A 54,465-nucleotide genomic window follows, 5' to 3' on the forward strand; every position below is an offset into this window, starting at 1 on the left:
GCACGAAATTCGTCATCGACAACACCCGGTCGACCACAGAGGTCGCCTGCCGGAATTGCTGTTCGATATGGGCCGAGGCGAGCTTGGCGTTCACCGCCTCCTCTACCACGGCGGCAACCCGGGCCTGGCCGGTGACCGCCTGATAGCCGATCAGGAAGGCGCTGCCGAAGCCGACGACGATCGTCGCCACCATCGGCACGAGGATCTGCATGCGTATGGAGAGTTTCATGGCACGCACCTCAGTTCGGCAGCGTCGGCAGGGGGATATCCTGCTTTTCGGCGGTCAGGGTTCCCAAGAAGGCGATCAGATCGTTGCGTTCCTCGTCGGTCAGCAGGAAGGCCGTCATCGCCGGATCGAGCGAAGGACGGCTGACGCCGCCGCTTTCGTAATGGACGATCACCTCGTCCATGCTTTTGAGGCTGCCGTCATGCATGTAGGGGCCGCGATAGAGCGTGTTGCGCAGGCCCGGCGTCTTGAAGGCATGCTGGTTGTTCGGGCTGCTCGGATCGATCTTGAAGCGGCCGATATCCTCGTCCGGCAGGCCGATGTCGTGGAACTTGTTGTCGGTGAAGTTCCAGCCCGAATGGCAGGCGGAACAGCCGGCGCTGCCGGTGAAGAGATCGAAGCCGCGCTTGGCGCTGTCGGAAACGGCCTTCTCGTCGCCGTCGACCCAGCGATCGAAGGGCGACCAGTTGGAAACCACCGTCCGTTCATAGGTGGCGATCGCCGTCAGGATGGTTTCCCTTGAAATGCCCTTGTCGGGGAAAACCTCGCCGAACCACTTCTTGTAGTCGGGTATGCCCTGCATTTCGGCGACGGCGGTTTCGAGTTTGCCGTTCATTTCGGCCGAAGCGGTGATCGGGCCCGCCGCCTGCTCCTCCAGGTTCGGGGCGCGGCCATCCCAGAAGAAGGGCGAGACCCAGGCGACGTTCAGAACTGTCGGTGCCTGGCGCCCGAGTGCGGTATTGGCCGCGCCGATCGGCGTCTTCACCGGTGTTTCGAAGCCGAAGGAGGGATTGTGGCAGCTGGCGCAGGTCATGTTCTTGTTGCCGGAAAGCCTGGGGTCGAAGAACAACATCTTGCCGAGCGTCGCCAATTGCGGCGAATAGGCCGTCACCTTCTCGAAAGGAACCGTCAACGGTCGCTTGTAGGCGGAAAGATCGCCGGCCGCGCCCGGCTGGACTGCGACCATTGTGAATAGGGAAGCTGCAACCAGGAAACGCATCGTTTTAGCACGCCCAGCAAGATTTAAAAGCTGAGGCTAAAATTAGCGTAATTGCGTTAAAGCTCTCTAAAGCAAGATATACATGAGTATTGCTGGAAAGTTTTAACTACCTGACGTTGCACGTGAAATAGTTTCGGCGGAGAAATACAATCAGATCGGCACTTCCATTGAGCGTTCACCGCAATATTCTTCACGTCTTCTGCGTGATGGGCGCTTTCATGGCGAAAAGGGTGGCGCCTGCGAGCGCCGCGAAGGCCGCGCCGGCGACGAAAGTAACCGCGGGGCCCGCCTCTTCCCACAGGGCGCCGGCGATCACACTGGCGAGCAGCAATGCAACTCCCGAGACGAGGTTGAAGGCGCCGAACGCCGTGCCGCGCAGATCGGCGGGTGCTGCATCCGCGACGAGCGCCGCAAAGACGCCTTGCGTGGTGCCCATGTGGAGGCCCCATAACAGAACGCCGAGACCGAGACCGAGAAAGCCGGGCAGGAAGGCGAGGGCGAGATCGGCCGCGATCAGCAGGCCGACGCCGATCAGCAGCAGCGTCACCCGGTCGAACCGGTCCGCGAGGATGCCGATCGGATAGGCCGACAGGGCATAGACCAGGTTCATGCCGATGAGAACGAGCGGCACCAGCATGACCGGCAGGCCGAGCCGCCCGGCATCGAGCAGCAGAAATGCCTCACTGAAGCGCGCCAGCGTGAAAATTGCCGCCACCGCGGTGATGAGCCAGTAGGCGGCGGGAAGGCGGAGCAGATCCTGCCTGCGCAGCGGAACGCGCGCGGCATTGCCCGTCGCAACCTTCGCCGGCTCCTTGACGAGAAACAGGACGATGCCGACCGACACGAAAGCCGGGATGACCGCGATCCAGAAGACGGTGGCAAAGCGGTCGGCGGTCCACCACATCAGGACCAGGGCAAGAGCCGGCCCGAGAAAAGCGCCGACCGTATCGAGCGACTGGCGCAGGCCGAAGCTCGCGCCGCGGATTTCCGGCGAGGTTATATCGGCGATCAGCGCATCGCGCGGCGCGCCACGGATGCCTTTACCCACACGGTCGATGAAGCGCGCGGCCACCAGCCAGTCGATCGACGGCGCCAGCGGGAAAACCGGCTTGGTCAGTGCCGCCATGCCGTAGCCCGCAAGCACCAGTAGCTTGCGTTTGCCGAACCAGTCGCTGATCGCCCCCGAGAAGACCTTGGTGATGGCGGCGGTCGCCTCGGCGATGCCTTCGATGATGCCGACCGAAAGGGCCGAGGCGCCGAGCACCGTGACCATATAGACCGGCAACAGGGCATGGATCATCTCCGAGGAGACATCCATGAACAGCGAGACGAAGCCCAGCGCCCACACGCCAGCGGGGATCGCATGGGGCGGCTTGCTGCCCTTCACGGCGGTTTCAGCCATCAGCCTCTCCTCCCGGTCATGTCGAAGTCAGCCTGATTGGGCGGCGTTTCTCTTACCGAGGAGGGCAGCGCGGATCTGTTCGCTCTTGCTCAACAGGGGAGGGGGAACCGGCGCCACTTCTTCGGGCGCCTCGGCCTTGGCGGCGCTCTGCTTGAGGCTCAGGAACCGTTTCTGCGCCACCAGCCGGTCTTCCCCCGACAACGGCTCAACCGGTTCGCCGTCAAGATTATGGCGCATGGAATCGGGCTGGGCGCTGGCGAAATAATAACGCCGGCAATGGACATAGGCGGCGGTGGCGCGCCGCAGCGTCGTCACGCCGGCATCGGGCTTCAGGAGCGGACGCAGCTCGTTGAACAGGCCGACGGCGAAGGGGAGGACCGGATCGCCTGGTTTAGCCGGAAGCACGCCGACCGGCCGGATCAACAGCGTGTTGATCGCGCTTGCCTTCTCCACATCGAGCTCGGTTGCCGCAATCGGCCCGCGGCTGATTTTCCAGGGTTTGTCCATGCGTACTCCATAGCGACCGACTGTGATGGTATCTTGACGGAGAGGTTAGATTACAGGCGCAGGTCGCACAACACGGGCGCCCGTGCAAGCCCGGCGACGAAACGCCGCTTCTGGCCGATAAAGCCGGCCTAGAGGCGTGGCCTTGTCGGGCTGCCGCTCCATCTAATCGTTTTTATGGAGGAATATGCATTGACCTCTCGCATGGATTACACTTCTTATCCGCGCCCAAGATGGGGTGAGGGGCCGAAGGGGAGAATATATGCGGGTTTTCTCGAGCATTGATGAGCTGCGCCACACACTGGATGCGCTGAAGCGGCAGGGCCGCACCGTCGGCCTCGTGCCGACGATGGGCTATCTCCATGCCGGTCATATCAAGCTCGTTTCGCGCGCCCGCGCCGAAAACGACATCGTCGTCGTCTCGATCTTCGTCAATCCGCTGCAGTTCGGCCCGGCCGAAGACCTCAGCAAATATCCGCGCGACCTCGAGCGCGATGCGGCCATGCTCAGGCAGGCAGGCGTCAATTTCCTCTTCGCACCGGCCGTCGAGGACATGTATCCCCGCCCGATGCTAACCGTCGTCGACGTTCCCGATCTCGGCCGAGAGCTGGAAGGCGCGGTCAGGCCCGGGCATTTCGCGGGCGTTGCCACCGTCGTCTCCAAGCTTTTCAACATCGTGCAGCCGCAGACGGCCTATTTCGGCCAGAAGGACTACCAGCAGGTCGTCATCATCAGGCGCATGGTGGAGGATCTCGCCATGCCGGTGCGGGTGATCCCGGTACCAACAGTGCGCGACAGCGACGGCCTCGCATTGTCCTCGCGCAATGTCTATCTCAGTCCTGAGGAGCGACGCGCCGCGGTGATCGTTCCCCAGACCCTCGACGAGGCCGAGCGCCTGGTCGGCGAAGGGCTCACTGACGCTCGGGAACTCGAGGCGAAGCTTACAGCCTTCATCGCTCGCGAGCCGCTGGCAAAGCCCGAGGTCGTCGCCGTCAGGGATGCGGAGACGCTTGCCCCGGTCGCCTCGATCGAAGAGCCGGTCGTCGTGGCGCTCTTCGTGCAGATCGGCTCGACCCGGCTTCTCGACAACAGAGTGGTCAGCCCGGTTGCGGGCGACACCAAAACCATCCGAGACAATAAAATTGTTCGAGACAGCAGGATTGCCGGCCAGCCGGGAAAGGAAGTGAAGAGATGAGCGCCACCGGATCCCAGAAGCGCCTGACGCCAACGCGCATCTCGGCCATGAAGGGCGGCAAGCCGATCGTCTGCCTCACCGCCTATACGACGCCGATGGCGCGGCTGCTCGACCAGCATTGCGACCTGCTGCTCGTCGGGGATTCCCTCGGCATGGTGCTCTACGGCATGGAGAGCACGATCGGCGTGACGCTCGACATGATGATCGCCCACGGCAAGGCGGTGATGCGCGGCGTTGCCAATGCCTGCGTCATCGTCGACATGCCCTTCGGTAGCTATCAGGAATCGAAGGAGATCGCCTTCCGCAACGCCGTGCGCATCATGCAGGAAACCGGCTGCGACGGCGTCAAGCTGGAAGGCGGCGAGGAGATGGCCGAAACCATCGCTTTCCTGACCAAGCGCGGCATTCCCGTGCTCGGCCATATCGGCCTGATGCCGCAGCTCGTCCACACCGCCGGCGGCTATCGCTCCGTCGGTCATTCCGAACACGAGACCTCGAAGATCCGGCGCGACGCCCATGCGATCGGCGGCTCCTGCGCCTTCGCCGTCGTCGTCGAGGGCACGGTGGAGCCGCTCGCCCGCGAGGTGACGGCAGCAATCCACATCCCGACCATCGGCATCGGCGCCTCTTCAGCCTGCGACGGCCAGATCCTGGTCACCGACGATATCCTCGGCCTCTTCAACGATTTCAGGCCGCGTTTCGTCAAGCGCTACGACGAACTCGGCAAGCGGGTGGCGGACGCCGCTGCCGCCTATGCCGACGAGGTGCGCTCGCGAAAGTTTCCGGCAGACGAGCATACGTTCAAGCGGCGGCCGTGAGGCGAGGGCCGTAGCCCCTCCCCACAAGGGGGAGGGGCTAAGCTGTGGCCCCCGGCGGCGATCAAAAGGAGAGGTCTTACTGGCTGTGCCGTTCGGCGAATTTGGGCGCGATGAGGCTAGGTGAAACGGTGGGGCACGTTAGCCCCCTTGTGGGGCCAGTGTGGAATAGCTCTCGCAGTTTTTTGCGCCAGACGGCAAACTCATTGCGGAAGCGGGAGTGCCCTGAAAACACCCTGCGCCAGTTCTACCAGATCACTTTAGACAATTCGGAGAGAACTGCGTTGCCATAGTCCTCATCCTTGATGCTGAACTCCGCTTCGCCGGACACCAGATTGAAATTAAAATAGACTTCAGACTGGTCTTGGCCCAGAAAAAGTTTGGTGGTGTACCAGTCTCCCGGAGCACCGCCGTAGCCACCGCCGGGATTGCGGATGGTCGGTGGTCCAAGAAATGCCGTATCGAACGGAAGCGTTTCCTGTTTTTCGTCCGAAAGGCGGGGTGCACTTGCAATCAAGGCTTTTCCCAACTCTTCAAAAAATCGCACAGGGTGCGATCCCGGAACATGGCGGAACACGCCGTGGGACTCGCTTTGCAGTTCGATGACAAATTTTGTTTCGTTGTCGCCTTCGCCATATGAGGCCATCAAGGCGAGGACATTGGCGTCCGAACCACTGGGTAGCTGAGCGATCCCAAAAGCAAGGGGCTCGGGAATGCCGTCACCGCCGGGGGGCTGATTCTGTGCGCAAGCTCCGCCCGGCAGTACAGCGCTCGCCAATATGATCAAAGCGGAGCGTCGTGTAATCATTCCCTTCTCCGAAAGAGAAAGCCTGTCACGCTTCTCAAAGGCGACAAGTTGTGGCTGGGTTTTCTAATATCGCAGAAATCGAACATTTCGAGATAGATGAATTCGTAGGTTGTTCACGGAAACATTTCCGGCACCCACCGCACAGCCTTCTCATCCATCACCCGCCGGCATATCGCTCGCGCATCGTCTCGGCCGAGCGGCGCACCGCCTCGGCGACCTCCCGCAGCTGTCTCGCCATCGGCGTCGAATTGCGCCAGACCATGCCGATCGTTCGCGATGGCTGCGGCGACGGGAAGCGGGAGATCGAGACAGGCGCCGAGCGCGTTTCGACGGGAACGGCCATCTCCGGGATCAGGGTGATGCCGATGCCGGCGCCGACCATCTGGACGAGCGTGGAGAGCGAGCTGCCTTCCATGATTTCGCGCGGCCGGGCCGGCCCGATCTTGCAGAAGGAGAGCGCCTGCTCGCGGAAACAGTGGCCCTCCTCGAGCAGCAGCAGCCGCATCTCGCGCAGCGCCTCGCGCTCGGGCACTGGCTTGTTCCCGTCCTCCTGCCGCCGGACCAGCACGAATTCTTCCCGGAAAAGCTCGAGTTCGGTGAGGGAAGGCTCCGACACCGGCAGCGCGACGATCGCCATGTCCAGCTGGCCCTGCGCCAGTTCCTGAACCAGCTTTGCCGTCTGCGTCTCGCGCACCTCGATCTGAATTCCGGCGAAGGTTTGGTTCAGATCGTTTATAATCGCCGGCAGCAGGTAGGGCGCGATCGTCGGGATGATGCCGATGCGCAGCCGCGCCAGCAAGGAACCGCGCGAGGCGCGGGCGAGTTCGCCCAGTTCGTCGACGGCCCGCAGGATGTCGCGGACCCTGAGTGCAAAGGTCTGGCCGAACGGGGTGAGTTTCACTTCGCGGGCGCTCCTCTCGAAGAGCTCGCTGCCCAATTCCTGCTCCAGTTCTTTGATCTGCATGGAGAGCGCAGGCTGGGAGATGGCGCAGGCCTCGGCAGCGCGCCGAAAGCGGCCATCCCTTGCCAGGGCTTCAAAATAACGCAGCTGTTTCAGGGTAAGATTTTTCATAAGTTCAACTTATCGCAGCAATCAGTAAATCCAACTTAAAATTATTACACGCTTCCGATATGAAGACTGCAAGGGAGAGAGCGGGGCACCGGCCCGGTTCATCTTTTTCGACCGCAGACAGATCAAGCAATGAAGGAGACGATCATGGACAACCCCACTGACAGCGCAGGCAAATGTCCTGTAGCCCATCACAAGGCTCCGACCGCACGGGCAAACCGTGACTGGTGGCCGAACCAGCTGAATGTGCAGATTCTTCATCACAATGCCGGCCGCGCCGATCCGCTCGGCAAGGACTTCGATTATGCCGAGGAGTTCAAGAAGCTCGATCTCGACGCGCTGAAGCAGGATCTTCACGCGCTGATGACCGATTCGCAGGATTGGTGGCCGGCCGATTTCGGTCACTACGGCGGCCTCTTCATCCGCATGGCCTGGCACAGCGCCGGCACCTACCGCATCACCGACGGCCGCGGCGGCGCCGGCCAGGGCCAGCAGCGTTTCGCGCCGCTGAACAGCTGGCCTGACAATGCCAACCTCGACAAGGCCCGCCGCCTGCTCTGGCCGATCAAGCAGAAATACGGCAACCGCATCTCCTGGGCCGACCTTCTGATCCTCACCGGCAACGTCGCGCTGGAATCCATGGGCTTCAAGACCTTCGGCTTCGCCGGCGGCCGCGCCGACGTCTGGGAGCCGGAAGAACTCTACTGGGGTCCCGAAGGCACCTGGCTCGGCGATGAGCGCTACAGCGGCGAGCGCGAGCTGGCCGAGCCGCTCGGCGCCGTGCAGATGGGCCTCATCTACGTCAATCCGGAAGGCCCGAACGGCAATTCCGATCCGCTGTCTTCCGCCCGCGACATCCGCGAAACCTTTGCCCGCATGGCGATGAACGACGAAGAGACCGTGGCGCTGATCGCCGGCGGCCACACCTTCGGCAAGACGCACGGCGCCGGCGACCCGTCCCTGATCGGCGCCGAGCCGGAAGGCGGCGCGATCGAGGACCAGGGCTTGGGCTGGAAGAGCTCGTTCGGCACCGGCGTCGGCAAGGATGCCATCACCGCCGGCCTCGAAGTCACCTGGTCGCAGACGCCGACCAAGTGGAGCAACTACTTCTTCGAAAACCTCTTCGCCTTCGAATGGGAACTGACGACGAGCCCGGCCGGCGCCAAGCAGTGGCAGGCCAAGAACGCCGAAGCCTCCATTCCGGATGCCTATGACGCTTCGAAGAAGCACCTGCCGACCATGCTGACGAGCGACCTCGCGCTGCGCTTCGATCCGATCTACGAGAAGATCTCGCGCCGCTTCCTCGAAAATCCGGCTGAGTTCGCCGACGCTTTCGCCCGCGCCTGGTTCAAGCTGACCCACCGCGACATGGGACCGAAGGTGCGCTACCTCGGCCCGGAAGTTCCGGCCGAAGACCTGATCTGGCAGGACGTGATCCCGGCCGTCGACCATCCGCTCGTCGACGACAAGGACATTGCCGACCTCAAGGCAAAGGTTCTCGCCACCGGCCTTTCCGTGCAGGAACTGGTCTCGACCGCCTGGGCCTCCGCCTCGACCTTCCGCGGTTCCGACAAGCGCGGCGGCGCCAATGGCGCGCGCATCCGCCTTGCCCCGCAGAAGGACTGGGAAGCCAACCAGCCGGCCCAGCTCGCCAAGGTGCTCGGCGTTCTCGAAGGCATCCAGAAGGACTTCAACGCCGCCCAGACCGGGGGCAAGAAGATCTCGCTCGCCGACCTGATCGTTCTCGCCGGCGCAGCCGGTGTCGAGAAAGCGGCCGCGGCCGGCGGCAATGCCGTCAGCGTGCCCTTTACCCCTGGCCGCGCGGATGCGTCCCAAGCCCAGACCGACGCGCATTCCTTCGCGCCGCTCGAGCCGCGCATCGACGGCTTCCGCAACTATGTGAACGGCAAGCGCCATCAGTTCATGAAGCCGGAAGAAGCGCTCGTCGACCGCGCCCAGCTGCTGACGCTGACCGGACCCGAGCTGACCGTCCTCGTCGGCGGTCTGCGCGTACTGAAGGCAGGCAACCCCGAGCACGGCGTCTTCACGTCGCGCCCCGAGACGCTGACGAACGATTTCTTCGTCAACCTGCTCGACATGGACACGCAGTGGGCTCCCGCCGCCGGCAAGGACGGCGTCTATGAGGGCCGCGACCGCAAGACGGGTGCGCCTAAGTGGACCGGCACCCGCGTCGACCTGATCTTCGGCTCGCACTCGCAACTGCGCGCCTTCGCCGAAGTCTACGGCCAGTCCGACGCCAAGCAGAAGTTCGTCAGGGACTTCGTCGCCGCCTGGACCAAGGTCATGAACGCCGACCGCTTCGACCTCGTCTGATCGGCAGGATTTTGGCCCGGGCGCGGTTTCGGCCGCGCCCGGGCTTTTTCTTTCAAGTGCCTTCGAATGGGAACAGCGCCGGCGTCACTATTTCTGCCGGAGCCGCAGTGTCAGGAAACCGGCAAAGAATGCGGCGACCATGCTGAACAGTATCGGGCCAAGATAGCTGCCGGTTTTATCGAAGACGACCCCCGCCATTGTTGGCCCCAGCAAAGCAGCCACACCCACAGCCGTATAGAGATAGCCCAGTATCGTTCCGATATGACGGGTGCCGAAGAGATCGGCGGCAACGGCCGGATACAGGCCGACGCAGCCGCCATAACTCATGCCGAACAACAGGGTGAAAAGCACCAGCATGGCCATGCCGTCGGCAACCGACCACAGGAGGAATGAGCCGGCAACGGCAAAGGTAAGGATCGCCAAAAGGCGCAAGGAACCGATGCGGTCGCCGAGACCGGCCAGCACAAAACGTCCAAAGATATTTCCGATGCCGATGAGCGCGATAAGGATTGTACCGCTTTCGAGCGACAGACCCATGTCGTGCGCTGCCGGGACGATATGGACATAGGGAATGAATGTGCAGAACGACGCCAGGATCAACATGACGTAGAACAGGCGGAAACGGCCATCGCGCCATGCTGTGAAAGGGCTGAGCCGATCGCCGGATCGCAGCTCTGAAGCAATGCTGTTATCTTGACGTTTGCGCACCCAGCATCGCTGCCGGCAAACCGATTGCAGCAATGACAACCGCCAGACCGATGAAACATCCACGCCAACCAAGCCCGGAGACGAGCCGGCCGATCGTCAACGGCAGTAAGAGCGTGCCGAGGCCGATGCCGGCCGTGGCAATGCCGGACGCGCGGCTCCGCTTGAGGATAAACCAGGACTGCACCGCTGCGATCGCCGGAACATAGGAGAGGCCGATCCCAAGCCCTACTCCGATGCCGTACCAAACGTAGAGCGAGGCCAGGGACTGCGCATGACTGGCTCCGATATAGCCCATGATCATTGCTACCAGACCTGTCGCGATGACGCCGCGGGACGACCAGCGATCGGCAAGCGGGCCGGCGATCGCGCCCAGCGAATAGAACACGAAGGCCGAGATTGAGAAGACAAGCGCGATTTCGCCGCGCGATGCCGCGAATTCCTCGGAAAGACCGGGAAACACAGCGGAGAAGGCGTAGGCTGATCCGAAGGTTACGGCTGTCAGAGCATGCGCTCCGCCGACGACCCGCCATCCGCTTGGTGAATCTGCGTCTTCGGACAGTGAAACGGGTAAGGATGTGGATGACAAAATCAATCGGCCTTTCAAAGATTCATGGCTCGCAGCATTCAGTGTGGCAGATGCGGCGAGTTCGGAAAAATGAATAGGTTTGAATTCCGATATTCGATACGCTGATAACGATACGTTCCTTCCACTTGATCTCGATCTGCCGAGAACCTTTGTTGCCCTTGTCGAAAGCGGCAGTTTGTCGAATGCCGGACCACCGGTTGGCCGCAGCCAATCGGCCGTGAGCATGCAGATACAACGTCTGGAACGATCGGTCGGCCAAGAACTTCTCGTGCTTGGCCGCAGGCAGGATTTTGAACTGCTCTTGTTCAGGCCCCCTTGCGGGGTAGCTCAGGCTGAGCCTCTCTTGGACTATCGCCCGACCGTCCAGTCCTCGACGCGCAGGCCCTCGACGCGCCGAAATTCGCCGACATTATTGGTGACAAGAATCAGATCCCGGCTCCTCGCCTGCGCGGCGATCAGCACGTCATAGGGACCGATCGGCGTTCCCCTTGCCGCCAACGCGGCGCGGATCTCTCCTGCGGCCAGCGCGTCCTCCTGCTCGAAGCCGACCGACGGGAAATCCGCCGTGAACAGGCGCAGGGTTTCGAGATTGTAGGAAACCTTCGCGCTCTTATAGGCGCCGTAATAGAGCTCGTGCATCACCACGGTCGACAGCCCGATCGCCCCTTCGTCGCTGTCCGTCACGCGCGCCAGCAGCGTGTCGGACTTGCGGCCGATCAGGGCGATCACCGCATTGGTGTCAATCAGATGCGTGATCACTTGAACAGGTCCTGAAGATCAGGCCTCTCCTGATCCTCCGGCTGTTCACGCCCGTCGGCCATGAAATCGTCGCTGAGGCCGCGTTCGAGCGCGCTTCGCAACGACGCCCATCGTTCGCTGCGATCGGCCCGTGGCCGAAGAATGACGGCGTCGCCTTCCCGCGTAACCTCCACCTGATCCACATCGAAGCGGAACTCCTTCGGAAGCCGGACGGCCTGCGAATTGCCGGATTGAAATACGCGCGCATATTGCGGCATGGGAAACGCCTTCGCCATTTGTATATATTTCACTGTATATACGCGGCAAGGTGCGTTTTTACAAGACCTGCGTGTCATCGCGGGCGACGAGCGTCGGCTTCCGGCGAATGCTGGCCGAGCAGTTCGGCAGCGATTGGCAGCAGCGAGGCTGCTTTCGCTCGGCGGAACCGGAATCGCGGATTCGCACCGTGATTTCAGGCTACGGATTGACCCATCGACAAGAGCAGAGGGCGCCCGTTTCGTCGTAGGCAAACAACGCTCTTCGATTGTCCAGCTGACTCAGTTGGAACCAGTCCAGCGTCCGCGCCCGGAAGCTGAGGACGCCGAAGCGCGCCTTTCCGTCCGCTTCGTCGACAGGTTCCGCCAACTCACCGATGACTTCGAAGGCGCACTCGTCCCCCGGCGGGCCGCCCGCATAGGTCGTCCGCGTCCGGCTGGGCAGCCTGTCCCAGGCGATGTCGGCGGCTTCGCTTCCGGGACCATGGCGTTCAACCCTTCCCTGAAGCCGCAACTGCAGCCGGGCCTGCGGGCAGAAGCCCAGCACCGTGACTTCAGGATTTGCCGAAAGCTCCAGCCATTTCGAGCTTCGCGTATCGGTGTGGAATTCGAGGCTACGCGCCGATCCATCGGCCGCCCGCAGCACGACCATGCGCGCCTGCGGTCTCGCCTCGGCGTCCACCGAGCAGAGGTTCACATAGCGGAAACCCGACTGCGGGTTTCCCGCAGCCGTTTCGAGTTCCGCCCATGCCGAAGCATCGATCTCAGTCAAATCCACCAGCAGCCTCGCTCAGACCGAACGGGCAATGCCGCCGTCGACGCGGATGTTCTGGCCGGTGATGTAGCCCGCGGCTTCGGACAACAGGAAGGCGATAGTGGCGGCGATTTCCTCGCTCGTGCCGTAGCGGCCCATCGGAACGCTGTCGCGCCGCTCGTCGGTCGCGGGCAGGCTGTCGATCCAGCCGGGCAGAACGTTGTTTAAGCGGATGTTCTTGGCCGCATAAGTATCGGCGAAGATCTTGGTGAAGCTCGCAAGTCCCGCCCGGAAGACGGCCGAGGTCGGGAACATCGGCGACGGTTCGAAGGCCCATGCCGTGGAAATATTGACGATGGCGCCACCGCCCTGGGCTTCCATAATCGGCGCGACCAGCCGGATCGGCCGCACCGCGCTCAGGAAATAGACCTCCATGCCCTTGTGCCAATCTTCGTCGGAGATTTCGAGGATCGGTGCGCGCGGGCCGTGGCCGGCGGAATTGACCAAAGCATCGATGCGTCCCCATCGCTCCATCGCCAGATCGACGAGCCGCTTGACGTCGTCGTTCGACTGGTTCGATCCGGTGACGCCGACGCCGCCAAGCTCCTTTGCCAGCGCCTCTCCCTTGCCGGAGGAGGAGAGAACGGCGACGCGATAGCCGTCTGCGGCGAGTTTGCGGGCGGCGGCTGCCCCCATGCCGGACCCGCCGGCGGTGATGAGAGCGACTTTTCCTTCAGACATTGAGGCCTCCGATAGCTGATTTTCCAAAGCATTATGCCAGATGCCATCGGGACTTTCGCGCGAGAAAGAAAACTGCAAGACTGTAGAAAATCTACTGGATAAGCCGATGACCCCATCCCGCCGCACGCTGCCGCCGCTGAACGCCCTGCGCGCCTTCGAGGCTGCGGGCCGCAGGCTGAATTTCCGCGCCGCGGCGGAAGAGCTCGGCGTTACGCAAGGGGCGGTCGCCCAGCAGGTACGCGCGCTGGAAGACCAGCTCGGCCTCAGGCTGTTCCTGCGCCTTTCCCGCGGCCTTGCGCTCACCGCCTATGGCACGGGTTATCTGACGGAAGTGAGCCGCGCCTTCGACACGCTCGCAGAGGCGACCGGGCGGCTTTTGGACCGGCCGGAAACAGTGACGATCAGCGTCACTCCAACCGTCGCCGCCAAGCTGCTGATCCCGCGGCTCGCGGAGCTCTACGCCGCCCTTCCCGATATCGATCTGAGGACAATGGCCACCGAGGCGCTGTCGGATTTCGACCGCGACCAGGTTGATATCGCGGTGCGCCTCACCCGCCCGCCTTTTCCGGCGAACCTGCAGGCGCAGTTGCTGTTCCGCCAGGAACTGGTGGCCGTCGCAAGCCCGCAACTGGTCAAGGGCCTCACCCTTCCTTTATCAGGCGAAGAGCTGCGCAAGCTGCCGCTCCTGCATGTCTCGCACGATCACTGGCGGGCGCTTCTGCAATCCCGCGAGAAGCTTCCCGGCGCGGCGTTCAACCATACGACGCTAGCGCTGGATGCCGCACTCGCCGGTCAGGGCGTCGTGCTGGCGTGCCGGGCTTTCGTCATGGCCGATCTCGAGGCCGGACGGCTGGTACAGGTGACGGATGCGACAGCCGTCATCGAATCCGACTACTTCCTCGTCCGCAAACGCTCCGAAAGGCCGTGGATGCGGTCTGGGACTGGTGCGCAAAGCGGCTGTCGCTGCTCTAAGCGTGTCGCGCCTGAGCTCGGTAAAGGAACAGCGCTAACCCTCGCCTCAACCACCTCGACCCGCTACGCATGACGGCCGCCCTCGAAGCGGGCGGCCGGACGAATTCACTAACGATGAATGCGATCAGCTAGAACCGAACACCGCCTATCGTAAAGCCACCATCGACAGTGATCTCCTGTCCGGTGACGAAATCTGCGTCGTCGGACAGCAGCCAGGCGACCGTGCCTGCAACGTCTTCCGATCTGCCGTTGCGGCGAAGAGGCGCATGGCTGGCCAGGCGGGCGGCGAAGGCCGGATCGATGACATCATCTGCCATCGGCGTCAGGATGATTCCGGGATTGATCGCGTTGACACGGATGTTGCGGGGACCTTGCTCCACCGCCAGCGTGCGCATCATGGCGAGCAGAGCGCCCTTTGTGCTGGCATAGGCTCCCGCGCCCGGCATCACTCCGCCCGCCGTCCAGGAGGCATTGATGAGAATGCTGCCGCCGGCGAGATGGGGCAGGCATTGTTGCAGCGTGAAGAAAGTGCCGCGAAGGTTGGTGGCGATCAGCGTGTCCAGTTCATCCGCCGAGGTCATCGCCAGAGGCTTGAATTCGCCCAGCACCCCGGCATTGGCGAAGACGGCGTCGAGTGTCCCGAAGCGCGTTACCGTGGCCTGAACAGCGGCCGCGACTGCATCTTCATCTGCGATGTCGCAAGCGATTGCGATCGCGGTGCCTCCGGCAGCTTCGATCTCGGACTGCAATTCGTTGATCGGCTCGGGACGGCGTCCGACGAGGGCGACCTGGCCGCCTTCTTTTACCAGCCGAAGGGCGGCAGCCCGCCCCATGCCAGTTCCCGCTCCGGTGATGAAGATAGTTTTGGCCGTAAATCTGTTTTGCGTCATTTGCGCCTCCTTGATTGCATCAGCGAGGCCGTTGTAATTGCATCGTATAGCAGCGATAATTGCTGAAAAACTTCATTCATTTGAAAGCAGGAGCATCGAATGGACCTTTTTCGCTCCATGCAGGTCTTTGTCAGTGTCGTTCAAGAGGGCTCGATGAGTGCGGCTTCCGGCAAGCTCGGCATGTCGCCGGCCATGGTCGGCCAGCATGTGGCAGCGCTGGAAGAACGGCTAGGAACACGGCTTCTGAACAGGACGACCCGCCGCCAGAGCATGACGGATTTCGGCAGGAGCTATGTGGAGCAGTGCCGGGACATTCTTGAGCGGGTTGCCGATGCCGAGACGGATGCCGAGGCATCGCAGACGAAGCCTCGAGGGCGGCTTAGAGTGACGGCGCCGTCAACCTTCGGCGCGGAAATCCTGATGCCCGCCCTGAAGCGCTATCGTGAAATCGCGCCTGAAGTGACCATTGACATCAGCCTGACGGATCGCAACGTCGATGTTGTCGACGAGGGCTTCGATATCGCCTTCCGCATTGGGGACCTGCCGGACAGTCGCCTGATCGCGCGCCAGCTCGCGCCTTACAGGATGGTCGTCTGCGCATCTCCGGACTATATCGCCCGCCACGGCAATCCCGAACATCCCAGCGAGCTTTCGGGCCACCAAGCGGTCGGCTTTACCCCGGCGATACGCTCGCCATGGCGATTATCGAAAGGAGACGAGGCGGTGGAGGTCACCCCTCGGATATCGGTCAGTGTTGACAGTGGTCAGGCTGTTCGCATGGCGGCGCGCGCCGGCCTGGGCGTGATCATGCAGCCGGCCATGCTGGTGGATAGCGACATTGCTTCCGGCATGCTCGCCCGGCTGTTTCCCGACTGGCATCTGCGCGAGCGGCCTATGTCGCTCATATACCATCGCGACCGGCGAATGACGCCGCGCCTGCGCAGCGTCATCTCGTTTGCGATCGCGGAGTTCGGCTTGCACCCCGACGACGGGATCGCTCGTGCAGGCAAATGACCTGCCCCTAACGGCAGAACTCGTCATTCCCAAAGCCGGCCCATCGAATTCAGAACATGGTGTTCTTGTTGGCAGCTTCCTTCGGAACGGACTGGATCACGTCCCAATGCTCGACGATCTTGCCGTCCTTGACGCGGAAGATATCGACGATCGACTCGCCGCGATCGTTAGCACCATTCGTCGCATGCACATGCAGCCAGACGAGATCGCCATCGGCAGCACTGCGGACGATCTCCGCCTTCGATTGAGCATTGTCCTTGAAGAAGCCGGAGAAGAAGGAAATCAGAGGCTTCTTCCCGTCGGGAACCTGGGGGTTGTGCTGCCGGTAATCGTCGGCGATGACCGAGGCGGCCTCGATATCGTGCTTGTTGAAGAACCGGTCGTAGAACTCCACCACCAGCTTGCGGTTGGCTTCCTCGACCTTCAAATCCCGAGCAGTGGATTCAGCAAAGGCGCCTGAAGGCGCGGCAATGGCTGCCAGAATGGCGAGTGCGACAAGCGATTTCCCGAAAGTCATGCGTCAAACTCCTTGGTATGGATCAGCGATCTAGTCTAGAAAACAGACTATGAGATCTGGTCTACGGAAGCCTGACATGCCGGGCAAGAAGGCAGATTTTAGTGGCAAGGTCAGCCTGCGCTGACCAAGGAGAGGGCATGCCCGGGGAAATGGACGAACCAAAACAGCGGCCCGGGACAGGGTGCCCGGTCAGAGGTGTGCTCGATCGCATCGGCGATCAATGGAGCCTGCTCACGCTGGAGGCGCTTGATGACGACAAGAAGCGCTTCAACGAGTTGCTGCGCGAGATCGGCGACATCTCGAAACAGATGCTCTCCAAGACATTGCGGCATCTGGAACAGGACGGCTTCATCAGCCGCACCGTCTATCCCGAGGTTCCGCCGCGCGTGGAATATGAACTGACCGAGATGGGGCGCTCCTTCCTGGTTCCCATGAAGGCTTTGATTGGATGGGCCGATCAGAACCACTCCGCCATCATCAGGTCGCGGCAGCGGCACGAAACCGGAGTCTGAGAGGGGCGCATCCTTCGGGGCTGCGGCCTGCCCGCCTCGGGAGTTTGGATAGGGCATACCGTGGCACACCCCCCTCTGTCCTGCCGGACATCTCCCCCACAAGTGGGGAGATCGGCAAGAAGCCATGCCTCGCCCTGAATTTACGCCCCATGTGACGGCCGGTTGTTTGGGGAAGCCCGTGAGCCCAGCCGATCTCCACCCTTGTGGGGGAGATGTCCGGCAGGACAGAGGGGGGTGCCACACGGGATACCGCTACAAGGAAAAAATCTCGCCCCTCAAGCGAGCCTCATCCTGAGGTGCCCCGCCAGGGGCCTCGAAGGACGAGGCGGGTGCGCTGACGTCAGATGGATGCAAAAAGCGATGTTGGAGCGCGTCCTTCGAGGCTCCGGCCTTCGGCCTGCGCGCCTCAGGATGAGGAGCGTTGGAGAATGCCGCACTTTCCCATCACGCCAGCAGCACCTTCCCACCCGTCCGGAAGGGCAGGGCGGAGCGCAGCGCCTCACTGATCTTTTCCAGCGGAAATACCTCCCGCACCTCGGTGGCGATGACCTTGGCCGAAATCTGCACGGCGACCTCGGAATAGGCGCGCTGGACATCGCTCATTGCTTCGGCATGGACCCATTCACGCAGGTGGCAATAGGAAAAGGCGATGTCGGGATGGGAGGCCCAGAAGGAGGGTGGGATGCTCTCTCCCGACAGCAGGCCGTAATGCAGGAAATGTCCGCCCGGCTTCAGCGCATCGGCGAGCACCGAGGCGCGCGCGCCGCCGACACAGTCGAGCACCGCATCGAGCCCGTGCCGACCGGCGAGGCCGGCGGCGAGATCGTTCTCCGCCTTGTCGACGATGACGGCCTCAAGCCGGCCGCCGAGGCGCGCGAGGGATTGTTCGCTACGGACAATTGCGATCGGCTCCACGCCAACCGCATTCGCCATGCCGATCAGGATCGACCCGATCGAGGAGGCGGCGGCATTGATGGCGATGCGCATGCCTGACTTCAGCCCGATCTTTTTGTGCAGCATCAGCCACGCCGTCATCGGGTTGACGTAGCTCGTTGCCGCTTCGAAATCGGAAAGCGCGTCGGGAACGCGAAGGCACCAGCTTGGATCGGTATCCTTGAACTGCTGCCAGCCGCCGGCGCTGCGCACCGGCAGCACGCGCGCTCCCGGGGAAAGGCTGCGAACCTCATCGCCGCATTCTTCGACCACGCCGAAGGCCTCGAAGCCGGGAATGAAGGGCAGGGTGGTGCGTCCGGCATAGGCGCCTGAGACGGTGATGATATCGGAGGGATTGATCGAGCGCGCCAGCAGGCGCACCCGCACCTTGTCGCGCGGAAGCGGCGCCAGTTCGGCGCGTTCGATCCCGACGACCTCCTCGGCCGGGCCGAATTTTCGCACCACCGCCTGATATTGCATTGCATCCCCCTGACAACAGCGGTTAGAACACGCCTTCGAAATTTCGGTGATCGAATGAGCGTTGACGACAGGCCTTTAGCATCGTTCCGGGTCTCGATGCGAGACATCGACATCTATGGTCATGTCCACAATTCGGTCTATCTCGATTATTGCGAGGATGCGGTCGTCGAGTTCCTGCGCCACCGCGACATTCTCAGCCACTTCCGCCACACCACCTCGGGCGTTGCCTATCACGTCAAGAAGGCGGAGATCACCTTTCACAGCCCGATCGACGTCGACGATATCGTCGAGGCGAAGGTCAATGTCGAGAAGATCGGCCGTTCGAGCCTCTCCTTTACGATCGAGCTCTATCGCCAGCGCGATGGCGCTCACTGCGCATCGGGCGGGCTCGTCTGGGTCTGCGTCAGCCTCGCCGACAGCCGCCCGACGCCGATCCCTGAGGCGACCAGAGCCGCCTTGTCGCAGGGCTGACCATGCCGATCCATAAAGAGCTTCTTCGACACGCGATAGAGAGACCGGATAAGCTGGCAGTCGTGATCGACGGCCGTTCCTTGAGCTATGGCGAACTCTATGGCCGCGCCCGGGCGATCTACCGTTTTATCGAAGAGCTTCCTGGCTCGAAGCATCGGACAGTCGATCTGCCCGGCGTGCAGAAGCTGGTCGGCCTCAGCCTCGGCAACCACATCGGCTTTGCCGAATATTTTATCGCCGCCACCGCGCTGCCGCATGCTTTGGCAGTCATCGATCCGATGATGCCGGCCGAAAGGATCGAGCGCATCGTCGAGCGGCTGGCGCCCGACGTGCTTGTCGTCGACGGTGATGCGAGCCCGAGCGCCGAGATCGGCCGCAGGCTCGGCATCCCTGTCATCGTCGCCGGAACTGAGCCATTTGACCTCGCCGTGGCGGTAGACGACCTGCCAGTCGATGCCGAGGGGATCTTCCTGATCGGCTTTACCTCGGGCACAACAGCCGAGCCGAAGGCCTACTATCGCTCGCACGAACAGTGGCGCCGGAGCCTCGACCGCGGACGTCTCGTCTTCGAACTCCAGGACGCGCCCTCGACCCTCTGCCCGGGAGCGCTTGCGCATGGGCTGGCGCTTTATGCCCTGGTCGAGGCGCTAGATGCCGGGGCGACCTTCCATTCGGTGGGGAAGTGGGACCCTGGCGCTGTCGCGCGCGTTCTCTCTTCTGGGATCGAACGGCTGGTCGCCGTGCCGACCCATATCGCCGGCATCGCGAGAGCATGGGCTGGTAAACCCGCGCTGACCTCGCTGCGAGACGTGCTGACAGCCGGCGCGAAATTGAATCTCAACGAGATCGAATCCATGCGCCGCCTTTTCCCGCAGGCGCGTATCCGCGAATATTACGGCGCATCCGAAATCGGCTTCATGACGGTCTCGACGCTTGTCGGCGGCAAGATCGATTTTCCGATCGACCGGGTCGGGCAGGCCTATCCCGGCGTCGAACTCTCCATTCGCGATCCTGAAGAAAACGACGTCGGCACCGACGTGCCGGGCACCATCTTCGTCAGGAGCGACCTGATCGCCGACGGCTATCTCTGGGGCGACGACGGCCAGGCGTTCCGGGTCACGGAGGCAGGCGCGACGGTCGGCGATCTCGGGGAGATCGATGCGAACGGTATGCTGCGGGTGATCGGCCGGTCGGGCGGCATGATGATCACGGGCGGCAACAACGTCTATCCTGCCGAGGTCGAGAGCGCGCTGAAGACCTGCCCCGGCGTCGAGGATGCCGTCGTCTTCGGACTGCCTGATCCCTATTACGGCCAGAGGATCGTCGCCGTTATCTCCGGCGAGGCGACGGACGCGAAAATTATCGCCGACCATTGCGCGAGCAAGCTTGCAAGGTTCAAGATCCCCAGGGAATTCCACCACATCGGCTCCTGGCCGATGACGAGCAGCGGCAAGATCGCGCGCGGGCAGGTGGAAGCATCGGTGATTTCGGGAGATGGTCTTGTCCTACGCCTATCAGCCTGACGAGGATTGGCAGCCTGTCGTGGTCGCCGCCTACCGCACGCCGGTCGGCCGCGCCTTCGGCTCGCTAGCTACGGTCGCGGCCGAAGACCTGCTTGCGCCGATCATCCGCCGGATCCTTACGGAAACGGGCGTTGCGCCTGATGCTATCGACGATGTGCTGGTCGGCAATGCCGCGGGCGGCGGCGGCAATATCGGCCGGCTGGCCGCCCTCGCCGCAGGCCTGCCGGTGGCCGTTCCCGGCGTTGCCATCGACCGGCAATGCGGCTCGGGGCTGGAAGCGATCATCCTGGCCGCCCGGCTGATCCAGGCGAAGGCGGGTTCATGTTTTCTCGCCGGCGGCGTCGAAAGCGTCAGCACCGCGCCGTGGCGCGTCGAAAGGCCGAAAGCCAATGGCGCGCTGCCGCGCTTTTACGGGCGGGCGCGCTTTTCACCTGAGGCGATCGGCGATCCCGAGATGGGCGTCGCCGCCGAAAACGTCGCGCGGGAGTTCGGCATCTCCCGCCAGAGGCAGGATGAATTCGCCCTGCGCAGCCATCGGCTCGCCGTCGCAGCGGCCGAGGCCGGCCTCTTCCGGCCGGAGATCGTCGAGATCGCCACCGGCCACGGTCTGGTGGAACGGGACGAATGCCCGCGCCCGACGACCTCGCTCGAGGCACTCGCAAACCTGAAACCCGTCTTCCAGGCCGATGGTTCGGTGACGGCGGGCAATGCCTGCCCACTCAATGACGGCGGCTGCCTGGTGCTCGTCATGAGCCGCGGCATGGCCAGAAGCCTCGGCATCGAAAAGGGCCTCGCCTTCATCGACAGCGCCGCCGCCGGCGTCGACCCCAACCTGCTCGGCATCGGCCCGGTCGCTTCGACCAAAAAGCTCCTGCAGCGCCAGCCCGGACTCGCGCTTCCAGAGATCGACGCCATCGAATTCAACGAGGCCTTCGCGGCCCAGGTCCTGGCATCGCTCGATCAGCTCGGTGTTGCTTCCGAGGTCGTCAACAAGGAAGGTGGCGCCATCGCCCTCGGCCACCCCTTCGGCGCTTCCGGCGCGATTCTCATTAGCCGGCTATATAGCCAGCTGGTGCGCGGAGATCGCTGGTCCCCCGCCGCGACCGGCCTCGCCACGATCGGCATCGGCGGCGGCATAGGCCTGACCGCGCTGTTCGAGGCTGTCGGGCTTTCTTGATAAAACAACGGTATTGCGAGAAGCGGAGACGGCGCGGCATGTCCTCTTCTCCCCTTGGGGAGAAGGTGCCGGCAGGCGGATGAGGGGGCCACACGGTATATCCTCTCCGTTAGAGGCTCCCCGTCACGACGGCGGCAACGCCATACCCAGCGCCCCGTTCGAATACCAGCATGTGCTTTATTGAAGGACAAGTGTCGCCGGCCCCCTCATCCGCCCTACGGGCACCTTCTCCCCGAGGGGAGAAGAGGGAGTCGAGAAGTCGCGGCATATCCTTCCGCACCGTGTCCGTTCCCCGCCATGCCGACTAGCGCAAATCTCCTCCGTTTCCGCGCGCTCCCCTACACCTTGGCATAGGGCGACAGCGACTGAGGGAGAATGGTTCAAAGCCGCGATCGGGCGCATTCTCCTACCGATCGGTTCCGGCCGATGAAGCCGCTTCATGCGGTTTCGGCACTTCGAGCAGTTCCTGCTCGCCTTCGTTCAGCAAAGGCAAGTCAACAGAGGATATTCCTCGTAAGGAGAAGGAGACTACCCATGAAGATCGTCATTATCGGCGGCACCGGCCTCATCGGCTCGAAGACCGTGGAAAGATTGCGCAGCAAGGGGCACGACGTCCTGCCGGCCTCGCCGAATTCGGGTGTCGACACGATCACCGGCAAGGGGCTGACCGAAGCGCTCGCCGGCGCTGCGGTGGTGATCGACCTCGCCAACTCGCCTTCCTTCGAGGACAAGGCGGTTCTCGAATTCTTCCAGACCTCCGGCCGCAACCTGCTCAAGGCAGCGGCCGCTGCCGGCGTGAAGCATCACATCGCGCTCTCGATCGTCGGCATGGAGAGGCTGCAGGACAGCGGCTACATGCGCGCCAAGATGGCCCAGGAACAGCTGATCAAGAGCTCCGACATACCCTATACCATCGTGCACTCCACCCAGTTCCATGAATTCATGGCCGGCATCGCCCAGTCGGGCACATCAGGCCAGATGGTGCATCTGTCGCCGGCCTACATACAGCCGATCGCCTCCGACGATGTCGCCGACGTCATGGCCGAGGTGGCGCTCGCTGCACCTGCCAACGGCACGATCGAGATCGGCGGGCCGGAGAAAGTCCGCCTCACCGATATCGTGACGCGCCTCTTCAAGGCGACCAACGATACGCGCCAGGTGGTCGCCGATCCGCATGCCCACTATTTCGGCGTCGAGCTCGAGGACAATTCGCTGGTGACCGGACCCAATGCGCGGCTTGGCCGGATCCGCTTCGACGACTGGCTGAGCCGGCAGCCACCTCAGAAAAAGAGCGCCTGATGAAGGCCCTGACAACCCATTCCCACCAACTGAGGAGACCAGACATGCTCGGAAAAATGATCTCGGCGGCCGCGCTCGCCATTGCCCTTGCCGCCGGCACCCAGGCTCACGCCGCAGGCGGCGACGCGAAGGTTCGCGTCGTTTTCGACCAGAAGCTTCCCAATGTTCCCGGCAAGAGCATGCGGGCGGTGCTCGTCGAATATGCGCCGGGCGGCTCGTCGCCCGGCCATACGCACCCGGCCTCGGCCTTCATCTACGCCACCGTTCTCGAAGGGGCGATCACCAGCAAGGTGAATGACGGGCCGGAGAAGGTCTATAAAGCAGGTGAAAGCTTTCCCGAATTTCCGGGCGATCATCACGCCGTGAGCAAGAACGCCAGCAAGACAAAACCGGCGCGCCTGCTTGCGGTCTTCGTCCTGAACACCGACGAGACGGAACTGACGACCGACGACAAGTGAGGCGACAGCCGATGCCCGCCGCCGGGCATCGGCTTTCCCGCCGTCTCAGGCGGCCTGCAGCGCCAACTCCAGATCGGCGATCAGATCATCTGGATGCTCGATGCCGATCGAAAGCCGGATCGTCGATTCCAGCACGCCGATACGCTCGCGCACATCGGCCGGCACGCCGGAATGCGTCATGGCGGCCGGGTGGCTTGCAAGCGATTCCGTGCCCCCGAGGCTGACGGCGAGCTTGAAGACCTGCAGCGCGTTCAGGAATTTGAAGGAGGCCGGCTGGCCGCCGCGGATATCGAAGGAGAAGGTCGAGCCGGCGCCGGTGCATTGGGCGGCAAAGGTGCGGCCGGAGGGCGAGTCCGGGTCGTGGTAGGGGAGATAATGCACCTTCTCGACCTTCGGGTGATCGCGCAGGAAATCGGCGACGGCCCGCGCATTGCTGTTGGCCCGCTCCATGCGCAACTGCAGCGTTTCGAGTGATCTTCCCAGCATCCAGCAGGAATGCGGATCGAGCTGCGTGCCGATCGCGCCGCGTAGCGCCTTGACCTGCTTGACGATCCCCTTGCGACCGAGAACCGCGCCGGCGATCAGGTCCGAATGGCCGCCGACATATTTGGTCAGCGAATAGAGCGAGATATCGGCGCCATGCTCGATCGGCCGCTGGAAGACCGGCCCGAGCAACGTGTTGTCGCAGACGACGATCGGCACATGCCCCTGCTTCGCGCCGATCGCATCAGCCACGCGCCGGATCATCGCGACATCGACGAGGCTGTTGGTCGGATTGGCGGGCGTCTCGATCAGGATGACGGAAACCCGGCCCTTGCCGACCGCTTCATCCGCCGCCTTCTGCACCGATGCCTCGCTGACGCCATCGGCAAAGCCGACTGCCGCGACGCCGAGATTGAGGAAGGTCTTTGCCAGCAGGGTTTCGGTGCCGCCGTAAAGGGGCTGCGAATGCAGGACCGCATCGCCTGGACGGACGAAGGCAAGCAGCGTGGTGGCAATCGCCGCCATGCCCGATGAAAACAGCGCGCCGCTTTCGGTGCGCTCGTAGACGGCGAGCCTGTCCTCGACGATCTCACTATTGGGATGATTGAAGCGCGAATAGACGAGGCCCGCGCCCTTGCCCGCCGGCGGCTCGCGCCGGCCCGAGACATAATCGAAGAAATCGCGGCCATCCTCGGCGGAGTTGAAGACAAAGGTGGAGGTGAGGAACACCGGCGGCTTGACCGCGCCTTCCGAGAGTTCGGGATCGTAGCCGTAGTTCAGCATCTGCGTTTCGGGATGCAGTGCATGATTGCCGATATGGGTTTTGGAAGGATGCGGGGCGGTCATGATCGTCTCCTCTGTCGACGTGCCGAAGCACAAACTACATCAAAACCGCATCGGGCGAGCAACCATCGATGAGGCTCCTTAACGATCAACTCACCGTCTCGCCCAAAGTGTCGGCGACATAGGCGCCGCGCGCGCCCATCGGCAGCGGCGGCCCGGTCGTCGTGTCCTTCGCGGTCTGATGCTCCAGCTCGGCGTTGAGTTCCGCGCCGATGATGAGAATGACGACGGAAAGCCAGATCCAGACGAGGAAACCGATCAGAGCGCCGAGCGCGCCATAGGTCGCGTTGTAATTGGCGAAATGATCGAGATAGAAGGAGAAGCCGACCGACATGACGGCCCAGGCAAACGTGGTCAGACCGGCACCCCACGTCATCCAGCGAACCCTGGCAGGCTCGCGGCTCGGGCCGAAGCGATAGACCAGGGTCACAGCCACCGCGACGACGAAGAGAAGCAGCGGCCATCTCAGGAGAAGCGCCATGTGCTCCTTGAACTGGTCGAGCCAGAGATAGGAGAGCACGACGGGCATCACGCCGATGAGCGCCACCAGGACGACCGCAAAAACCATCGCGCACAAGGTGAAGCAAAGGCCGATTAGGTTCAGCCGGATGAGGCTGCGCTTCTCCCTCTCCTCATAGGCGACATTCATGGCGTCGAAGATCGCCAGCGTGCCGCTATGTGTGCTCCAGAGCGCGATGGCGAGACCGATGAAGAAGGTGATGCCGAGCGTGCTGTCGCGCTTTTCGACGAGCGCCTTGATCTGGTCGGCAAAAAGATCGAAGGCGCCGGGCGGCAGGAGGATGGCAAGCTCGCGCAGATGTTCGGAAATCGTCACCGGATCGGCCACCAGCCCATAGAGCGAGACCAGGGCCGCGAGCGCGGGAAAAAGCGCGAGCAGCAGATAGAAGGTTACCCCCGCCGCAATCAGCGTCACCCGGTCGTCGAGGATTTCATGGAAGGCGCGCCAGAACACGTCGCGCAGGCCACGCAGCGGAATGGCCTCGGGCGTGGCGGCCCTGCGCCCATGATCGTCGCCCACCTTGCCGGCAACGACGGCAAGAGAATCCCGCTGCCTTGCCTGCACCACGACAAACGCACCGATCGCCGCGGCCATTATTCCAACCGCGACGGAGAACCCCTTGAGGCGGAGCACCTCTGCCATTACCCTATCCTCCGATCTGCTTCGGGGATAACGCTGCGCGCCGCTAAAGGATGCAAGCTGTTGCTTTCCCGCGGAGAATCCCGGCAGGGGAGGGGACTTCGCTGCCGCCATGAGCGTCGCAGATGAGAATCCGGCGCAAATTGGAAGATTATAAGCCACTGATTTTGTTGGATTGGTTTTGGGCTACGGAAGCGAAACCGGGGTTTGGTTTCGTTACTCCGGCGTGAGGGCTATCTTGGTGCTGTGGCCGATGGGGCGATTTTACCGAGTCGGGACCGGCAAAATTCGCCTGCAGATCCACCTAAGAGACGTAATTCTGGGCCTGATGCCGGCTGCCATTACCGTTTCAGACACTTCCGAACACCGATGAGAGCAATCCTCAGAGCAGGCTCGACGGCAAATCCACCGCCGCAAAGTCTTGCCTCATCAATAGCGCCGGCGGCAACGGCCGACAATAGCTGCGATCGTTATCCACGCCAAATGTGGTTGACTTGACGGCGCGTGAACGCCGCACCTTCACGTCGTTTAGTGCCCGTCGATCATCAATGGGGCACTCGTTGCACCTTGCAAGGTTGGAGCGTTTGGGCGGCCAATCGAAGCCGGCCACTCACATCGGCCCATGGCTTGTTTCAGTCACACACGCTTATGCAGCGAAGGATCAATCGAATTCGCCGCTATTGATCTTTGCGATCCAATCAGCGTCCAGGTTCAGCAATGCCTCGGCTATGTCGATATGCCCCTTTGCAACAGCTTGCGCCGCTGCCGCGGAAAGGAACATCGACCGGTCCCAAGCTTCGTTCCGTTGAAGGCTCACATTGTCGATTAGACGTCCAATCGCGCCATGGTAGTCTTCGGCGTACATCTCCGGAATGTCTGGTCCCCGACCCGCCCGACGAGCCACTTCAACGGCGGCGGGCAAATGAAAAAATGAGGCGTCGACCGGCCTGCTCGCCTCACTTGCGATCTGTACGATATGTGGAACGGCCACGTAGGAAGCCCTATAAACATCTCCTTGGTGGCAAAGTCGAGACCACAGGCTGAACCAGGGCTCTTCCTCAAAACTTGCCTTTGGACCGGGCGACATAGCCAGCGCCCTTAGCAATTCCGGAATGTCGTCGGCGCTGCCGTAGGCATGGCGCAACTCTCTCCAGCGGGGATCGGTAATCGATAGCATGAACGCACCTTACCGCCGGGCACGATGCCGTCAACCAGCGGCTACACTCGCCCAATCCTCCTTCCGGGTTTAGATTTTGGTCCGTGCCGTGCCGTACAGGTCGCCTCATTGAGAGTGCTGCATGAGGCATCTCCCGGCCGCCTACACCAGTTGCCCGCTGGCCGCCTTCGTTATCCGTTGTCCGCGGACAACTGCGTCGTCCACCGCTTCGGAGGCTGTGGAGTTTCAAATATCGAGCACACTTGCCGAACCCGCCACCCGGCAGTTCCGCTGTATAAACTCGGCCGCCCCGTCCCTCACATATGCGATCATTACGTTGCAGAATTTCGACTGACCCCGCGGGAAATCGACTTCATGAACCGGGCCTGCTATCGACTGGCATCCCTTTCGAGCTCTGTGTGTTATGGTCCGTCTCCTCGTCACCTATATGGAACAGCTTTCGCGCCCGCAGGGAGCCGCGTTGTCCTGTCCCGATTCAGCCGTCAGTGTCGCAAAGGAAGGCCCTGGCGCGAAAGACTATCTTCAACTCTATCAATCCGTGGGGATGCCGTTGCAATGGGATGGGCGCCTTCGGATGCCAAGAGCAGAACTTTTGGCGTTCCTGCGTAGCAGTTCCACAGCACTCTACATATTGCGGCACGGCGGGCGCTCAGTTGGATTGTGCGAGTTCGAGGGCGTCGGCGAAAGGGACGTGGAGCTAAAACACTTTGGCCTGATCCCGGAAGTTCAAGGCCGTCGTCTCGGGCCGTATCTGCTGGATTGGTCCCTGCGCTCGATATGGAACCATCGACCTGACCGCGTATGGCTCCACACAGATACCTATGACCATCCGAAAGCCAAAGCCACCTACGAGCGCATCGGCTTCAGCGTCTACGCCGAGGCCATGGAAGAGTTTCCAGACTGATCTTATGTCCAGAAGTGGCATTCCGCAGGAATTCTCCAAGGCAGAACGACATGGCAGTTTCCGCCATGGCAAATTTATTTGGAACAGACCGCTCGCAGCTTTTGCTTCTTCCTGAGATAGTGGATGACTACGGCCGGAAAATCCGGTCTACTTCATCGAATCCTTCGTGGATCAGCTTGATTTGGAGGCAGCGGGCTTCGTTCGCGTGACGGCGAAGGTTACGGGACGGCCGGGATATGACCCGGCCAATTTGCTGAAGCTCTAAATCTGCGACTACCTGAACCGCGTGCGATCGAGCGGGTTGTCCGCGGACAACGCTGCCTTCAAGCAAGGACAGAGCCACCGCATGCCGCACCGCGCTCGTTCATAACATCGCCTGCGCAATCTCGACGCAACCGCCAGGCTTGAATTTGCCGCATTGCGGCACTACCTCGTGATGAGCCGAAGCGCTGCACCCCTCCTAGCTGCTTCGGCCCGATGGACAGCATTTCCCCTCCCATGCTGTCGGTCACTATCGAAGCCCGGCGCCTTTCTCTCCCCGCGCCGGGCTTCTCCCCCTTCCATGCCGTCGCGCGGATGGCAGTTCTCCCGCCCGCCCGATCCCCATCCTCTCGTAGGCGCGGCATTCTCCCGATCTCATCTTGTGTAGCGCAGGCCGAAGGCCGAAGCGTCGAAGGCTGCGCCTTGCCCCATCCGCAACGAGGCGCACCCGCCTCGCCCTTCGAGGTCCTTGCGAGGCGCTGCAGGGCAAGGCTCTCTTGGGGACCTTGCGCGAATCCCCAGCATTTCTCATTGATCGATCAACAGCGAAAGAAACGAGGTGACAGATGGACAGGTTAGCGCAATGCCATTGCGGATCACTCCGCGCGAAGGCCTCAGGCGATCCGCTTACGGTGACCCTTTGCCATTGCCGGGACTGCCAGCGACGAACCGGCGCCGTGGCGGGCAGCGGCGCGATCTTTGCGAAAAGCGAGGTAACGATCGAGGGAGAGTGGAAGGTCTTCGAACGCGAGGCCGCCGAAGGGCGCAAGGTCCGGTTCCGCTTCTGCCCGAATTGCGGGACGTCGCTGTACTGGGAAGGTGATTTCAATGCGGAGTTCTGCGGCATCGCCGTCGGCGCCTTCGCGGACCCGACCTTTCCACCGCCCTTGCTTTCCGTCTACGAACAATCGAGACATGAGTGGGTCCAGCCTCCCGATGGCGTGGTGCGTGCCCGGCGCGGCCTGGTTTCGTCGGCGGCGGCCGACAACGAGCCGGACGATATGTGAGCGGCAAGGATCCAGAGGACGGCTCGGTTATAGCCCCCACTTCGGGCCTTCTTGCGACAACACAACCTCGACTGGATCGCCGCTCACCTCGACGGACAGACCGCCGAGCGCATTCCAGCGAAACAGATTGAGATGCCAGCCGCCGGGGATCAGTCTCGATCGGTCGATGATGCCATCGGCGCCCGCCGCCCTGGCGAGATCGGCCGTGCGCCATGACGGCGGCTCCTCGCCGACGGCCAATGCGGAGCGCCAGGAGAGATTGGAGGCGTCCCGGTCGATGCCGAGCCGTTCACACGCCTGCTCATCATGCTGATCGAGCACAAAGGCATTGCTGACCGACAGCGGCACGACTCCACGCCGCCGCCCGTCTTCGCGCATATAACCTGAGATCGCCATGATCGCCCATTCGGCCGAAGCGCTCATATAGAGAGCCGGCTGGCCGAGCCGGTGATAGCGCCCCGCGCTCGTCCCATCCGGAGGATCGAGTACGCGATCGAGGCGCTCGACAAGAACGGAACGAAAAAAGCGTCCGCCCACCTGGCGAAAGATGCTTGACGGTTCGCTTGTTGGCAGCTGTTCCATATGGGTCCGGGAATGATCGATACGAGAGCATGCAGGCGATCGATAACAGAGGCGTGTCTTCCATGGTTGCCACGCCGAGCGATATTATGCCAGCAGCGATGTGGTTTTCGATTGCCGGAGCACCATGGCGAAAGGCGCTTGGAATTCCACCACGACTTATGCCTAGAGAAGTAACGGAAGTGAAGCTCGATATCACTTCTGCAAAGGCTGTCGACCAAACGAAATCAATGCGTTATTTTCTATGGGCAATAACCGATGAGGCCGCATTGAAGGAATTGCAGCTGGGCGCCATATCCGTAGGGAACCGAGGTGGGTTTGCCACGCATTCCCGTCGAAGGCCGAACCGAACCCGAAACGAGGACAGAGAAAGTCTGATCTGTTTGAAGCCCAACGGAGGCTGCAGGCTGAAGCCGATGAAGTCGTCCAAGCGTTGCGGCTTGACGAGCTTCTTGCCGGTCTCGGGCAACCTGTCAGAGTTGGAAGCTCGGCAATGGGACTCATGGTGCGTCGAGACATCGATATCACGGTCATCTGTCCCAGGCTCGACGCTCAGGCAATGGAAGCATTTACTGCAATCGGCGCTCGCCTGATGCGGATGACAGAACGAGTGGTCGCGGTGCGCTTCCGCAATGACAGCGGAAAATGGAACAGAGAGCCCGAGAAATATCCGGACGGCCTTTACCTCTGGCTGTCTGTTCAAACGCCGGATCAAACAGTGTGGACTATCGACATCTGGTTGGTCGATCAACCGGACCGGCAGCCTGACATCGCCCACTTGAAGACTCTGCTGCCCCGGCTGACGGATGCGGATCGGGAAACAATCCTGCGAATTAAGATCGCCTTGGCCGAGCGTCCGCAAAATGCTGGAACAGTTTCCAGCGCGCTTGTCTACGAAGCCGTGCTGGACCACAGAGTTCGCACCGTAGCCGAGTTCGAAAACTGGCATCAAGAACACCGCTCCTGATGTCACAAAGCGCCTGGACCGACGGCCGCTTCTTACGCATTGCAGCGCAGCGTTCGGTCGGCTCTTCCCGATGCCTCATACCACCAGCATCCCCTGCCGCTCGGCAAGTGTCACCACCGCGCGGGTTCCGGCGTTGAACTCCAGAAAATCCGCCTCGATGCCGTCGCTGAAGATCACGCCGTGTTCGGGCATTTCGGAGACGATGGTGAGCGGCTGGGCTTCGGAGACGAGACCGGCGACGATGCTGGTGCCCGTCGTGCGGCTCGGAAAGGGTTCGCGCACGAAATAGCGCAGGTAATCCGCGTCCCAGGCGAAGGACATGTCGATCGTCCTATCGGTGGGTTCGAGGCCGAGCGCGCTCGCCGCTCCCAGCGTGCCGGAATAGAGGCTCTTCAGCCAGCCGGTCGAGCCCATGCCTGTCGAGACGATGATGCCGCTGGAGGACTGGCGCTCCTCGCGCTCCTCGGCGTGCAGGATGTAACGCGCCGAGACATGGCTTTGCGGCCCGATGAAGAGATCGTTGACCGCATGAATGACGGCGCCGGTGTTGAGCGTCGCCTTGGCCATGCTGACGCGCTTGATCGGCCGCCGGTTCTTCAGTGTCTCGCCGATCACCCGGGGAAGGCTCTTCGGATTGAAGGGAAGCAGCAGGCCGTCCCAGCGCTGGGGATCGGGATTGACGCCGAGGACCGGCTGTCCGTCGAGATATTTGAGCGTGTTGGCGACCAGGCCGTCCTGGCCGAGCACGACCACGACGTCGTCAGCGCCGAAGACGAAGTTTGCGAGGTAGCGGCGCTCGAGACGCTGCACGCGGGCGACCGCGCGCAGACTGGTTTCGACTTCGGCGATAGCCGCTTCGTATCGCTTCTTCTCGGCGAGATAATCGCTGAAATCGGCGCCGAGATGTTCGACATAGAACTGCGCCTGCTGCACCGTGTTGAACCGGGCGATGAGTTCGTCGAGCCGGGTCGGCCTGACGACCAGGATGATCTTGCGTTCGTCAGAGACCGGCACGGTCCTTGCCCTCCTGCGGCTGCAATATCTCCCTGAGAAGATCGGGCGAGACGTTCAGCTGGCCGATCTTCGTAGCGTTGTCGGCAAGGTCGCGGAAGGCGAGCGCCATCAGTTGGCCCGGCTGCATGCCGACCGAGGCGAGCGCCTGCAGCACTTTCGGATCGGCCTGCTCGAAGGATTTCATCATCGCCGTCATCGCATAGGCCTGGGCATCGGCCTCGGCCCGGGCGTTGGTCGCCGCCAGCGTCACCAGTTCGCGGTTCTGCTCCTCAAGTGCGATCTTGCCAGTCATTTCCTCCCGCCGGATCTGCAGCTGCCGTTCCTGCACGGCGCGTTCTGCTTCCAACTGGGCTTCGCGCACCTGCCGCCTCTTGTTCTCCAGCGTGATCTCGGTGGCGATCTCGTTTTCCTTGATCGTCCGCTCCTGCTCGATCGCGGCGTTGCGCCTGCTGTAGATGGCTTCGTCGGCCTGGCGCAGCAGCGCCTCGCGCGCATGCGCTTCGAGCGCCTTTGATGTCTCGACCTTCGGCGTGACGGCAAGCAGCGACAGGCCGAGGATCTCAAGGCCGAGCGCTTCGATCGTCGGGTGTTTCTTCAGCGCTTCGGCGACGCCGGCGACAAGCGCCTCGCCCGAAGCCAGAACCTCCTTCAGCGACAGCGTCTGAACCTCGGCCCGCATCGCCACCTGGACGCGGTCGATCACCCGGGTCGAAAGCTTCTGCGGGTCTTCCGAGACATAGGCGCCCCTACGGTCGAGCGTGAAATTCAGAAGTGCCGCCGTGCGGCGCGGCTCGGCGATGCGGTAAGTGATCTGCCCCTGCACCGTCACTTCCTGGAAGTCTGACGTCACCAGGGGAAAGATGAAAGGATCGTTGACGCTCGCCGTCGGCACCAGCACCAGCGAGCTCGATGGCGAAAAATGCCAGAACGCCAGGCCGGCGCCTTCGCGGATGGCGTTGCCGTTTTGGTATTGGATGACGTATTGCGTGGGTTCCGTCTTGATGAAGCGCAGTCCGAACATGTCCGTTTCCTTGTTTGCGCGGGCGCCTCGCCCGTGTCGAAAACGAGAAAACATGACTTAGTGGCAAATGTCAACTAACTTAGTTGAAGATTTACACTAAGACTGCTCTGTGTTATGTTCCCATCATGACGACACATGACAATGACGCCTTCAAACCGATCGCGACCGTCGATCTCGCGATCTTCTCGCTGTCGCCGGCGGGCCTCTCCGTGCTGCTCGTGCGGCGGGCGAACGCCCCCTTTGCCGGCGAGTGGGCGCTCCCCGGCGGCTGGATCCATATCGACAAGGATCTTGACTTGGAGGCTGCGGCGCGCCGCGTGCTGAAGGAAAAGACCGGGGTCGAAACGCCCTATCTCGAGCAGCTGCAAACGACCGGCAGCGCCGGCCGAGACCCGAGGGGCTGGAGCATTAGCATCGTCTATATCGCGCTGCTCTCCGCCGATGATGTCGAGAAACGGCGGGATGCAATGGCCGAGGACGCCGAATGGCGGCCGGTCGAGGGCGACGGCGTCGGCTTTCCCATCGCCTTCGACCATGCGGCTCTCCTCAAGGAGGCGCTCGGCCGCATCCGCAACAAGGTCGAATATTCCAGCCTGCCCGGCCATCTGCTCCCAGCCCGCTTCACATTGAGCGAGCTGCAATCGGTCTATGAGAACCTTCTCGGCCGCAAGCTCGACAAGTCGGCCTTTCGTAAACGCATGGCCGAAGCCGATTTCCTCGAGCCGATCGAGGGCGAACTGCGCCGGGCGAGCAACCGGCCCGCCCAGGTGTTTCGCCTGAAGGACATCAAGTCACTGGCGCTCTTCGACCGGAGGATCTGAGTTGTTGCCAGGGCGCTGACCCGCGCGCTGGATCAGACAGCCTCCTGTGCCACCGCATCGCGTGCGTCCTGCACCTGCACCCGCCATTGTTTGACGAGGTCCCGCCTCTTGCCGGGGTAACGATCGGCCAGAAGCACCGCCTGAACGATGCGGTCGGCACGGAACATGCGGAAATCCTGGCGCAATTCGCACCACCCGGCGATGATCCGCCTGGAATCGAAGAAGGCGACCGCGATCGGCCATATGACGCGGTCGCTATCGGCATCCCTGGCGTCTCTATAGACGATCTTGAGCTTCATCTGCTGCTGCATGGCCTGGCGGAGCACCTTGAGATCGATTGCCGGCGCGGGCAGCGAGGGCAGGCCGATATGAAAATCATTGTCGATCAGCCGATGGCGCAGCTCCGGCGGCAAGACCGCCTCGATCTTGCAAAGCGCATTCTGCGCCGCCGCGCTCAGTTCCTCGTCCGTCTGGCGGGTGACCCATTGCACGCCGAGCGTGATCGCCTTCAGCTCCGCTTCGGAAAACATCAGCGGCGGCAGCGTGAAACCCGGCTTCAGCACATAGCCGAAACCGGGTTCGCCTTCGATCTCGGCGCCGATCGACTGCAGGAGCGCGATATCCCGATAGATCGTCCGCAGGGATACCCCCGTCTCCTGCGCGAGATGAGCCCCGGACACCGCCTGGCGATGGCGGCGGAGAATCTGCAGGATTTCAAACAATCTCTGGCTCTGGGACATGCTCCCATCCTAGCACAGCTTCGCCCCGCTTTCGGAAAGGGACCGGAGTCAATTCATGCGGACCAGCACCTTGCCGTTGCTCCTGCGGCCGCGCTCCAGAGCCGTCAGCGTCTCTATCGCGGCGCTGAGCGGCACGATCTCGGAGATCGGCAGCCGAAGCCTGCCGGCACCGGCGGCGCGGGCAAGCCCGTCGAGAATGTCGGCCCGCGCCGAACAGATGATCGGCTTCAGCCTGCGCTCGAAGATCGCGCGGATGAATTTGCCGGGCCTCGGATCGATGTCGAGGAACACGCCGCCGGCGCCGAGCAGGCCAAGGCCAACCTTGATCTTCATGGTGCCGGCCGTGTCGTAGACGACGTCGAAGCGATCGCCGATCCCGGACAGATCGGTCGTCCGATAATCGAACAGAGGATGGACGCCGCGTTCGCGGGCGCGCGGCATGGAGGCTTCGCCGCAGCTTCCCGAAACCGTTGCCCCTGATATCAGTGCGAGCTGGACGGCCGCGTCTCCGACGGCGCCGGCGCAACCGTTGACGAACACATGTTTGCCCGCCGTCAACTTTGCCTTGTCGATGAGACCATTCCAGGCCGTCACTCCCGGCGTTGCCAGGCAGGCAGCATCCTCGAAGGAGACCGAGCCTGGCTTCCTTGCCACAAATACTTCCGGCGCGATGACGACCTCGCCGAGCGCCCCGCCATTCCTGATATGAGCCATGCCGAATACGGCATCGCCCGGTTTGAAGCGGGTCACGCCGGGACCGACCGAGATCACCGTTCCGGAAAAATCGCTGCCCATGGCGCGCGGGAAGGTTTTTCCCGTCACCATTTTCAGATGGCCGTTACGAACCTTCCAGTCGATCGGGTTGATTGCGGCGAAGGCGACCTTCACGGCGATCTCGCCCTTGCCGGGGCTGCGAAGTTCGCATTCTTCGAGCTTCATCACTTCGGGGCCGCCGTAGCTCTGGTATTGGATTCTCTTCATGGCAGGGTGCTTCCCCCGAGCATGCGCAGCATGCACGCCGTTGTAGTGATGGTGTTCATTTGTCGAAACTTCCGGGTAGCCGCTCAGTGCGGCCTGACCGTCGCCATGTATTCGGCAAACGGTGCGGAATCGTAGATCACGTCGGTGGAGGCGATTTTCCCGCCGCTGATCGTGATGAGTTCCACTGTGAGCGCATGCGGGACAGGATGGGTGTCGGCCTCGTAGATGACCACCGCCTGATCGTCGCCGCCGTAGACGGCGAGAACGGTCATGCTCTTGATCATGCGCGCAAAGCCTTCATGGAAACCGCGAAACGCCTGCGCGCCGCTCAGTTTGCCGATCGGCGAGGAGCAGGCGACATCGTCGGTCGAGACTTCGAGGATCGTGTCGATGTCCTTGTTGGCGATCGCTTCGACATAGGTGCGTGCGATTGCGGCGGCGCGTCCGGTGTGTTCAGCCATGGTCATGTCCTTTCTCTGGTGATGTTTGGCTGAAGCGGACTTACCAGGAGCCGCTGACACGGGATGTCAGCATCAGGCATTGAATGGTAGCAGCATTAAATGTCAGCTATTTATACGCGCATTCGCGATCCCGACAATTTGCGCGACTTGTCAGCGGCATCCGCGGAACAATGATCTGTCGGCGAGGTTGGGGTGGATCAACCACGCAAGGATCCCCAAGGAGGACACCAGGATGCGTATGAAACTCGTAGCAGCTTCGCTCCTCGCGCTCGGCATGGCCACTTCAGCCTTCGCCCAGTCCAATCCGGCTCCAACAGGCGCCACGATGGATAAGAACCAGACCGACCAGGGTGGCGGCGCCACCAGCAAGATGAAGGCCAAGAAGCCGATGGCAACGGATTCGACCAAGACGAGCTCCACGACCAAAAGCACGATGAAGATGCACAAGACCAAGTGCCCCAGTCCGGTCGGCAACACCGCCAAACTCCAGACGCAGGGCGGCACGAGCAACGCCACGCCGATGGACGAGGCCTGCGCGGCGCATAACAACTGATCTCGGCTTTGGCACACACCCAAGAACCCCGCTTCGGCGGGGTTTTTTATAACCCCCGTTCTTTACGTGGCGCCATCTTTGCGGTGGCATGGAAGGACCACTGGGCTTGCTCCCTCTTCTCCCCAGCGGGGAGAAGGTGGCCCGAAAGGTCGGATGAGGGGGCCACACGGCATGTCTTCCATTGCTGTCCTATGCTTACGCTAGCCTTATTTGCGGCTTTACCTGTGGCCCCCTCATCCGCCTGCCGGCACCTTCTCCCCGAGGGGAGAAGGGAACCCTTCCACGACCTCCCATTCCTAACATTCACAATAATTCTAGTTGAGATTGCAGCGGCGAGGTGGTCCTATCCCTGCCTGCATAGCCCCGAGTCCTTCGCCCTCTCCGATATTTGAACCCGAGCGGCCCATGTCGATTTCAGATGCGATCTACCGTCCTTTCGAAACCCTGATCCGGCCGCTCGATATTCCCTATCGGCCGATGCCGTCGAAGGGGCCGGTGAGAGTGCTCCTGCACTTCATTTCGATGTTTCGCGGCGTGCTGATTGCGCTCGCGCTTTGCTCCATGGTGTTCGAGGCGATCAACCTGACGATCGTCTGGGGGCTTTCGGTCATTGTCGACGGTGTGACGCAGCAGGGCGCCTCGGCCTTTCTGCGCAATGACTGGCTGCTGCTAACCGTTCTCGGGCTGCTGATCTTTCCGGTCATGCCGATCGTGTCTTTCATGCTCAACACGTTGAACTCACACACATTGGGCATCGCCATGCCGGCGGCCATCCAGTGGCAGGGCCATAAGGCCGTCGAGCGGCAGGATCTTGCCTTCTTCCACGATCTCTATGCCGGCCAGGTATCCTCGCGGCTGCAGCAGGTCTCTTCCGCCGTCCAGTCGCAGATCCTTGCCGGCTTCCAGGCCATCCCGCGCTTCCTGATGCAGCTGGTGGGCTCGGTGATCCTGCTCAGTGCGCTCGCCTGGCAGCTTGCCGTGCCTGTTGTCGTCTGGATCGTGCTGAACGTTGCATTCACCGCCAGGATCGTGCCGATCTTCGTCGAGCGTTCGCGCCGCACCGCCAAGCAGCGCAGCCTGGTCGCCGGCGCCATCGCCGATCTCTACACCAACATGCAGATGATCAAGCAGTTTGCGGCCGAAGACAGCGAGGCGGGCGCCATCCGCCGCATCATCGGCAAGGCCGTGCAGACGCAGCACAGCGAACAGCGCATTTATCGCTCGTCGGAAGTGACCGTCGTCATTTTCAACACGCTGCTGTGGCTGAGCATGCTGGCGATCGGATTTTCTGGCCTCGTCAAAGGCTTCCTCACGGTCGGCGAGTTCGTCGGCGCGGTCTATATCCTCCACCGGCTGTCGTCGCAGATCTTCGTCTTCCTGCAGATGGGCCAGCAGATCTTCCAGGCGATCGGCACGATCAAGGACGCCATGCCCGTCATGACGACGCCGCCCACCATTACCGACCGGCCGGATGCGGGTGATCTCCAGGTCAGCCAAGGCGAAATCCGTTTTGACAAGGTCCACTTCGCCTACAAATCCGGCAAGCCCGTCATCTCAGACCTGTCGCTGACGGTTCGGCCGGGCGAGAAGGTCGGCCTGGTCGGCCTCTCAGGTGCGGGCAAGACCACGCTCGCAAACCTGCTCCTTCGTTTCTACGACATCAAGGACGGCGCCATCCTGATCGACGGGCAGGATATTCGCGCGGTCACCCAGGCAAGCCTTCGCCGCGCGATCGGCGTCATTTCCCAGGATGTCGCGCTGCTGCACCGTTCGGTCGGCGACAATATCCGTTACGGCCGGCCGGAGGCGACGCGGGAGGAGATCGAACGGGTGACTGAGATGGCGAGCGCCGATGTCTTCATCGCCGATCTTTCCGACAGCGAAGGCCGCAAGGGTTACGACGCCTTCGTCGGCGATCGGGGCATCAAGCTGTCAGGCGGCCAGCGCCAGCGCGTCGCGATTGCCCGCGTACTGCTGAAGAATGCGCCGATCCTGGTGCTCGACGAGGCGACTTCTGCCCTCGACAGCGAATCCGAAGCGGCCATCCAGGAAAGGCTGAACCTCGTCATGGAGGGAAAGACGGTGATCGCGATCGCGCACCGCCTTTCGACAATCGCGCGGATGGACCGGATCGTCGTGCTCGATCGCGGCCATATCGTCGAAGAGGGCAGGCCGGAGGCACTGGTCGAGCAGGACGGTCTGTTCGCCCGGCTGTGGAAACGCCAGACCGGCGGCTTCATCCCCGAGGAAATCGATTGAGCGGACGCCCGGCTTGACTCATCCAAGGACGATCGGGTATTGATTGGGTAATCGATAACCCATGGCGAACCCGTGACTGCTTCACTCAACGACATAGCCGCCCGCGCAGGCGTTTCCGTCAAGACCGTCTCAGGCGCCTTGCATGGCGGCTCGGCGCGCATGTCGGAGGAAACGCGCCAGCGGATCAAGGAGATTGCCGAGGAACTGGGCTATGTCACCAACTTCGCCGCGCGCAGCATGCGGCAGGGCTGGATGCCGCTCGTCGGCCTCGTTGCCGACGATTTGATTACGTCACCTTTCGCGACCGAGATCATCCGGGGCCTCGACGGGGCGGTGCGCGCTTCCGACATGGCCGTATTCGCCATGACGCTGAGCGGCCACCGCAACGTCGGATCGATCCTCGACGAGATGCGGCGCTTTCGCCCGCGCGCGATTGCCTATGCCGCGATGTATCACAAGAGCGTCGACCTGCCGGCCGAGTTTGCCGATACGGTCGGCGTCATGATCAATTGCCGGGATGCCAACGACCGCGTGACCTCCCTGGTGCCGGACGAGATAGGAGCGGCGATCGAGATCACGAGCTATCTCATCGAGGCCGGCCGTCGCAATATCGCCTTCATCAACCTGCCGGGCATTCTTGCTGGCGAATTGCGCGAATTCGGTTTTCGCCAGGCGCTCGATCATGCCGGCATCGACGGAGCCGGCGCCACCGTCTTGCCGGCGGTCGGCAAGCCTGTTTACAGCGACCGGGCACCCAGCCTCGTACCTGTGCATGTGCATGATCTGATGAAAAGCCGCCGGCCTCCCGATGCCATCCTGTGCGGCAATGACCGTGTGGCGATGGAAGTCTATGCCGCGTTGCGCCGCTCGGGCGCGACCATTCCCGATGACGTCGCGGTTGCGAGCTTCGACAATCAGGTCGAAATCGCCTCGCGTCTCGACCCGCCGCTGACCACCATGGCGCTTCCCCACCGCGCCATGGGCCGTCAGGCCGCGCAAATCCTGCTTGCCGAAGACCGGCCGCCGGTCGGAGTGCAGAAACTGCCGTTCCAGCTGGTGGAGCGGGAATCCGTTTAGAATTGAGTGAAGCCCATTCAAATGAGGAGGAATTCAAATGGGTAAACGTTTACTTCAATCCATGCTTCTGCCCTTGGCGCTGGCCGCTACTTGGGCTCATGCCGCCGACAAGACCGTCATCCAGGTCATGCATCAGGGCGATCCCGGTTTTGTCGCCGCCTATGGCAAGGTGGCCGAACGCTTCGAGGCCGCCAATCCCGATGTCGACATTCAGTTCATCTATGCCCCGCACGATGCCTATAACGAGAAGTTCAGCGCCGCCGTCGTCGCCAAGCAATTGCCCGACGTCATGGAACTCGATGCGCCGTTCCTCGCCAATTACGTCTGGTCGGGCTATCTTCAGCCGATCAAGCCGCTGATCGACAAGGACCTCCTCGACGACATGACGGAGTCCAACATCGCCCAGGGCACATACCCGATCGACAAGGACCTCTATGCGATCGGCCTGACCGACTCGTCGGTCGTTCTTTACGGCAACAAGAAATATCTCGAAGCGATCGGCGCCCGCATCCCGAAATCCGTCGACGATGCCTGGACCCGCGAGGAGTTCGAGGGCTACCTCGAGAAGCTTTCGAAGCTCGACGGGGTGAAGTGGCCGATCGACACCTTCCGCGGCTACGGCATCAAGACCGAGTGGATCACCTATGCCTATGGCCCGATCCTGCAATCGGCCGGCTGCGATCTGATCGACCGCAAGGCCTGGAAATCCGAGGGCACGCTGGATAGCGATGCCTGCGTCGATGCGCTTGCCATGATGCAGAAATGGGTCAAGAACGGCTGGGTCGTGCCGCAATCGGCGGGAACCAACCAGTTCTTCGCCGAGGACAATCCGGCGGCACTGGCGCTTGGCGGACACTGGGTCTATGCCGAGGCCGTCGCGGCCATGAAGGACAATATCGTCGTGCTGCCGCTGCCCAAATTCGGCGCCAGAGGTGCGAGCCCTGATGGCACCTGGATCTGGTCGATTACCAAGACGTCGAAACATCCCGATATCGCCGCCAAGTTCATCAGCTTCCTGCTGAAGGACAAGGAGTATCGGGCCTATGTCGCAAGCCAGTCCGGCTACCCCGGATTGAAGAGCTTCGCTGCCGAATCTCCGCTCTATGCCAATGGCGGCCCGATGGCCATCGCCTTCGAACAGGCGTCGAAGACAGCCGTCGCGCGCCCGCCGCACCCGGCCTATCCCACTATCACCTCCGCCTTCATGCAAGCGGTGGACGAAGTGTTCAATGGCGGCGATCCCAAGGAGGCGCTCGCGGCAGCCGCCAAGAAGATCGACGAGGACATCGCTGATAACGACGGATATCCGCCGTTCGGTGATCAGCAGTAACAGCCATCGGTGCCGATCGGTCGAAGCCTTGCGATGTGACCGCCACATCGCAAGGCGGGACCGGCACTTGAAGCCTGGAGAGGAGGAGCCACATGGTCATGCAACAATCGACATCGCCGTCGACAACAGTGCGAAAGGCTCCGGCGCGCCGGCATGACACGGGACGCCTGATGCAGGAAGCGGCGATGCTCGCGCCGGCCGTGATCCTGCTGACTGTCTTTCTGATCCTGCCGTTCCTTCTGTCCTTCTGGACGGCGATGACCAACCAGCCGCTGGTGCCGCGGCCGACGCCTGTCCGGTTCGTCTGGTTCAACAATTTCATCCGCATCTTCCAGGACGATCTTTTCTGGACCGCCCTCTGGAATGTCTCGCGTTTCACCTTCTGGATCATTCCGGCGCAGTGCGGCCTCGCTTTCGCGACAGCGCTGCTGCTGCATCAGAAGCTGCCGTTCCGCAACCTGCTGCGCGGCATGTTCTTCCTGCCGGCGATCACCTCGATGGTCGTGGTCTGCGTCATCTGGGGCACCCTGTTCCAGTATCCGACGGGACCGTTCAACCAGATCCTCGGCTTCCTCTCCGGTGGCGCCATCCAGCCGATCGACTGGCTCGGCGATCCCCAATGGGCGATGTTCTCGCTCGTCCTGCTGTCAGCCTGGCAGGCCTACGGTTTCCAGATGATCGTCTACCTCGCGGGCCTTCAGGGCATTCCGGACGAACTCTACGATGCCGCCAAGATCGACGGCGCCAATGCGTTCCGCCGCTTCTGGCATGTCACGATGCCGGGCCTGCGGCCGACGCATGTCTTCGTTCTCGTGATCACGACCATCCAGGCGTTCAAGCTCTATACCCAGGTCGCCATCCTCACGCAGGGCGGACCGAAAAGCAGCACCGAGACGGTGGTGCATTACATGGTCCGCGCCGGCTTCGAAGAGCAGAAGATGGGCTATGCCTCGGCCGTTTCGGTCATCCTGTTCGTCATCGTTCTCATCATCGCGCTGGTCCAGCGCCAGCTCCTGAGGCGCTTCGATGTCTGATATCGCTCTCTCGATCCCGCGCGCCCGCGTGGCGGAATCTTTCTCGGCCACACGGGTCCTTCGCTTTATCCAGGTGACCTGCATCTTCATCATCGCCTTGGTGATCGTCTCTCCGTTGCTGCTCCTGGTCGTGGCGAGCCTCAAGGATGACCGGTTCCAGATCCTGGCCGATATGGGCAGCTTCCGCGCCTTCTGGGTTTCGAACCCCACGCTGTCCAACTATGCCGAGGTTGGCCATCTCTCGGGCGAACTCGCCTTCGGACGCTACCTGATCAACTCGCTGATCATCCTGATCACCACGGTCTGTTCCGGCCTGATCGTCAATTCGATGGCCGGCTTCGTTCTGGCCTGGGGATCGCTCAAGGGTCGCGCCGTTATCCTGTCGATCGTGATTGCGCTTTATGTGATCCCGCAGGAAAGCATCATCATGCCCCTGGTGATGATGGTCTCGCGCGCTGGAATGGCCGACACCTTCGCGGTGCAGATCGTGCCCTGGGTCGCAAGTCCGCTCTATATCTTCCTGTTCTACCAGTTCTTCTCGCAATTGCCGAAGGAGCTGCTGGAAGCCGCCGAAATCGACGGCGCATCCTTCTTCCGGGCCTATCGCTCGATCTTCCTGCCGCTCAGCCTGCCCGCACTGGCGACCGTATCGATCCTCATGGGCATCGAAACCTGGAACCAGTATCTCTGGCCGATCCTCGTTACCCAGACCGACTATGCCCGCCCGATCGCGGTCGCCATCGCGACCTTCTTCGGACAGGACAGTATCTACTGGGATCGTGCGATGGCCGCTTCCGTTTTGATGATGATCCCGATCCTGGGGCTCTACCTCGTATTCCAGCGCTGGTTCGTGAGTTCCTTCATCGGCTCTGCCGTGAAAGGTTGAATTGATGACAAGCCAAGCGATGACTCCGTCCCATGACCGCGGGCCGGAGACGATCAGCGCCGTCCTGCCCGCGGGAACCACGATCCATGCCTGGATCAAGGCCCGGCATGGCAGCGCGCAGGGAAGGCTGACCGCTCATGTCGATGGCGATCCGGCCGTTACAGTCGAAACGTCAAATCCCCATGAATTCGAATTTCGGCTGCTGACGCTGGAAAGCGGCGGAGAAACCGCTCTTTCCTACGATCCCGTGACGACAGACGTCTCGGTTCTCTATGCCTTCCTTCAGCCCAGCGTTCTCGAAGAAGGCATCCGGCTGCTGCATGTCGGGCCTGCCAACGCCGCGCCCGAAATATCAGGCGGCTATCACTTCCGCCCGCCTTTCGGCTGGATGAACGATCCCAACGGCTTCGGACGATTCGGCGGCAGGCTGCACCTGTTCTACCAGCACTATCCCCATAGTCTTCGATGGAACAATATGCATTGGGGTCACGCGGTCTCCGACGATTATGTCAACTGGACCCATCTTCCGGTCTTTCTTCCCCCGTCGGACGAACTCGCCGCGCGGGCCGATGGACGCGGCGGCGCCTTTTCCGGCTCCGCGATCGCGCTCGATGGCGCAGGAGTTCGCATCTTTTTCACTGAGCATATGAAGGACCGGGAACCGGAGGAACAGGTCCAGTTCACGGCCACCACCAGCGATCTTGTCAACGTCGAGCCGGCAAGCCTGATCCTGCCTGCTCGCCCCGCCGAGCTTGGTCTGACGACCGACTTCCGCGATCCCTATGTCTTCCGGGGCCCGGACGACAAATGGAAGATGCTGCTCGGTACGCGGGACCGCGAGGGAGGCGTTATCCTGCTCTATGAGACCGATGACCCGGCCGCGGCGACGGGATGGACCTTCCTCGGAATCCTTCACCGCGAGAACCGTTTCGGGATGACGGCGGCGGAGTGCCCCTGCATGGTGCCTCTCGATGGTCCCACGAGCGACCCGTCGACACGCTGGGCCCTGATCTTCGGTCTTCTCACCAGCCGCGATCCGGCAACGGGCCGACGCAACATGACGCTTGCAAACGTCGGCCGTTTCGATGGCCGCACATTCTCAGTGGAGTTCGAGCAGGAGCTGGATTTCGGCACTGATGCTTACGCCTTTCAAGCCTTCGTCGACGGTGCCGGCCCTGTCGGTATCGCATGGCTCGCGAACTGGACTGACATATCGAAGGACATCGACATGCCGACGGCGATGACCCTGCCGCGCCGGCTGGCGCTGCAGGGCGGGGCGCTGATTACGCCGCCGATCGCCGCCACAGAAAGCCTGCGCCAGCGCCGGCTGGATGTTGAAGGACTTCTCGACGGACGAACCGTCGATCTCGCCAACGGCTCCGTCGAAATCGTGCTCGGTCTCAAGGAGGCGGGCAATGAGTTCCGCCTCGTCTTCGAACATCCCGAGGCAACCCTCGAGGTGCAGTTGAACGAGCATGGGCTGAGCATTGTTTTTTCGGTGGGCAGCGCCAAGGCATCGCCCCGCTATATCGCCGCCGGCGCACGCCCATCCACTATTCGGATATTCCTCGATGCAGGCTCGATCGAGGTCTTCGCCGACGATGGCCGCTGGACGGGAACCAAGCGGCTGCCCGGCTTCAAGGGAGTAAGTGCTGCGCGTCTTATCGCACCCGCCGGCAATGTGCTCACCGCCGAAATCTGGCAGCTCGGCCTTTGATCTCAGGAGCGGACGGCATGGCATCGCCATCTGTCCGATATCGTACGGCAACGAATAGGGTACCCGTGACTTTCCTACTCATCCAAGGAGAGAAACATGCCGTCCTTGTCTTCCATACGCCCTGCGTCGCACAACAAAGAAACTTCAGCGGTCGAATCCGAGATCGTCGTCCTGACGCCGGCTCTGCGCGCCTTTGCGCGACGGTTCGTCCGCAATGACGACGACGTCGACGACCTCGTGCAGGAGACCCTGCTGAAAGCCTTGAACTCGCTTCATCTCTACCACCCGGGCACTTCTCTCAAATCCTGGCTTTTCACGATCCTCAGAAACACCTTCTGCACCAATTATCGCCGGAAGCAGCGCGAACCCACAGGAGTCGATGCGGCGATGGAGCAGATCGCGATCGCGCCGACGCAGGAGTGGGCGCTGAAGGAGCGCGAGCTGCAGCATGCAATGGCGCTTCTTTCCGAAGACCGGCGCCGGGCGCTCACCCTGGTCGCCGCCGGAACGAGTTACGAGGATGCCGCCAGGATGTGCGGATGCCGCATCGGCACCTTGAAGAGCCGCGTCAGCCGCGCCCGCGAATCCCTGCAGTCCCTGCTCGGAAACCATCTGAGCGACTGATCGTATTTTGCCGCCCAGAGAAGACTACCAGCGGAGCAGGCGAGGGCCGGTGACGGCGCCGAGCGCGCCGGTGAGCAGGATGCCGAGCGAATACCAGATCAGCACGAAGGGCATGCCGTTTTCGGTGCAGAACCAGGAATAGACCCAGGCGCCGGCCGCTCCCGCGGCAAGACCGGCAACGAACCCCGTCAGTTTGAGATCCACGGGTGCGGCACGGCGCAGTGCCCAGACCGTGCCGGCATAGACGGGCAAGGCGAAGCCGAAAATGAGCAGCGGGCAATGGAGCGCCGAGGAGCCGAGGATCAGCACCCGGTAAGTTCCGACGGGAGCCGTCATCAGCTGGATCGCTGCAACCGCGGCCATGGCGGCAAAGATCAAGGCGAGCAGGCCGAAAAAGCGTCCCTCGGAACCGTCGGGGCGGGAGAGCCTGAAGACGGCTGAAAAGGCCGCCAAGGCGATCAGCGCGTTATAAGCCGATTTGACCCAGAACACCGGCAGCATCAGCGCATCAGGCATATCGACCCTGAGGCCTGGAATGGCGAGCATCATCAGCAGCGAGAGCCCAAGCGCCGGGAATATGCCGAGCGCCAGGCGGCGGGGCAGCGCATGACGCGGCACCGGCTTGAGGTCGCTGACCAGGTTTTCGATGATGTCATCCGTCTTCGTCACGATGCGCCTCGTAATCTCTCGCCGAGCGCCTTGAGCGCCCGGTGGATGCCGACTTTTACCGCCGATTCGGACTGGCCGGTGCGGCTTGCGGTATCGGCGACCGACTGGCCCTCCAGTTTCACCTGCCGGATCAGCTCCCGTTGCTTCGGCGATAAACCGTCGAGCAGCCGCTCGACGTCCATGCGGGCCGTCAGCGCCTCCTCGCTGAAGTCGCTTTCGATATCCTCGCCAAGCTCGGTCTCACCAAGCCTGCGTCCGCCGCGGCCGCGATGATGGTCGATCAGCTTGTAGCGGGCGATCGAAAAGAACCAGGCCGTGAAAGGCCTTCCCCTGTCATAGGTGGACCGGCGGGAATGCAGTGCCAGCAATGTCTCCTGAACCAGGTCTTCCATATCCGCTTTCGCCGCCGCAGCCATCCTGCGGCTGTAATAGCCGACAAGCAGCGCCCGCAGAGCCGCAAGCAGGCGCCGATACGCCGCCTCGTCCCCGTCAAGGGACAGAAGCATCAACGCTTTCAGGGCTTCTTCCGAATGGGCTGATGTCATGTTGTCGGAGAGTTCATTCGTAAAAACAGCCGGTCGGTTACAGGGCGGATCAAAAACAATGTCCACATCACAGCTCTATCACATAGATGTGAGGCTGTAACGCATCTCGACCCCGCCTCGAATGGGTGGATGTGAGCCATCGGCAGGGAGCCGGCGGACGCAGCAAACCCATTCGAGGAGAATTCCATGACCAAGTTTCTTTCCAGCCTTGCAGTCTGCACCTTCATCGCAAGCCTTTCGCTCGCCGGCGCCGCCTCGGCCGAAGACGCCATGAAGACCGATACGATGAAAAAGGACGCGATGCATACGGACACCATGTCGAAGGACGCCATGAAGATGGCCGGCACCAAGAAGGACTGTATGCACAAGGCCGGCATGGAAAAGGACGCGATGAAGAAGACCGACATGATGAAGACCTGCGACGCGATGAAATAAGCGCCCGCATCCGCGCGGCCGCTGAAACTTTTTCCACGGCGGTCGCGTCTTTTGCTCCTGAAACTTCATCGATCCGGAGAACGATCATGGCGACGACCGATGCCGGCAAAGAGACCGGCCGAACGCTCATCTACCGCCACAGCCTCGCCGTGCGCCTGCCGCATTGGGTGAACGTGCTTTGCCTCACCGTGCTCTTGATGAGCGGACTGCAGATATTCAACGCTCATCCGGCGCTTTATTGGGGCCAGTACGGCGCCGATAACGATCCGTCCTTCATCTCAATGGAAGCCGTCGAGGAGGGCAGCGAGGCAAAGGGGCGCACGCATATCGGTTCGCTCGCCTTCGATACGACGGGTGTCCTCGGCCTCTCCAATGTCGACGGCGAGGCGACAGCGAGGGGTTTTCCGAGCTGGCTTACCCTGCCAAGCTATCAGGATCTTTCGACCGGCCGGCGCTGGCATTTCTTCTTTGCCTGGCTCTTCGTCCTCAACGGCCTCGTCTATCTCGTCTACGGGCTGGCCAGCCGGCATTTCCGCCGTGATCTCGCGCCTGGTGCCAGGGAGCTGACGCTCGCCCATCTCGGACACGAGGTCGTCAATCATGCCAGGCTGCGCTTTCCGAAGGGGCAGGAGGCGCGGCACTACAACACGCTGCAGAAGCTGACCTATCTCGTGGTGATCTTCCTGCTGCTGCCTCTGATGGTAGCGACGGGTCTCACCATGTCGCCGGGCTTCAACGCCGTGGCGCCCTGGCTGCTCGATGTCTTCGGCGGACGGCAATCGGCCCGCACCCTTCATTTCCTCACCGCCTTCTCGCTCGTCGCTTTCGTCGTGGTGCATGTCGCCATGGTGATCCTGTCGGGCGTCTTCAACAATCTGCGTTCGATGATCACCGGCTACTACGCGATCGAACAGGGAGACGAACAATGAGCCGCCTGTTGACCCGCCGCCGCTTCCTGATCGGCTCGACCCTGACTGCCTCGGCCCTGGGGCTCAGCGGCTGCGACGCACTTGTCGAAAGCGACCGGACGAAGTCCGTCCTAAAGATCGCCGAGGGTTTCAGCATGAAGACGCAGCGCTTCCTGCTCGGCGACAACGCACTCGCCCGTGAATTCGGCGAAGCGGATCTCTCGCCGGTCTTTCGCTCGAACGGCACCAGCATGCCTGACAACCCGCAATATCTCGACTGGATGAGCCGGCAGTTCTCGACCTGGAGGCTTGATGTCGGCGGGCTTGTGGAAAAACCCGCGCAATTCTCGCTCGCGCAGCTGAAGGCGATGCCCTCGCGCACGCAGATCACCCGGCACGATTGCGTCGAAGGCTGGAGCGCGATCGGCAAATGGACGGGCCTGCCGCTCGGCACCCTGCTGCAATCGGTCGGGCTGAAACCCCAAGCGCGCTATGTCGTGTTCCATTGCGCCGACGAATACGAAAAGTCGCTTGATGGTACCGGCTGGTATTATGAGAGCATCGATCTCGTCGATGCCTTCCATCCGCAGACGATCCTTGCCTATGCGATGAACGGCCGCGACCTCGAGGTGGCCCACGGAGCGCCGCTCCGGTTGAGGGTCGAGCGGCAGCTTGGCTACAAGCAGGCGAAATATCTCACCCGCATCGAGGCGGTCGCCGATCTCGGCCAGTTTTATGGCGGCAATGGCGGCTTCTGGGAAGACCGCGGCTATGAATGGTATGCCGGGATATAACAGGCACGCGGGCTCTCAACCGGTTTTGCCGATGTGGGGCTGGGGCGCGAGGGATGGCCGCTTCGATCTCCGCAGAGGTCCGATCAGCCGCTCATACTCCGCCTCGGCCTTGCCATAGGCGTCGGAGGCGAATTCCTCCAGGCCGGCGCGGTCGCGGACGATCACCAAGCCGCGAACGGAGCGGATGAAATGGTTCCCCTCGAGGATGTGCAGCGCCGTCGTGACACTCGGACGCCTGACCGCCAGCATCAGGGCGATGAAGTCGTGCGTCAGCGCGAGCTTGTCGCCGTCGATCCTGTCGTGACACATCAGGATCCAGCGCGCCAGCCGCTCGTTGATCTCGTGAACGGCATTGGAGAGCGCGGTGAAACCGGCCTGGGTTGCAAGGACATGGACGCCCTTGTGCAGCAGGCCGGCGAAAACCGGCTGCGTCTTCATCAGCTCCGCGAGCGTGCGCTGCGGCAGCCGATAGGCGAAGCCGGGTACCTGCACGGTAACCTCCGAGACGCTGATGCCGGCATCGATCGCCGCGGCGACCGGCGCAAATCCATCGCGGCCGAACAGGCCCGCTTCGACGCGGTTGCCCTCGGGCGAGATGTTGATCACCGAGCCTACTCCCGAGCACAGGAAATAGACATGCTCGATCGGCGCATTCGCATGGACGATGATGAAACCGCTCGGCATGGCGCAGGGCTCGAGGTGAGGGGCAACGGCCGCGTATTCCTGCTCCGGCAAGAGCGCCAGCAGACGATTCTCCTTGGGGTGTATCATGTCCGCCAATGTTCGCCCTCCGGTAAGTGCGGGGCGGCCGCAGGCAGTATCATCGATTCCAGGTCGCGATCGCCGGATCGCAGGCCAGGTTCGCCATCCTAACCCGCAGAACCGCCATTGGTTCCCGCATAGAGCAGCCGCCCGCCCATCCTTTCCCGAACGTCAAACCGGCCGCACGGCCGCATTTGCGGTGTTCCTGGCGGGCGGCCTTCGCATATCGCCGCAGCCCAGCAGTCTGTACGCTATTGCACAGTGTATTGCTCAACGATTCTAGATGGTTAGGTTCGCCCGCAACGGGGGTCGCATTCTCATTAATGCGCGGACTTATATGGATGACCGACAATTGAATTTCCGAAATGAACTTTTGCGCGCCATGGGACTGCAGGAGCTTGAACTCCTGCGGCCGCATCTGGAGCCTGTCGACCTTGACGTTCCTTTGATCCTCGAAACGGAGAATAGCCCGGTCGGCGACGTCTACATGCTGGAGTCCGGGCTTGCCTCGATCGTAGCGAGATTTCCGGGCGGACGCGATATCGAGGTGGGCATTGTCGGGCGCGAAGGTATGACGGGTGCGGCCGTCATCCTCGGCGGCAATCAATCCGCCAACCGGACGTTCATGCAGGTTTCCGGCCATGGCTTCAAGCTGCCGGCATCCGTCCTTTCCCAAGCGATGGAGGAAAGCCGGGCCTTACGCAGCCTGCTTCTCGCCTATGTCCAGGCCCTGCTTGCGCAGACGACGTCGACGGTGCTTGCCAACGGCCATGCCAAGCTCGAAGAGCGGCTGGCGCGATGGCTGCTGATGGTTCACGACCGCACAGACGGCATGACCATCTGGCTGACCCACGAATTTCTGGCCGTGATGCTCGGCGTGCGCCGCGCCGGCGTTACGGTCGCCCTGCACCTGCTCGAAGGCAAGGGCCTGATCCGCTCGACGAGGCGGCAGATCGTCATCCTCAACCGACAGGGATTGATCGAAGAGGCCCACGGCGCTTATGGGGCGGCCGAAGAGGAGTATCGGCGGCTGATCGGCACGCAGCTTGCGCGTTGAGGCGGCGACGCATTCCGGTTCCGAAGGTCCTGCCACTCTCAATGATAATAGGAGGAGTCCGGCCCGAACAGGGCTGAAATCATCGCCTCGATATCGGAAGGGCGGCCGCTGACGACGAAGCCGCCCCGAGGCGTGTTGGACCCCTCGCCATGAGCGAAGATGAAAGGTATCCGGCGCGTCTCCAGCCATTCGTTCATCCAGAGCATGGCCTCGTCGGAAATCGTCACGTCGATGATTACGGCATCGAAGATCAGGCCCTCGCTCAGGCATTCCATCGCGCTGGAGACGACCACAGGGCCCGCGAGCAGCGCCTTGCGCGCAATCAATGCGTCTCTGGCACCGCTCGAAAGGAAGCTGGCCTCACCGATGATAAGGATCGTCTTGCCGGCGACCGGGCTGAGCGATTTCATGAGCGGACGCCTACGATAATCCTGGGTTGGCGGGTGGTCATGCTGATGGCGGTTCAAACAGCGGGCGGTCCGCGCCTGCATCGTGCCTACCATATTCAAGCTAGTGACGCGACGTTCATTTTCTGGTGAATGCCGAACCCCACCCGGGCGCTCTGGTTCCCCTAAAACGTGTCGCGATCCTTCGGGTTCGCCTAGCCCGCGCCTTCGCTCTTTGTTGATCCGTACGCTTCCGCACTAGCTGTTGAAATCGAAGACCCGAAGTTTAGGATTGCTGCATATAACGGGAGGAAGGCAGATGATCCAGCATTCGGAAATCACCAAGCCGGCGTTGCAGCCAGACGATGTGACGATGTTGACCGCTGTCCTTCAGGAATGGTGCCGGGAAAAATCATGCGGGATGGCGAGCCCGCAGGCGCAGCATGTTGCAAGGGAACTCGTATCCTGGTTCGAATGCGGCATTCGCGACAGGCACAGGCTCGCGGGCCTGATGCGGCACATACATCTGGATTTGCAGAACCTGCCGATAGCGAGGCATGCGCCGCCCCGTGCGGCCTGAAGCGTGGAACCAACGACGAGCTATGGCATTGATTCTGCAACGATGAGGCAGCCGATGCCAAGATTTTATTTCAACGTCGTTTCAGGAGCCGATACGGTCATCGATCCCGAAGGGTCGGAACTGGCAACCCTCGAGGACGCAAGATATGAAGCCGTGCAGGATGACGAGCCCTGATGAGCCAGGCCGTTCTTGCGGGAAGGGACATTTCTGGGAGAAGAATGCACATCTGCGACGAGGCGGGAAACGTCCTTCTGAGCCTGTCCTTCAGCGAAACCGTCGAAAGCTTCGATTAAAACATGTCGCGAGAGGACGGTGCTAAGGCGCCGCAGGCGAAACCGGAAGATCGCGCCGCGCTTTCGAGGGTCGCCGGATCGGCAAGCCGATCAGACGCTCGTATTCCCGCTCCGGAACGCCGTAGCTTCCGGCCGCGATCTCTTCCAGCCGCTCCCTGTCGAGGATCCTGACATTGGCGCGGCTCGACCTGATCGCTCCCAGTCCTTCGATCACATGCAGTTCGTTCGTGACGCCGGCGCGGCGCACGCCGAGCATGAGCGCCAGAAATTCATGCGTCAGCGGCAGGTCGCTGCCGTTCAGCCGGTCGTGGCACATCAGCAGCCAGCGGGCGAGCCGCTCATGCATGTTGTAGCGCCCGTTGGCGAGCACCGACTGAGCGAGCTGAATGTCGCAGCAATGCATATATTTGAGGAACAGATCGTTGGCGACCGGAAATTCCGCCAGGGTCCGCCTGAAGCTTTCCACGGAAACCTGCAGGCCGAATCCAGCGGCCTGCATGAAGGTCCGGTTGGGCGTCGTCTCGGTCCTCAACAGGACATGCAGTCCTGCCATGCCCTCATGTCCGATATGGCCCGCCTCGACGGCTTCGTTGTCGCCGTTGGCCGCCACCATCGAGGCGAGACCGTCCTCGATGAAACAGACGTGCCCGTTCGGCCGATCGGCTTCAACCAGAACATGTTTCACCGGAAGTTCGATTGTCCTGACATCGGCGGTCAGCATGTCGAAGGCATCGCGCGGCAAAGCCTTCAACAGTAAATTGCGGGTATCGCGCCGGTCCGGTGCATGCATGACCTTCTCCTTGCGGGAGACAGCCCGTGCTCATACCGGCGCCGTTTGGCGGTAATGGATTGGTATATAGGGCATGCCGCGCCCATTTCATGTTTGCGAGAGTTTTGTACGGTTTTGATCAGGGGCGGGAAGCCCTCAGCCCTCCCTCGGCAAGCGGATCACAAAACCCGTACCGGGCTGTCGATCCTCTATATGGAGCTCGGCCTTCAGCTGCTGCACGAGCGCGCGGACGATCTTCATTCCGAGGCTCCTGCCGTCGTTCTCGCCGGACGATACCTCCGGCGGCAGGCCTTTGCCGTCATCGGCCACCTCGAGGCGGATCTGGTCGCCAGCGCTGCGCGCACTGACGGTCACGGCGCCTGCGGCATCGGCATAGGCGTGCTTGAAGGCGTTCGTCACCAGCTCGTTGACGAGGAGCGCGATCTGGATGGCGCGGTCGGCATCGACGGCGCAGGGATCGGCGTCGACGGAGAGGATGTGGCTGGAGGTCGTCTGTTGCAGGCGTTGGCAGAGGCTGGACAGAAAATCCGCCAGATCCACTGTTTCGAGATGCGGCTGACGCCACAACTGATCGTGCACCTCGGCGATGGTTCCGACGCGCGCCTCGGCATCGCGAAGCGCCTGACCGACCTCATCCTGTTTGGCGGAGCGAGCCTGCATGGCGAGCATGGCCGCGACCAGCGCCAGGCTGTTCTTGACCCGGTGGCTCATCTCGCGAAGCATGATTTGCTGGTGTTCCTCGGCGAAGTGACGCTCGGTATCGTCTCGCAGCACCTTGAGATAGCCCGCACGCTGGGCGCGCAGCGGCATGGTCAATCCGCTGCCCCAGAATGTCGATCCGTCCTTGCGCAGGTGAAACTGCTCGTTCTCCGCGCGGCCGCGCTCGGCCGCCGCCTTCATTTCCTGTTCCAGCGCCCCCTCGGCGCGATCACCGGGAAGGAAGAGAATGCGGGCATCGCGACCGATGATTTCATCTTCCTCATAGCCGAAGATGCGACAGGCACCGGTGTTCCAGCTGATGATCTGCCCGTCCCGATCGAAGGCGAAGATCGCATAGTCGATCGCGCTTTTGAGAATGAGCTGAAGGCGCTCTTCGCTGGCGCGCAGCGCCTCCTCCTCATGCTGCGTCCGCGTCCGGTCACGAACGATCTTCATTAGGCCGTAGATCTCGCCCAACTCGTTGCGCAGCGGCATCGTCAGCCCAGAAGCCCAGAACGAACCGCCGTCCTTCCTGACGTGCCAGCGATCGTCCTCGGAGCGCCCGGTCGTGAGCGCACGCCTGATCTCCTTCTGCGCCGCCGCCGCAAGCTGATCTTCGAAAGAGAAGAGGATGGCGCTGTTCTGTCCGATGATTTCGGGTGAGGAATAGCCGAAGAGCGCTTGCGCACCGGCGCTCCAGGTCACGATGGTGCCGTCGCGATCCATCGCGAAAATCGCATAGTCCCGCGCGCTTTCGACGATGTGCCGATAGATTTCAGTCTCGTCGCTCGGAAGGGGATATTGATCCATGCCGCGCTCCCGCAATTGCCGCCAGACAACATTAGCACTCGCTACAATAAATTCATCAGGCGTGCGTTTGCGTACAAAACTCGGGAACCCTAAGCCGAGGGTTCGAGTTTAATTTCGAGCGCCTTGCAATCGGCCATTCCGAAGTTCACAATATCACGCGCGGCCGAGCGGACTTGTGGCGTTGACGGCCGAGAGACGTTGTCCTCTTGCCGATAAAGGGCAGAGCGATGCGAGCCTTCGAAAGCGAAAATCTCATTCTATCGCAGTTGACGGATCCGGAGCTTCTGGCTCTGGATCGGATACTGGAGCCGCTTCCTCTCCCACGCGATTTCGCGCTCGTCCATGTGGGCATGCCGGTCAGCCACTATTATTTCCTGGAAAACGGCATCGCCTCGATGATGGCGATGAGCCCAGAGGGAAGAAAGGCCGAAATCGGCG

The 54,465-nt window shown here is 62.1% G+C and carries 59 protein-coding genes and 2 pseudogenes (2 of these 61 running past the window's edge); 31 read left to right on the plus strand and 30 right to left on the minus strand.

The annotated features are described in order from the left end of the window. From EFQ99_RS25275 to EFQ99_RS25290, 4 genes are all read right to left on the minus strand, one after another. Positions 1–229 carry the beginning of a methyl-accepting chemotaxis protein gene (locus EFQ99_RS25275; RefSeq protein WP_126923944.1) on the minus strand. The gene continues 1,577 nt to the left of window position 1, outside the view, so the window shows 229 of its 1,806 coding nt (coding positions 1–229); the start codon lies at positions 227–229; the stop codon falls past the left edge of the window. 10 nt (positions 230–239) lie between these two features. Next, positions 240–1,226, minus strand: a complete 987-nt coding sequence (locus EFQ99_RS25280) for a cytochrome-c peroxidase (RefSeq protein WP_126923945.1) — start codon at positions 1,224–1,226, stop codon at positions 240–242. A 190-nt stretch (positions 1,227–1,416) separates the two neighbouring features. Beyond that, complete coding sequence (locus tag EFQ99_RS25285) at positions 1,417–2,628, minus strand: MFS transporter (RefSeq protein ID WP_126923946.1); 1,212 nt, start codon at positions 2,626–2,628, stop codon at positions 1,417–1,419. Positions 2,629–2,655: 27 nt separating this feature from the next. After that, positions 2,656–3,135, minus strand: a complete 480-nt coding sequence (locus tag EFQ99_RS25290; protein ID WP_126923947.1) for a ProQ/FINO family protein — start codon at positions 3,133–3,135, stop codon at positions 2,656–2,658. A gap of 259 nt (positions 3,136–3,394) precedes the next feature. Here EFQ99_RS25290 and panC point away from each other — a divergent pair, with 259 nt between their 5' ends. Both panC and panB read left to right on the plus strand, forming a co-directional pair. Continuing rightward, positions 3,395–4,327 carry a pantoate--beta-alanine ligase gene (panC, locus tag EFQ99_RS25295; RefSeq protein ID WP_126923948.1) on the plus strand — a complete coding sequence of 311 codons (933 nt, stop codon included), beginning with the start codon at positions 3,395–3,397 and terminating at the stop codon, positions 4,325–4,327. Then, on the plus strand, positions 4,324–5,145 hold the full coding sequence (panB, locus tag EFQ99_RS25300; protein ID WP_126923949.1) for a 3-methyl-2-oxobutanoate hydroxymethyltransferase: 822 nt from the start codon (positions 4,324–4,326) through the stop codon (positions 5,143–5,145). The genes panC and panB overlap by 4 nt, the downstream gene beginning before the upstream one ends. Before the next feature lie 244 nt (positions 5,146–5,389). Here the strand turns inward: panB and EFQ99_RS25305 are convergent, their stop codons facing one another. After that, positions 5,390–5,950, minus strand: a complete 561-nt coding sequence (locus EFQ99_RS25305) for a hypothetical protein (RefSeq protein ID WP_126923950.1) — start codon at positions 5,948–5,950, stop codon at positions 5,390–5,392. Positions 5,951–6,107: 157 nt separating this feature from the next. Next, entirely contained in the window at positions 6,108–7,022 is a 915-nt protein-coding gene (locus tag EFQ99_RS25310) for a hydrogen peroxide-inducible genes activator (RefSeq protein WP_126923951.1), read from the minus strand. Positions 7,023–7,166: 144 nt separating this feature from the next. On the opposite strand from EFQ99_RS25310, the gene katG reads away from it, so the two are divergent. Continuing rightward, positions 7,167–9,353, plus strand: a complete 2,187-nt coding sequence (gene katG, locus EFQ99_RS25315) for a catalase/peroxidase HPI (RefSeq protein WP_126923952.1) — start codon at positions 7,167–7,169, stop codon at positions 9,351–9,353. 87 nt (positions 9,354–9,440) lie between these two features. Here katG and EFQ99_RS36025 read toward each other — a convergent pair whose 3' ends face one another. Both EFQ99_RS36025 and EFQ99_RS36030 read right to left on the minus strand, forming a co-directional pair. Then, a complete protein-coding gene (locus tag EFQ99_RS36025) occupies positions 9,441–10,124 on the minus strand; it encodes an MFS transporter (RefSeq protein ID WP_281024291.1) in 684 nt (227 codons plus the stop codon). Continuing rightward, complete coding sequence (locus tag EFQ99_RS36030; RefSeq protein WP_281024292.1) at positions 10,042–10,521, minus strand: MFS transporter; 480 nt, start codon at positions 10,519–10,521, stop codon at positions 10,042–10,044. The genes EFQ99_RS36025 and EFQ99_RS36030 overlap by 83 nt, the downstream gene beginning before the upstream one ends. Before the next feature lie 301 nt (positions 10,522–10,822). Between EFQ99_RS36030 and EFQ99_RS35665 the strand changes: the two are divergent. Beyond that, positions 10,823–10,870 (plus strand): annotated as a pseudogene (locus EFQ99_RS35665) (hypothetical protein); the annotation flags it as partial. A 125-nt stretch (positions 10,871–10,995) separates the two neighbouring features. On the opposite strand, the gene EFQ99_RS25330 reads toward EFQ99_RS35665, so the two are convergent. The 4 genes from EFQ99_RS25330 to EFQ99_RS25345 all read right to left on the minus strand — a co-directional run bounded on the left by EFQ99_RS25330 (position 10,996) and on the right by EFQ99_RS25345 (position 13,155). Beyond that, positions 10,996–11,406, minus strand: a complete 411-nt coding sequence (locus EFQ99_RS25330) for a type II toxin-antitoxin system VapC family toxin (RefSeq protein ID WP_126923953.1) — start codon at positions 11,404–11,406, stop codon at positions 10,996–10,998. Then, positions 11,403–11,663, minus strand: coding sequence for an antitoxin (locus EFQ99_RS25335; protein WP_126924064.1), 261 nt, complete (start codon positions 11,661–11,663; stop codon positions 11,403–11,405). The genes EFQ99_RS25330 and EFQ99_RS25335 overlap by 4 nt, the downstream gene beginning before the upstream one ends. A 199-nt stretch (positions 11,664–11,862) precedes the next feature. Then, complete coding sequence (locus EFQ99_RS25340; protein ID WP_126923954.1) at positions 11,863–12,438, minus strand: pyridoxamine 5'-phosphate oxidase family protein; 576 nt, start codon at positions 12,436–12,438, stop codon at positions 11,863–11,865. A gap of 12 nt (positions 12,439–12,450) precedes the next feature. Then, on the minus strand, positions 12,451–13,155 hold the full coding sequence (locus tag EFQ99_RS25345; protein WP_126923955.1) for an SDR family oxidoreductase: 705 nt from the start codon (positions 13,153–13,155) through the stop codon (positions 12,451–12,453). A 106-nt stretch (positions 13,156–13,261) separates the two neighbouring features. On the opposite strand from EFQ99_RS25345, the pseudogene EFQ99_RS25350 reads away from it, so the two are divergent. Next, positions 13,262–14,127, plus strand: a pseudogene (locus EFQ99_RS25350) (LysR substrate-binding domain-containing protein). Between the two features lie 128 nt (positions 14,128–14,255). Here the strand turns inward: EFQ99_RS25350 and EFQ99_RS25355 are convergent. Continuing rightward, positions 14,256–15,017, minus strand: coding sequence for an SDR family NAD(P)-dependent oxidoreductase (locus tag EFQ99_RS25355; RefSeq protein WP_126923956.1), 762 nt, complete (start codon positions 15,015–15,017; stop codon positions 14,256–14,258). A 99-nt stretch (positions 15,018–15,116) separates the two neighbouring features. Here EFQ99_RS25355 and EFQ99_RS25360 point away from each other — a divergent pair, with 99 nt between their 5' ends. Then, complete coding sequence (locus tag EFQ99_RS25360) at positions 15,117–16,031, plus strand: LysR family transcriptional regulator (protein ID WP_126923957.1); 915 nt, start codon at positions 15,117–15,119, stop codon at positions 16,029–16,031. 49 nt (positions 16,032–16,080) lie between these two features. Here the strand turns inward: EFQ99_RS25360 and EFQ99_RS25365 are convergent, their stop codons facing one another. Then, positions 16,081–16,548, minus strand: a complete 468-nt coding sequence (locus EFQ99_RS25365; protein WP_126923958.1) for a nuclear transport factor 2 family protein — start codon at positions 16,546–16,548, stop codon at positions 16,081–16,083. 137 nt (positions 16,549–16,685) lie between these two features. On the opposite strand from EFQ99_RS25365, the gene EFQ99_RS25370 reads away from it, so the two are divergent. Continuing rightward, positions 16,686–17,060 carry a winged helix-turn-helix transcriptional regulator gene (locus tag EFQ99_RS25370; protein WP_126923959.1) on the plus strand — a complete coding sequence of 125 codons (375 nt, stop codon included), beginning with the start codon at positions 16,686–16,688 and terminating at the stop codon, positions 17,058–17,060. 444 nt (positions 17,061–17,504) lie between these two features. Here the strand turns inward: EFQ99_RS25370 and EFQ99_RS25385 are convergent, their stop codons facing one another. Continuing rightward, positions 17,505–18,473, minus strand: a complete 969-nt coding sequence (locus EFQ99_RS25385; protein ID WP_126923961.1) for a zinc-dependent alcohol dehydrogenase family protein — start codon at positions 18,471–18,473, stop codon at positions 17,505–17,507. Positions 18,474–18,527: 54 nt separating this feature from the next. On the opposite strand from EFQ99_RS25385, the gene EFQ99_RS25390 reads away from it, so the two are divergent. The 5 genes from EFQ99_RS25390 to EFQ99_RS25410 all read left to right on the plus strand — a co-directional run bounded on the left by EFQ99_RS25390 (position 18,528) and on the right by EFQ99_RS25410 (position 23,401). Next, entirely contained in the window at positions 18,528–18,944 is a 417-nt protein-coding gene (locus tag EFQ99_RS25390) for an acyl-CoA thioesterase (RefSeq protein ID WP_126923962.1), read from the plus strand. Between the two features lie 2 nt (positions 18,945–18,946). Further along, positions 18,947–20,467, plus strand: a complete 1,521-nt coding sequence (locus tag EFQ99_RS25395; protein WP_126923963.1) for a class I adenylate-forming enzyme family protein — start codon at positions 18,947–18,949, stop codon at positions 20,465–20,467. Then, complete coding sequence (locus EFQ99_RS25400; RefSeq protein WP_208722815.1) at positions 20,445–21,644, plus strand: thiolase family protein; 1,200 nt, start codon at positions 20,445–20,447, stop codon at positions 21,642–21,644. The genes EFQ99_RS25395 and EFQ99_RS25400 overlap by 23 nt, the downstream gene beginning before the upstream one ends. A 534-nt stretch (positions 21,645–22,178) precedes the next feature. Next, positions 22,179–22,943 carry an SDR family oxidoreductase gene (locus EFQ99_RS25405; RefSeq protein ID WP_126923965.1) on the plus strand — a complete coding sequence of 255 codons (765 nt, stop codon included), beginning with the start codon at positions 22,179–22,181 and terminating at the stop codon, positions 22,941–22,943. A 44-nt stretch (positions 22,944–22,987) separates the two neighbouring features. After that, a complete protein-coding gene (locus EFQ99_RS25410) occupies positions 22,988–23,401 on the plus strand; it encodes a cupin domain-containing protein (protein WP_126923966.1) in 414 nt (137 codons plus the stop codon). Between the two features lie 45 nt (positions 23,402–23,446). Here EFQ99_RS25410 and EFQ99_RS25415 read toward each other — a convergent pair whose 3' ends face one another. The 3 genes from EFQ99_RS25415 to EFQ99_RS25425 form a co-directional block, all read right to left on the minus strand. Continuing rightward, on the minus strand, positions 23,447–24,730 hold the full coding sequence (locus EFQ99_RS25415) for a cystathionine gamma-synthase family protein (protein WP_126923967.1): 1,284 nt from the start codon (positions 24,728–24,730) through the stop codon (positions 23,447–23,449). 85 nt (positions 24,731–24,815) lie between these two features. Next, the gene (locus EFQ99_RS25420; protein ID WP_126923968.1) at positions 24,816–25,889 is read right to left on the minus strand and encodes a YihY/virulence factor BrkB family protein; all 1,074 of its coding nucleotides are present in this window, start codon (positions 25,887–25,889) and stop codon (positions 24,816–24,818) included. A 658-nt stretch (positions 25,890–26,547) separates the two neighbouring features. Continuing rightward, positions 26,548–27,063, minus strand: a complete 516-nt coding sequence (locus EFQ99_RS25425) for a hypothetical protein (protein WP_126923969.1) — start codon at positions 27,061–27,063, stop codon at positions 26,548–26,550. 403 nt (positions 27,064–27,466) lie between these two features. Between EFQ99_RS25425 and EFQ99_RS25430 the strand changes: the two genes are divergently transcribed. Both EFQ99_RS25430 and EFQ99_RS25445 read left to right on the plus strand, forming a co-directional pair. Beyond that, entirely contained in the window at positions 27,467–27,967 is a 501-nt protein-coding gene (locus EFQ99_RS25430) for a GNAT family N-acetyltransferase (protein WP_126923970.1), read from the plus strand. An 827-nt stretch (positions 27,968–28,794) separates the two neighbouring features. Continuing rightward, a complete protein-coding gene (locus EFQ99_RS25445; RefSeq protein ID WP_126923971.1) occupies positions 28,795–29,235 on the plus strand; it encodes a GFA family protein in 441 nt (146 codons plus the stop codon). A 27-nt stretch (positions 29,236–29,262) separates the two neighbouring features. Here the strand turns inward: EFQ99_RS25445 and EFQ99_RS25450 are convergent, their stop codons facing one another. After that, on the minus strand, positions 29,263–29,817 hold the full coding sequence (locus EFQ99_RS25450) for an RES family NAD+ phosphorylase (RefSeq protein WP_126923972.1): 555 nt from the start codon (positions 29,815–29,817) through the stop codon (positions 29,263–29,265). A gap of 490 nt (positions 29,818–30,307) precedes the next feature. On the opposite strand from EFQ99_RS25450, the gene EFQ99_RS25455 reads away from it, so the two are divergent. After that, complete coding sequence (locus EFQ99_RS25455; RefSeq protein ID WP_245441583.1) at positions 30,308–30,781, plus strand: hypothetical protein; 474 nt, start codon at positions 30,308–30,310, stop codon at positions 30,779–30,781. A gap of 75 nt (positions 30,782–30,856) precedes the next feature. Here the strand turns inward: EFQ99_RS25455 and EFQ99_RS25460 are convergent, their stop codons facing one another. After that, the gene (locus EFQ99_RS25460) at positions 30,857–31,795 is read right to left on the minus strand and encodes a diacylglycerol kinase catalytic domain-containing protein (protein WP_126923974.1); all 939 of its coding nucleotides are present in this window, start codon (positions 31,793–31,795) and stop codon (positions 30,857–30,859) included. Then, positions 31,782–32,816 (minus strand): SPFH domain-containing protein, encoded by a 1,035-nt coding sequence (locus EFQ99_RS25465; protein WP_126923975.1) that lies wholly within the window; start codon positions 32,814–32,816, stop codon positions 31,782–31,784. The genes EFQ99_RS25460 and EFQ99_RS25465 overlap by 14 nt, the downstream gene beginning before the upstream one ends. A gap of 125 nt (positions 32,817–32,941) precedes the next feature. Here EFQ99_RS25465 and EFQ99_RS25470 point away from each other — a divergent pair, with 125 nt between their 5' ends. Next, positions 32,942–33,637, plus strand: a complete 696-nt coding sequence (locus EFQ99_RS25470; RefSeq protein ID WP_126923976.1) for an NUDIX hydrolase — start codon at positions 32,942–32,944, stop codon at positions 33,635–33,637. Between the two features lie 32 nt (positions 33,638–33,669). On the opposite strand, the gene EFQ99_RS25475 is transcribed toward EFQ99_RS25470, so the two are convergent. From EFQ99_RS25475 to EFQ99_RS25485, 3 genes are all read right to left on the minus strand, one after another. Next, positions 33,670–34,377 carry a helix-turn-helix transcriptional regulator gene (locus EFQ99_RS25475; protein ID WP_126923977.1) on the minus strand — a complete coding sequence of 236 codons (708 nt, stop codon included), beginning with the start codon at positions 34,375–34,377 and terminating at the stop codon, positions 33,670–33,672. Between the two features lie 48 nt (positions 34,378–34,425). Beyond that, positions 34,426–35,358, minus strand: coding sequence for an NAD(P)-dependent alcohol dehydrogenase (locus tag EFQ99_RS25480; protein ID WP_126923978.1), 933 nt, complete (start codon positions 35,356–35,358; stop codon positions 34,426–34,428). Between the two features lie 83 nt (positions 35,359–35,441). Further along, the gene (locus tag EFQ99_RS25485; protein WP_245441584.1) at positions 35,442–35,819 is read right to left on the minus strand and encodes a nuclear transport factor 2 family protein; all 378 of its coding nucleotides are present in this window, start codon (positions 35,817–35,819) and stop codon (positions 35,442–35,444) included. Between the two features lie 232 nt (positions 35,820–36,051). Between EFQ99_RS25485 and EFQ99_RS25490 the strand changes: the two genes are divergently transcribed. The 8 genes from EFQ99_RS25490 to EFQ99_RS25525 all read left to right on the plus strand — a co-directional run bounded on the left by EFQ99_RS25490 (position 36,052) and on the right by EFQ99_RS25525 (position 45,299). Beyond that, a complete protein-coding gene (locus tag EFQ99_RS25490; protein WP_126923980.1) occupies positions 36,052–36,372 on the plus strand; it encodes a hypothetical protein in 321 nt (106 codons plus the stop codon). A gap of 405 nt (positions 36,373–36,777) precedes the next feature. Continuing rightward, a complete protein-coding gene (locus EFQ99_RS25495) occupies positions 36,778–38,631 on the plus strand; it encodes an ABC transporter ATP-binding protein (RefSeq protein ID WP_126923981.1) in 1,854 nt (617 codons plus the stop codon). A 72-nt stretch (positions 38,632–38,703) separates the two neighbouring features. Continuing rightward, the gene (locus tag EFQ99_RS25500; protein WP_126923982.1) at positions 38,704–39,708 is read left to right on the plus strand and encodes a LacI family DNA-binding transcriptional regulator; all 1,005 of its coding nucleotides are present in this window, start codon (positions 38,704–38,706) and stop codon (positions 39,706–39,708) included. A gap of 37 nt (positions 39,709–39,745) precedes the next feature. Beyond that, positions 39,746–41,038, plus strand: coding sequence for an ABC transporter substrate-binding protein (locus EFQ99_RS25505; RefSeq protein ID WP_126923983.1), 1,293 nt, complete (start codon positions 39,746–39,748; stop codon positions 41,036–41,038). Positions 41,039–41,130: 92 nt separating this feature from the next. Next, entirely contained in the window at positions 41,131–42,072 is a 942-nt protein-coding gene (locus EFQ99_RS25510; protein WP_126923984.1) for a carbohydrate ABC transporter permease, read from the plus strand. Further along, positions 42,065–42,958: a carbohydrate ABC transporter permease gene (locus EFQ99_RS25515; protein ID WP_126923985.1), complete on the plus strand. Its 894-nt coding sequence runs from the start codon at positions 42,065–42,067 to the stop codon at positions 42,956–42,958. Before EFQ99_RS25510 ends, EFQ99_RS25515 begins: the two co-directional genes overlap by 8 nt. Positions 42,959–42,962: 4 nt before the next feature. Next, on the plus strand, positions 42,963–44,675 hold the full coding sequence (locus EFQ99_RS25520; protein ID WP_126923986.1) for a GH32 C-terminal domain-containing protein: 1,713 nt from the start codon (positions 42,963–42,965) through the stop codon (positions 44,673–44,675). A gap of 96 nt (positions 44,676–44,771) precedes the next feature. Beyond that, a complete protein-coding gene (locus EFQ99_RS25525; RefSeq protein WP_126923987.1) occupies positions 44,772–45,299 on the plus strand; it encodes a sigma-70 family RNA polymerase sigma factor in 528 nt (175 codons plus the stop codon). Between the two features lie 24 nt (positions 45,300–45,323). Here EFQ99_RS25525 and EFQ99_RS25530 read toward each other — a convergent pair whose 3' ends face one another. Next, a complete protein-coding gene (locus EFQ99_RS25530) occupies positions 45,324–45,968 on the minus strand; it encodes an NrsF family protein (protein ID WP_126923988.1) in 645 nt (214 codons plus the stop codon). Next, entirely contained in the window at positions 45,965–46,513 is a 549-nt protein-coding gene (locus tag EFQ99_RS25535) for a sigma-70 family RNA polymerase sigma factor (protein ID WP_126923989.1), read from the minus strand. The genes EFQ99_RS25530 and EFQ99_RS25535 overlap by 4 nt, the downstream gene beginning before the upstream one ends. Positions 46,514–46,699: 186 nt before the next feature. On the opposite strand from EFQ99_RS25535, the gene EFQ99_RS25540 reads away from it, so the two are divergent. The 3 genes from EFQ99_RS25540 (at position 46,700) to EFQ99_RS25550 (ending at position 48,650) form a co-directional block, all read left to right on the plus strand. Further along, positions 46,700–46,948, plus strand: a complete 249-nt coding sequence (locus tag EFQ99_RS25540) for a pentapeptide MXKDX repeat protein (protein ID WP_126923990.1) — start codon at positions 46,700–46,702, stop codon at positions 46,946–46,948. Between the two features lie 86 nt (positions 46,949–47,034). Next, positions 47,035–47,877: a cytochrome b/b6 domain-containing protein gene (locus EFQ99_RS25545; RefSeq protein ID WP_126923991.1), complete on the plus strand. Its 843-nt coding sequence runs from the start codon at positions 47,035–47,037 to the stop codon at positions 47,875–47,877. Continuing rightward, a complete protein-coding gene (locus EFQ99_RS25550) occupies positions 47,874–48,650 on the plus strand; it encodes a molybdopterin-binding protein (RefSeq protein ID WP_126923992.1) in 777 nt (258 codons plus the stop codon). Before EFQ99_RS25545 ends, EFQ99_RS25550 begins: the two co-directional genes overlap by 4 nt. A gap of 15 nt (positions 48,651–48,665) precedes the next feature. On the opposite strand, the gene EFQ99_RS25555 is transcribed toward EFQ99_RS25550, so the two are convergent. Continuing rightward, positions 48,666–49,421 (minus strand): Crp/Fnr family transcriptional regulator, encoded by a 756-nt coding sequence (locus EFQ99_RS25555; RefSeq protein ID WP_164736445.1) that lies wholly within the window; start codon positions 49,419–49,421, stop codon positions 48,666–48,668. A gap of 328 nt (positions 49,422–49,749) precedes the next feature. Between EFQ99_RS25555 and EFQ99_RS25560 the strand changes: the two genes are divergently transcribed. Further along, complete coding sequence (locus EFQ99_RS25560) at positions 49,750–50,469, plus strand: Crp/Fnr family transcriptional regulator (RefSeq protein ID WP_126923994.1); 720 nt, start codon at positions 49,750–49,752, stop codon at positions 50,467–50,469. A gap of 38 nt (positions 50,470–50,507) precedes the next feature. Here EFQ99_RS25560 and EFQ99_RS25565 read toward each other — a convergent pair whose 3' ends face one another. Further along, complete coding sequence (locus tag EFQ99_RS25565) at positions 50,508–50,879, minus strand: response regulator (protein ID WP_126923995.1); 372 nt, start codon at positions 50,877–50,879, stop codon at positions 50,508–50,510. Positions 50,880–51,174: 295 nt separating this feature from the next. Between EFQ99_RS25565 and EFQ99_RS25570 the strand changes: the two genes are divergently transcribed. Both EFQ99_RS25570 and EFQ99_RS36315 read left to right on the plus strand, forming a co-directional pair. Further along, entirely contained in the window at positions 51,175–51,435 is a 261-nt protein-coding gene (locus tag EFQ99_RS25570) for a hypothetical protein (protein WP_126923996.1), read from the plus strand. A gap of 54 nt (positions 51,436–51,489) precedes the next feature. Then, positions 51,490–51,609, plus strand: a complete 120-nt coding sequence (locus EFQ99_RS36315) for a DUF6894 family protein (RefSeq protein ID WP_425376288.1) — start codon at positions 51,490–51,492, stop codon at positions 51,607–51,609. Between the two features lie 141 nt (positions 51,610–51,750). Here EFQ99_RS36315 and EFQ99_RS25580 read toward each other — a convergent pair whose 3' ends face one another. After that, the gene (locus EFQ99_RS25580) at positions 51,751–52,518 is read right to left on the minus strand and encodes a Crp/Fnr family transcriptional regulator (RefSeq protein WP_126923997.1); all 768 of its coding nucleotides are present in this window, start codon (positions 52,516–52,518) and stop codon (positions 51,751–51,753) included. 135 nt (positions 52,519–52,653) lie between these two features. Continuing rightward, positions 52,654–54,027: a sensor histidine kinase gene (locus EFQ99_RS25585; RefSeq protein WP_126923998.1), complete on the minus strand. Its 1,374-nt coding sequence runs from the start codon at positions 54,025–54,027 to the stop codon at positions 52,654–52,656. A 227-nt stretch (positions 54,028–54,254) separates the two neighbouring features. Between EFQ99_RS25585 and EFQ99_RS25590 the strand changes: the two genes are divergently transcribed. Continuing rightward, on the plus strand, positions 54,255–54,465 hold the beginning of the coding sequence (locus EFQ99_RS25590) for a Crp/Fnr family transcriptional regulator (RefSeq protein ID WP_126923999.1). The gene runs 536 nt beyond the window's last position; only the first 211 of its 747 coding nucleotides appear in the window; its start codon is at positions 54,255–54,257; its stop codon lies beyond the right edge, outside the window.

Source organism: Rhizobium vallis (assembly GCF_003985155.1).
Classification (GTDB): Bacteria; Pseudomonadota; Alphaproteobacteria; order Rhizobiales; family Rhizobiaceae; genus Rhizobium; species Rhizobium vallis.

Excerpts from the sequence above, each read along its gene's own strand:
- EFQ99_RS25495 (WP_126923981.1), top strand. The coding sequence starts at position 36,778 with ATGTCGATTTCAGATGCGATCTACCGTCCTTTCGAAACCCTGATCCGG.
- EFQ99_RS25490 (WP_126923980.1), top strand. The coding sequence starts at position 36,052 with ATGCGTATGAAACTCGTAGCAGCTTCGCTCCTCGCGCTCGGCATGGCC.
- EFQ99_RS25465 (WP_126923975.1), bottom strand. The coding sequence starts at position 32,816 with ATGTTCGGACTGCGCTTCATCAAGACGGAACCCACGCAATACGTCATC.
- EFQ99_RS25505 (WP_126923983.1), top strand. The coding sequence starts at position 39,746 with ATGGGTAAACGTTTACTTCAATCCATGCTTCTGCCCTTGGCGCTGGCC.
- EFQ99_RS25485 (WP_245441584.1), bottom strand. The coding sequence starts at position 35,819 with ATGGCTGAACACACCGGACGCGCCGCCGCAATCGCACGCACCTATGTC.
- EFQ99_RS25555 (WP_164736445.1), bottom strand. The coding sequence starts at position 49,421 with ATGATACACCCCAAGGAGAATCGTCTGCTGGCGCTCTTGCCGGAGCAG.
- EFQ99_RS25415 (WP_126923967.1), bottom strand. The coding sequence starts at position 24,730 with ATGACCGCCCCGCATCCTTCCAAAACCCATATCGGCAATCATGCACTG.
- EFQ99_RS36315 (WP_425376288.1), top strand. The coding sequence starts at position 51,490 with ATGCCAAGATTTTATTTCAACGTCGTTTCAGGAGCCGATACGGTCATC.
- EFQ99_RS25510 (WP_126923984.1), top strand. The coding sequence starts at position 41,131 with ATGGTCATGCAACAATCGACATCGCCGTCGACAACAGTGCGAAAGGCT.
- EFQ99_RS25585 (WP_126923998.1), bottom strand. The coding sequence starts at position 54,027 with ATGGATCAATATCCCCTTCCGAGCGACGAGACTGAAATCTATCGGCAC.
- EFQ99_RS25285 (WP_126923946.1), bottom strand. The coding sequence starts at position 2,628 with ATGGCTGAAACCGCCGTGAAGGGCAGCAAGCCGCCCCATGCGATCCCC.
- EFQ99_RS25410 (WP_126923966.1), top strand. The coding sequence starts at position 22,988 with ATGCTCGGAAAAATGATCTCGGCGGCCGCGCTCGCCATTGCCCTTGCC.
- EFQ99_RS25385 (WP_126923961.1), bottom strand. The coding sequence starts at position 18,473 with ATGCAATATCAGGCGGTGGTGCGAAAATTCGGCCCGGCCGAGGAGGTC.
- EFQ99_RS25470 (WP_126923976.1), top strand. The coding sequence starts at position 32,942 with ATGACGACACATGACAATGACGCCTTCAAACCGATCGCGACCGTCGAT.
- EFQ99_RS25515 (WP_126923985.1), top strand. The coding sequence starts at position 42,065 with ATGTCTGATATCGCTCTCTCGATCCCGCGCGCCCGCGTGGCGGAATCT.
- EFQ99_RS25535 (WP_126923989.1), bottom strand. The coding sequence starts at position 46,513 with ATGACATCAGCCCATTCGGAAGAAGCCCTGAAAGCGTTGATGCTTCTG.
- EFQ99_RS25580 (WP_126923997.1), bottom strand. The coding sequence starts at position 52,518 with ATGCATGCACCGGACCGGCGCGATACCCGCAATTTACTGTTGAAGGCT.
- EFQ99_RS25565 (WP_126923995.1), bottom strand. The coding sequence starts at position 50,879 with ATGAAATCGCTCAGCCCGGTCGCCGGCAAGACGATCCTTATCATCGGT.
- EFQ99_RS25290 (WP_126923947.1), bottom strand. The coding sequence starts at position 3,135 with ATGGACAAACCCTGGAAAATCAGCCGCGGGCCGATTGCGGCAACCGAG.
- EFQ99_RS25520 (WP_126923986.1), top strand. The coding sequence starts at position 42,963 with ATGACAAGCCAAGCGATGACTCCGTCCCATGACCGCGGGCCGGAGACG.
- EFQ99_RS25305 (WP_126923950.1), bottom strand. The coding sequence starts at position 5,950 with ATGATTACACGACGCTCCGCTTTGATCATATTGGCGAGCGCTGTACTG.
- EFQ99_RS25570 (WP_126923996.1), top strand. The coding sequence starts at position 51,175 with ATGATCCAGCATTCGGAAATCACCAAGCCGGCGTTGCAGCCAGACGAT.
- EFQ99_RS25370 (WP_126923959.1), top strand. The coding sequence starts at position 16,686 with ATGCCCGGGGAAATGGACGAACCAAAACAGCGGCCCGGGACAGGGTGC.
- EFQ99_RS25445 (WP_126923971.1), top strand. The coding sequence starts at position 28,795 with ATGGACAGGTTAGCGCAATGCCATTGCGGATCACTCCGCGCGAAGGCC.
- panC (WP_126923948.1), top strand. The coding sequence starts at position 3,395 with ATGCGGGTTTTCTCGAGCATTGATGAGCTGCGCCACACACTGGATGCG.
- EFQ99_RS25360 (WP_126923957.1), top strand. The coding sequence starts at position 15,117 with ATGGACCTTTTTCGCTCCATGCAGGTCTTTGTCAGTGTCGTTCAAGAG.
- EFQ99_RS25355 (WP_126923956.1), bottom strand. The coding sequence starts at position 15,017 with ATGACGCAAAACAGATTTACGGCCAAAACTATCTTCATCACCGGAGCG.
- katG (WP_126923952.1), top strand. The coding sequence starts at position 7,167 with ATGGACAACCCCACTGACAGCGCAGGCAAATGTCCTGTAGCCCATCAC.
- EFQ99_RS25280 (WP_126923945.1), bottom strand. The coding sequence starts at position 1,226 with ATGCGTTTCCTGGTTGCAGCTTCCCTATTCACAATGGTCGCAGTCCAG.
- EFQ99_RS25395 (WP_126923963.1), top strand. The coding sequence starts at position 18,947 with ATGCCGATCCATAAAGAGCTTCTTCGACACGCGATAGAGAGACCGGAT.
- EFQ99_RS25455 (WP_245441583.1), top strand. The coding sequence starts at position 30,308 with ATGGGACTCATGGTGCGTCGAGACATCGATATCACGGTCATCTGTCCC.
- EFQ99_RS25525 (WP_126923987.1), top strand. The coding sequence starts at position 44,772 with ATGCCGTCCTTGTCTTCCATACGCCCTGCGTCGCACAACAAAGAAACT.
- EFQ99_RS25550 (WP_126923992.1), top strand. The coding sequence starts at position 47,874 with ATGAGCCGCCTGTTGACCCGCCGCCGCTTCCTGATCGGCTCGACCCTG.
- panB (WP_126923949.1), top strand. The coding sequence starts at position 4,324 with ATGAGCGCCACCGGATCCCAGAAGCGCCTGACGCCAACGCGCATCTCG.
- EFQ99_RS25480 (WP_126923978.1), bottom strand. The coding sequence starts at position 35,358 with ATGAAGAGAATCCAATACCAGAGCTACGGCGGCCCCGAAGTGATGAAG.
- EFQ99_RS25345 (WP_126923955.1), bottom strand. The coding sequence starts at position 13,155 with ATGTCTGAAGGAAAAGTCGCTCTCATCACCGCCGGCGGGTCCGGCATG.
- EFQ99_RS25430 (WP_126923970.1), top strand. The coding sequence starts at position 27,467 with ATGGTCCGTCTCCTCGTCACCTATATGGAACAGCTTTCGCGCCCGCAG.
- EFQ99_RS25335 (WP_126924064.1), bottom strand. The coding sequence starts at position 11,663 with ATGCCGCAATATGCGCGCGTATTTCAATCCGGCAATTCGCAGGCCGTC.
- EFQ99_RS25545 (WP_126923991.1), top strand. The coding sequence starts at position 47,035 with ATGGCGACGACCGATGCCGGCAAAGAGACCGGCCGAACGCTCATCTAC.
- EFQ99_RS25425 (WP_126923969.1), bottom strand. The coding sequence starts at position 27,063 with ATGCTATCGATTACCGATCCCCGCTGGAGAGAGTTGCGCCATGCCTAC.
- EFQ99_RS25420 (WP_126923968.1), bottom strand. The coding sequence starts at position 25,889 with ATGGCAGAGGTGCTCCGCCTCAAGGGGTTCTCCGTCGCGGTTGGAATA.
- EFQ99_RS25405 (WP_126923965.1), top strand. The coding sequence starts at position 22,179 with ATGAAGATCGTCATTATCGGCGGCACCGGCCTCATCGGCTCGAAGACC.
- EFQ99_RS25390 (WP_126923962.1), top strand. The coding sequence starts at position 18,528 with ATGAGCGTTGACGACAGGCCTTTAGCATCGTTCCGGGTCTCGATGCGA.
- EFQ99_RS25475 (WP_126923977.1), bottom strand. The coding sequence starts at position 34,377 with ATGTCCCAGAGCCAGAGATTGTTTGAAATCCTGCAGATTCTCCGCCGC.
- EFQ99_RS25540 (WP_126923990.1), top strand. The coding sequence starts at position 46,700 with ATGACCAAGTTTCTTTCCAGCCTTGCAGTCTGCACCTTCATCGCAAGC.
- EFQ99_RS25310 (WP_126923951.1), bottom strand. The coding sequence starts at position 7,022 with ATGAAAAATCTTACCCTGAAACAGCTGCGTTATTTTGAAGCCCTGGCA.
- EFQ99_RS25560 (WP_126923994.1), top strand. The coding sequence starts at position 49,750 with ATGGATGACCGACAATTGAATTTCCGAAATGAACTTTTGCGCGCCATG.
- EFQ99_RS25365 (WP_126923958.1), bottom strand. The coding sequence starts at position 16,548 with ATGACTTTCGGGAAATCGCTTGTCGCACTCGCCATTCTGGCAGCCATT.
- EFQ99_RS25450 (WP_126923972.1), bottom strand. The coding sequence starts at position 29,817 with ATGGAACAGCTGCCAACAAGCGAACCGTCAAGCATCTTTCGCCAGGTG.